Source organism: Streptomyces sp. NPDC111507 (assembly GCF_055638955.1).
In genome coordinates this window covers 224,723-282,393 of record NZ_JBVKBU010000006.1, presented here as the reverse complement: position 1 = coordinate 282,393, position 57,671 = coordinate 224,723, and the positions used below count along the sequence as shown (strand labels likewise).

Genomic DNA, 57,671 nt, shown 5'->3' with positions numbered 1-57,671 from the left:
AATGAAGGAACGTGACGACGGTCCGGCGGCGCCGAGCGACGGCACCTTCGAGCGGATCCTGGACCGGGCCCTCCACTCCCCCGAGATCATGGCAGCCGTGGAACGCGTCGGCGCGCGGGACACGCGCGAGCGTCTGCGCGCCGAAGCCCTTCAGGCGCGCCCCTCGCTCTCCCGGACCGCCGCGGTCGAGTACGACCGGTACCTCCGGGTGCGGGCGTCCGGACGACATGAGGGCCCCTCAAAGGCCACCGTGCGTGTGGGAGATGGCTCCGTGTCCGTGTCGGCGCTGCTCGTGCCGAGCCTCGGTGTCGTCGCCGCGGGTGTGTACGTCCTGAGCGGGTTCGACCTGCACGCCCTCGACGTACGCCCGCATCTGAACGACGGGCTGATCATGGTGGTGGTGATCCTGGCCGCGGTGACGGCGGGCGCGGCGCTGGGCGACCTTCTCTGGTCACTGGCGACGCGCGACCGCCCCACCTCGGAGGACCGCGATCCCGAGGTGAGGCGGGCCCATGAGGAGTGGCAACTGGCCCTGCTGGAGCGGGGAGTGATGCCGTTTCTGCTCGGCACGCTGGACGGGACGGCCTCGTGCCTGCCCCCGCTGCCGGCCCCGGCCCAACCCCCTCTTCCCCCTTCGCCTCAGCCCTCCACGAGGGAGCGGCCCAGCCAGTCGGACTTGTCCTTCACCCCGGGCAGCGCGAAGAAGTAGCCGCCTCCGGTGGGGCTGATGTAGTCGACGAGCGGCTCGTCGATCAGACGCGTCTGGGTCGCCTCGAACTGACGGACCACGTCCTGCTGGTAGGAGCAGAAGGCCAGGCCCATGTCGAGGTTGCCCGCCTTGTCGACGCCCCGGTCGTAGTTGTAGCCGCGGCGCAGGATCCGGGCGGTGTCGGTCTTGGCCGTACGGGGGTTGGCGAGCCGGATGTGGGCGTCCAGCGGGATCGCCTCGCCCTTGGGGTCCTTGGTGTAGCGCGGGAGGTCGGTCTCCTGGGCGCCATCCAGCGGTGCGCCGGTGTCACGGCGGCGGCCTATCATCTTCTCCTGCTCGGTGAGCGAGACCCGGTCCCAGAACTCGACCAGCATCCGGATGATCCGGATGACCTGGTAGCTGCCGCCGACCGCCCAGGCCGGCTCGCCGTCGGCCGCGGTGACCCAGACCAGCTTGTCCATCTCGCGGGACGAGGTCGTGTCGGGGTTGGCGATGCCGTCCTTGAACCCGAGGAAGTTGCGCTGCGCGCCGGTCGGACGGGACGGGTTCTGGAAGCCGTCGATGCGCCACTTGATCTGCATCGCGCCGCGGGTGTGCCGGGTGATGTCGCGCAGGGCGTGCAGCACCGTGTCTGAGCCGGCGGCGCACAGCTGCAACGACAGGTCGCCGTGGCACTCGGCGGCGTCGAGGTTGTCGTTGGGGAAGGTGCGCATCGGCTTGAGGTGGCGCGGTATGCGGTCGGCGAGGCCGTAGCGGTCGTCGAAGAGCGAGGCCCCGACGCCCACGGTGACGGTGAGGTCGTCGGCGGGCAGGTCCGGTCCCAGCAGACCGCTGTCGGAGGGCGGTGCGCCCACGCCGAGGTCGACCGGGGTGCCACCGGTGGTCAGGAAGCGGGCCCGTTCGGTGATCGTGCGCAGCAGGGTGACCAGTTGGGTGCGGTCCTCGGCGATGACGTCGAAGGAGACGAAGACGGCGGCCGTGGGCGCGGGGGTGGTGATGCCGGCCTGGTGGGCGCCGTGGAAGGGCACCCTGCCGTTGCCCGAGTCGGCCGCCGCGGCGGGAGTGCTGCCCGCGGCCACCTGGGCCCCGACGAGCCCGGCGCCCGCCAGGGCGGCTCCGGCCGCGCCGACGCCGAGGGCTGTCTTGGTGAACGTACGGCGGCCGAAGGGGCAGCCGCCCGGCGCGGCCTGGTCGTCCTGGCTCGGGGTCGTCATCGGGGGAGGTCCTCTCCTGTGGGCGCATGGTCCCGGTACTGCGGGGGCGGTGGTTCGGTGCGGGTGGGCCGACGGTCTCGGGGCGGCGCCGCCGCGCCGGGCTGCTGACGCGGCCTTGGGGTCGCTCGAGCAGGCGTCGGGCCGCTCACGCGGCCTTGCGGATCTCCAGGAGGTCCGGGATCGGGGCGAGCTCTTCCAGCAACTGGCCGACCGCGCCGTCGAGGCGCTGCCGGTCGCTGTCGGACAGCTTGTCCAGCGGCGTCCAGGTGCCGTCCTCGGCCCGCTGGCCGAGCACGAGTTGCTCGGTGCGCCGCATCCACGTGTCGACGGCCGGGATCACCTTGGCGTTGCGCTGGTCGATCAGCGGGCGGAGCAGGGTGAGCAGTTCGCGGGTGCCGTCGAGGTTGGCCTCGGTGGTGGCCAGCTCGGTGCCGCTGCCGTAGTCGGCGTTGCCGCTCAGTTCGCGGTGCAGGGTGTTCTCGAGGATCTCGTGGGTGCGCAGCGGAAGGTCGGCCGGGTCGAAGTCCTGCTTCGGGAAGTCCTTGCGCAGGGCGTCCACATCGGCGGCGAGTCGCTTGGCGTACGGCGCGAGGGTGGCGGCGGACTGGCCGTGCCACAGGCCGTACTCGATGCGGTGGAAGCCGGTGAAGGCCGGGTCGTCGACCCCGCCCGCGAGTCCGGCCGTACGGCCGTTGATCTTCGCGTCGAAGTCGGCGAACGTCCCGTAGGCGGCGCCGAGCGAGGCGTACCGCGTGTGCGCGGGCAGCCAGTCCTTGCGGGCCTGGTCGAGCTTGTCGGCGTCGAGATCGCTCTGGAGGGTGCGCGTCCTGGACTGCAGGTCGGCCAGACCCTGGCCGACGTACGTCCGGTAGGCGGCCAGCGGTGCGGCGAGGTCCTTCTCGGAGACCGGCAGCACGGCCTGGACGGAGCCGCCGCCCGCGCTGACGCGGACAGCCGCCGAGGTGACGGCCTTCCCGCCGTTGGGCACACAGCGCCAGGCGTACGAGCCCGTCCCGACGGTGGCGATCAGCGCGCGGGTGGTGCCGGGGGCGATGCCCTCGACCTCGCCGTAGACGGCGTTGCTGACCGGGTCGATCAGATAGATCTCGGAAGTACGGGAGCCGGTGTTGCGCACCTGGAAGGTCTGCCGGCCCGGCTTGGGCGCGGTGAAGCCCTTGCCGCAGGCGGCCGCGGACACCTCGACGACGGGCGTCCCGGACGCGGGCTTTCCGCTGCTGGCGGCGATGGTGATCCCCGCGATGAGCGCGGGCGCGGCCACGAGAGCGGCGGGGACCGTCCAGCGGGGGAAGCGGCGGGGGGTGGACGGCGTGGCCGCGGCGCCCTCGGCGGGAGCGGACGGCTTCTCGGGGCCGGAGGAGACAGGCCCGGCGGACTTCTCGCCTTCGGCGGCGGGCTCACCTTCGGAGGCGCGCTCGCCGTCGGCGGCGGACACAGCAGACCGGCCGGCCTCGGCCTCGATCGCGGCCGACGTGGCGGCCTTGTCGGCGTCGGCGGAAACAGCTCCGGCCTCGCCCTCGGCCGGAGCGGGCGCGGCGGACCGCTCGGCCTCGACGGCGGTCGACGCAACGACACTCCCGGCGCCGGGGGCGGAATCGGCGGCACTCCCGGCCCGCGTCGCGGCGAGCGTCGCGGGCTTCGTGCCCTCGGCGGGTGCGGACGCCCCGGCCGTCGGCTCGGCGGCCACCGCGGCGGCGGACGCCACAGGTACCGGCTTCGCCGGGGACGCCCCGCGGACGCCGCGCACGAACAGCGTCATCACGATCGCCAGGTACGCGCCGTAGACACCGACCTGAAGCCAGGTCATCTGCGGGGTGAGGTTGAGCGTCCCCTGGACGACGGTGACGTACCAGGAGGCCGGGTCGAGATGCGCCGACAGATCGAAGGCGTACGAGGTGCCGCCCGGGATCACCGTGGCTTCCTGGAGGTCGCGCATGCCGTAGCCGAGGACGCCCGCGGCGATGACGATGAGCACGGCACCGGTGATGCTGAAGAACCGCGTGAGGTTGATGTGCAGGACGCGCCGGTACAGGCCCCAGCACAGCGCCGCGGCGATCAGCAGTCCGACCGCCGCTCCGGCCAGCGGACCCGAGGAACTCCCCGCGGCCTGCGCGGTGGTCCACAGGAACAGCGCGGTCTCCAGGCCCTCGCGGCCGACAGCGAGGAACGACGTGGCGATCAGTACGCCCGCGCCCATGCCCAGCGCGGCGGTGACCTTCTGCTTGATCTCGCCGGAGAACGTACGGGCCGAGCGCCGCATCCAGAACACCATGGCGGTGACGAACACGACCGCGACCAGACTCAGCGTGCCCCCGAACGCCTCCTGCGACTTCCCCGGCAGGTTCGCCGCCGTGAACGTGAGGACCGCACCGAAGCTCATCGACAACCCGATGGCGGCGGCAACTCCCGTCCATACATGGGGCAGCCGGGCGCGCTGGTCGGACCGTACGAGCGTGGCTACCAGAACCGAGACGATCAGTCCCGCTTCCAGCCCCTCACGCAGACCGATCAGAAAGCTGGGAAACGCGTCGTCCCACACCTCGGGCCTCTCTCCGATGCAGCAAGTACCAGGCCGGACGGCCAAGGGCGGGGCTTAGTGTAGGCATGCCTAACTAACGGTCAAGAGAGCGTGCAAATCGCGACACAGTGGACGCGGATCACCCGCCGGGTCCGGGTCGGCCGCGTCGAGGGCGGATCGGCCGATCAGTCGTCGCGAGGGCCGCGCAAGGCGAGAATCACGCCTCTGAGCTGCGGGAACACGAGAGCGACGGACAAGAGGCCCCGTGTCCGCGTCCCTGCGCGGGGCGCACGGCGACAGCGTGGCGGCGCGGTCGCACCCAGGCCACGAAGAGTCCGTCCGCGCTTCGATTCTTACCAGCTGCTTACCCCTCGGCACCGCCGGGACCAGGCAGTCTTTCCCCGCAACACCGCTGAGCGCCACTCGTTAAGACCCTCGGCGGCAATCCTCACCGCGACCACAACTCACCTTTTCCTTACAGCGTGTAGGGTTTCCCCGCTCTGCCGCTCTCAGGGAACACACAGGGTTACGCGCCCCGCTCCCGCAGCTCTCCCCCACCGCCCTCTCCCCAAGGTGATGCTCCACGGTGTCTGCACAACAGCCAGTACTCGTCCCGGAACAGAGGAACTCGAAGTCGCGCCGGACGGACCCGACCGGACGGCCGGCCATCGGCGACCGGCTGCGACCACGGGCGGCCGCGGCCACGGTCTGGTACCTGCGACTGCTCGCGCTGCTCAACCTGGTGGCGGTCACGTCGCTGCCGTTCCGGGAAGAGGTGCACGAGCACAACGGAGGCGAGTTCTTCACGCCGTACCTGGCCACCGCCGGGCTGGTCTCGGCCGCGCTCGCGCTGTTCCTGGCCCTGGTGATGCGGCGCCGCAAACGGGCCGCATGGATCTTCAACATGCTGCTGGCGGGACCGCTCTTCGGTCTGTACGTCCTGGCCCTCACGCAGGACCAGTACCGCCGGCACGGCTTCAACTGGTTCTCGACCGTGTTCACCGGGCTCTTCGTCGTCGCGCTGCTGGTGGGGCGAAGGGAGTTCCAGGCCGTCGGGGACCGCTCCAACCCCCGGCTGGCGCTGGCCGTCGGCGCCGGTGGCTTCCTGGTCAGCGGCACCCTCGGAACGCTGCTGGTGAGCGCCACCAACAAGGTGTCCGGGGCACCACTGAGCGACCGGATCGCGTACACGCTGCTGCGTGGGGTCAGCGTCGGCCCGCTCGCCGACCGCCTCGACACGGTGGTCGCGCCCCGCTGGGTGGACGTGATCGTCAACATCCTGATCGCGGCCTCCTTCCTGCTCGTGCTCTACGCCTGCTTCCGCGCCCCGCGCGGGCGGGAACTCCTCGGCGAGGACGACGAGCGACGTCTGCGCGGCCTTCTCGCCAAGCACGGTGAGCGGGACTCGCTGGGCTACTTCGCGCTGCGGCGCGACAAGGCCGTCATGTGGTCCCCGAGCGGCAAGGCGGCGATCGCCTACCGGGTGGTCGGCGGAGTGACCCTGGCTTCCGGCGACCCGATCGGCGACCCCGAGGCCTGGCCCGGTGCGATCGAGGCATGGCTGCACGAGGCGCGGCGGCACGCCTGGACGCCGGCCGTGATGGGCGCCGGCGAGGAGGCCGGCACCATCTACGCCCGGCACGGCCTCGACGCCCTCGAACTCGGCGACGAAGCCATCGTGGACCGCGCGGACTTCACCCTCGAAGGGCGCGCGATGCGGGGAGTGCGCCAGGCGCACAACCGCATCCGCCGCGCCGGGTACACCGTCGGCATCCGCCGCCACGAGGACATCCCCGAGGCCGACATGGCCACCCTCATCGACAGGGCGGACCACTGGCGGGACGGCGAGACCGAGCGCGGGTTCTCCATGGCGCTCGGCCGGCTCGGCGACCCGGGCGACGGCCGGTGCGTGATGCTGGAGTGCCGCGACAGCCAGGACGCACCGCGGGCCGTGCTGAGTTTCGTACCGTGGGGAGACAAGGGACTGTCGCTCGACCTGATGCGCCGGGACCGTGACTCCGAGAACGGCCTCATGGAGTTCATGGTCATCGAACTCCTGCTGCGCGCCGAGGAGATCGGGGTGCAGCGGGTCTCACTGAACTTCGCCATGTTCCGTTCCGTCTTCGAGCGCGGCTCCCGGCTGGGCGCCGGACCGGTGCTGCGTCTGTGGTGCGCGGTGCTGACGTTCCTCTCCCGCTGGTGGCAACTCGAGTCTCTCTACCGGGCCAACGCCAAGTACCGGCCCGTCTGGGAGCCCCGTTACCTCCTGTTCGAGAAGAGCAGCGACCTGCCCCGCATCGGGATCGCCGCCGCCCGCGCGGAGGGCTTCCTCACCCCGCCCGCGCTGCCCGCGCTCCGCCGCCGCCCGCTCCTGCGGAGGCCGGGAGGTCGGTCACGACCCCCGCACGGGAGCGGGCAGATCCCCGGACAGCAGAGCGGTTCCGCGGCCAACACCTCGTCAACCAGGTAGCTTCTCGGGCCTGTTCGAGGTAGGGGCGCCGGGGCACACGCACCCGGCGCCCGCCATGTCACAGTCATCCGACGTTCACGTCGTCCGGAAACGATGCGGCCGATCACCGAGCCCGCCCCCGGACGAATCGACGCCCTTATGAAACGCATCGCGGCCGCCCCCTCCCTGGCCCTCACCCTCTCCGCGCTCTCCGTCCTCCTCATGTCCCCGCTCCCGGCGCAGGCGGCGGGCGGGGCTGCGGGCAGTTACGGGACGAAGACGCCGTACGCGCCGCAGCAGAACGCCCGTACGTACCAGCGGGCACCGAAGGGGTTCGTCCCGGTGTTCACCGAGAACGTGTCCCGGCACGGTTCGCGCGCGGCGACGAGCGGCGAGGACGGAGAGTTGATCCTCCAGCTGTGGGACAAGGCCGAGAGTGAGGGCGAACTCGCCCGTGCCGGTGCGGAGTTCGGCCCGCAGGTCCGCTCGCTGCAAGCGGCGATGGAGAACGTCGGATACGGCAACCTCAGCGGCCGGGGCAAGCGGGAGATCCAGGGCATGGCGGCCCGCATGGCGCAGCGGCTGCCCGGACTGTTCGCGCGGATCGCCAAGGACTCCGAACCGATCGACGTGGTCAGCTCGGGCCAGGGCCGCGCCGTCGACAGCGGCGCCCTCTTCGCCTCGGCCCTCGCCGACGCCGACCCGGCTCTCGCTCCCCTCATCGGCCCGGCGCGCACCGACCCCGACCTGCTCTACTTCCACAAGTCCGCGGGCGGTGCCGCCTACCGCGACTACATCGCCCACGACCAGCGGCTGGCCACCACTCTCAAGAGCGTCTCCGAGCAGCCGGCCACCCACCGCGCGGCCCGCGGCATCCTGAAGAGGATCTTCACCCCGGCCTTCGTGCGGCGGATCTCGGCCGGGGAGTTCGCCTCCATCGGCAGCGACGTGGACGCGGCCCAGGCGGTCTACAACCTCTACAGCATCGCCCCGGCCATGAGCGACGAGGGCAGCTGGCACCTGGAGCGCTACCTCGCCCCGCGCGACGCCGCCTGGTTCGGCTACCTCAGCGACGCCGAGGACTTCTACGAGAAGGGACCCGGCTTCGCGGACAGCGACATCACGTACAAGATGGCGGACGTCCTGCTCGACGACTTCTTCAAGAAGGCCGAGGCCAAGCGTGACGGAACCGGCGGCCTCGGGGCGGAGCTGCGTTTCACCCACGCCGAGGAGATCATCCCGCTCGCCGCTCTCATGCGGCTGCCGGGCAGCACGAAGCCGGTGACGACGACTCAGCCGTACACCTATACGGACAACCCCTGGCGGGGCGGCTCGGTGGCCCCGATGGCCGCGAACATCCAGTGGGACGTGTTCCGCAAGGGCGACACCTATCTGGTGCGGATGCTCTACAACGAGAAGGAGACCGCGTTCAAGGCGGGCTGCGCTCCCGTGGCGAAGGGCAGCGCGTTCTACGACCTGGCCGAGCTGGAGCGCTGCTTCGGGCGCACGAAGTCGTGAAAGATACCTCCGTCCAGGTGACTTGGGAACTTCTTTGCCGATGCCGTCAGTTCTGATCACACCGGATCGGGGCTCGCCCCGAGCCGGTTCGGAACGATGAGTGCGATCAGTGAAGGAGCCACACCGACATGGTGTTCAAACGGCTGCTCGGCGCGATGGGCGCAGGCGGCCCCTCGGTGGACACGGTTCTCGACGGCGGCGCGGTGGCGCCCGGCGGGATCCTGTCCGGGCAGGTCCATCTCCAGGGTGGCAGCGCGGACGTGGAGATCGAGCACATCGGGCTCGAACTGATCGCCCGGGTGGAGGCCGAGCACGAGGACGGTGAGAGCGAGGGCGCCGTCGTCTTCGAGCGGTTCACGGTCGGCGGCGGTTTCCGCCTCGCCGAGCAGGAGCGGCACAGCGTTCCGTTCAGCGTGTCCCTGCCGTGGGAGACACCGGTCAGCGAGCTGTACGGGCAGCCGCTGGGCATCGTCCTCGGTGTGCGCACCGAGCTCGCGGTGGCCGGTGCGCGGGACAAGGGCGACCTGGATCCGCTCGCGGTGCGTCCGCTGCCGGTCCAGGAAGCGGTCCTGGAGGCGCTGGGGCAGCTGGGCTTCGGCTTCAAGTCCGCCGACCTCGAACACGGCCACATCGGGGGTACGGGGCAGCAGTTGCCTTTCTACCAGGAGATCGAGCTGACGCCCGCGCCGCAGTACACGCACGTGGTGAACGAGATCGAGCTGACCTTCCTCGCCACCCCGGCCGGCATGGAGATCGTCCTGGAGGCCGACAAGCGCGGCGGGCTCTTCGAGTCCGGGCAGGACACCCTCACCCGCTTCTCGGTGAGCCATCACGATGTCGGGGCCCGCGACTGGAACAGCGAAGTCGACGGCTGGATCAGGCAGTTGGTCGAGCACCGGGCGTCGTACGGCTCCCACGCCACGTACGGCCACGCCGATCCGTATGCCGCCGGAAGCGGGTACGGGCATCACTCGGCCCATGGGTCCGGCCATGAGTCGGGCTATGGGTCCGGGCATGAATCCGGCCATGAGGGCCACCGCTCCGGGCCCGGCCTCGGTACCGCGGTCGCGGCAGGCGCGGCGGGACTCGCGGTGGGCGTGGTGGGCGGGCTGGTCGCGGCCGAAGTCATCGACGAGGTGGGCGACTTCTTCGAGGGCGACGACGACGAAGGCGGCGAAGAGGACTGAGTCCTCAGACGTGTCCGTGTCCGGGGGCGGTGTGCGCCGTCCCCGGACACGGACCACATGGCCTCAGTGCGCGGCGCTCGGAGCCTCGGCCGTCGCTCGCGGGGCGGCCTGCTCGGCGGAGTTCTTGATGACCGCCGTGGAAGTCACCGGAGCCGTGCGCTGTTCGGCGGTGGCGGCGGACGCGGGGTCCTCGTCCTTCATCGCCTTGGTCTCGCTCTTGAGGATGCGCATCGACTTGCCCAGTGCCCGGGCGGTGTCCGGCAGCTTCTTCGAACCGAACAGCACAATGAGCACGATCGCCACGATCAGCAGGTGCCAGGGTTCCAGTCCGTTGCGGAGCATCGCGCGCCCGCCTTTCTTCGCCTCGGTCGAGGGCACGCCCCACTGGCCGCCACCCACTTGAAGATTGCCGCTTTGCGCAACAGTACAACCATGGGTGCGGATCGGACGGCTCCCGCCACCACCTTCCATCCCTCTTCCGTTCCCGTTCCGCTCCTGTTCCGCCGCCATTCCGTGCACAGGACGACGGCGGTGCGGGTCCGGGCGGCGCCAGCCCACGGGCAGCAGCGCGCCCAGGACCGCGATCAGCAGTCCACCGAGGGCGAGCAGGATCAGTTCGGCGCTGCGCCCCATGGCAGGCGTGATGTGATGACGTCACCGCTGCGCGTGGTGGTCGCCGACGACCAGACCCTCGCCCGTACAGGCTTCCGGATGATCCTCATGGCCGACGGCTCGACGTGGTCGCGGAAGCGGCCGACGGCGCCGAAGCCGTGCAGGCGGTCCGCCGCATCCTGGCCGGCGCGTCCGACCCACCCCGTGTGATCATCCTGACGACGTTCGATCTCGACGACCTCGTGTACGCGGCGCAGGCCGCCGGGGCCAACGGGTTCCTCCTCAAGGACGTCACCCCCGAACACCTGGTCTCCGCAGTCCGCCTGGTCCGCTCCGGCGACGCGCTCCTGGCACCGACGATCACCCGCCCCATGTCGCCCGCATCCTCGCCGAACTAAGCGGGTCGGGCGAAGTCCGCTGCGGTTCGGCAGCGCCCTGAAGGGGCGCGGGGAACTGCGCGACCGGCCACGATGGAGCCGCAGACGATCGACGGCACCTCCCCGCACTTCCAGCGGAGCGCTTAGGCCTCCGTGACCGCGTCCAGGCGGTCGTCACGGCGTACGAAACGGGCCTGGTCACGCCCGGCACCGTGGCGAGGAGCACGTGGGACCAATGCGTTTCGGCCGGCACCTCCCGCTTTATTTCTACAGTGATGTAGTTTTTTTGGTGTCGATCCATCCAGCGCCGGGCATCCACTCGCCCGGCCCACGGCAGCACGGAGGAGAGCAGCGTGGGAGTTTCCCTGTCCAAAGGCGGCAATGTCTCGCTCAGCAAGGAGGCGCCGGGCCTGACCGCGGTGCTGGTCGGTCTGGGCTGGGACGTGCGGACCACGACGGGCACCGACTACGACCTCGACGCGTCCGCGCTGCTGGTCGACGAGTCGGGCAAGGTCCTCTCGGACCAGCACTTCGTCTTCTACAACAACCTGAAGAGCCCGGACGGTTCGGTCGAGCACACCGGCGACAACCTGACCGGTGAGGGCGAGGGCGACGACGAGTCGATCAAGGTGAACCTGGCCGGCGTACCGGCCGAGGTCGCCAAGATCGTGTTCCCGGTCTCGATCCACGACGCCGACGCGCGCGGACAGAGCTTCGGCCAGGTCCGCAACGCGTTCATCCGTGTCGTCAACCAGGCCGGCGGCACCGAACTCGCGCGCTACGACCTGTCGGAGGACGCCGCGTCCGAAACCGCGATGATCTTCGGTGAGTTGTACCGCAACGGCACGGAATGGAAGTTCCGTGCGGTGGGCCAGGGGTACGCCTCGGGTCTGTCCGGGATCGCCTCCGACTTCGGCGTCGGAGTCTGACGCGTCCCGCCGGCTCCCCGCCGCCCCCGCCCCGATGCGAATCCCCTGGGCGAGGGCGGCGGGCCGTTGCCGGCCCCGTCGCCGGAACACGCCCCAAAAGGCACACGTGACTGTCAGTGCCTTGGTGCACACTCACGATGAGTTGTCGTACGCCTGGGGAGGATGCCGTGTTCACCGGGATGGACGAGGTCGGCTGGGCCTCGATGAAACATGCCTACGGAAGCGCCGAGGACGTCCCGGAGTTGCTCCGGGGACTGGCCTCCGCGTGCCCTCAGGAGCGTGAGAGAGCGCTCGACGGGATGTACGGAGCCGTGCACCACCAGGGCGATGTCTACGACTCGACGCTCGCGTGCATCCCGTTCCTGTTCGAACTCGTCGGGCACGAAGAACTCTGCGACCGGGGCGGCGTCGTGGAGTTGCTCGTCAGCATCGGCGGCGGGGACGCCTTCGACGACGGCCCGCTCGAGGACGGGGACGGCGCCGAGGGCAACTACGCCATGGCCCGCACGGCGGTACGGTCGGGCGCCGCGGCCTTCATCAGCCTGCTCGCCGACCGGGACCCGGAGGTCCGCCGGGCGGCACCGACGGCGCTCGTGCGGTTCCTCGGCCAACCGGAGCACGTGCTCGGGCTGTTGGCGGGACGACTGGAGGAGGAAGAGGAGGAACAGGTCCGGCCGGCCCTGGCCGAGGGCCTGGGGCTGTTCGCACGTCTGCACCCCGCGTCCGCCGCTCCCGCGGTGGAGTACCTGGTCGAACTCGGTGCCGCTCCGCACGACGCCGGGCTGCGGCTCGCCGCCCTCGGCCAACTCGCCGGCTGCGCACCCGATCGCCTTCCAGCCGACCTCGTTCCCACCGTCATCGCGCTGCTCCGGGCCAGATCACCACGCCCCCGGGTGCCGGACCAGCCCGAGCGACCCGACACCGACACCCTCATCGGCCACCTGCGACGCCTGCGCCCCGCCGACGAGGAGGGGGGCCATCTCCTGCGGACCCTGCACACCGCGCTCGGCGGCCGCACCGCCGACCGGATCGCCCTGCTCAAGGGGCAGTCGAGCAGCGACGAGACGGCCGACCGGTGCAACGGCGTGTGGATGGCGGCGGGTCTGTTCCGCGAATGGCGGGGCTCGTACGAAGAGCTGGTCGCGTTGATCGGCGAACAGGTCGTCACCGAGGAGCAGCGGCTACGCGATGCCGCGGCCTCCGTCCTGGAGACACTCTTCGATCTGGCCGCCCCGGCCGCCGACCACCTGGCCGCCCTGGTGGCGGTCGGCCCCGAGCACCGAATACGCCAGCGGGAGCACGGGGCACCGGCCCTCGCCGCCCCGCTCAAGGCGCTGGCCAGAGCCGGCGATCCGCGCGCGGTGGCGGCGCTCGCCGAGGTGCTGGACGGGCCGGTCGTGCCCCCCGAAGCCGGGTACGAGGTCCAGCACTTGGGCCCGGCGGCGGCCACACTCGCTCCGCTGCTGCGCGAGCGGCTCCGCGAGGTCCCCCTCGACGCACTCGACACCTACGACCGTGCGGTGCCGCTGCTGTTCGCGCTCGGCAGGCTGGGACACGCGCCGGCAGTACCGGAGATGCTGCGGCTGCTGCACGGGGCGCCGGAGGGGCTGCGGAGCCGGGAGTGGCTCGTGCGGGCGATCGCCGACGCGCTCGGCAGATGCGGCCCGGACGCTCGAGAGGCGATCCCGGCCCTGCGTGAACTGCTGGACGGGTCGTGCGCGGTGGCGGCGGCCGGTGCGCTCTGGTCGCTGGAGGGTGACGCGGAGGCCGTACTGCCCACGCTGCGACGGGAATTGGTGGCGGGACAGTTCCACGCACGCAACGCGGCCGAGGCCCTGGGCCGACTGGGGCCCGCGGCCCGGTCCGCCCTGCCGGCACTGCGCGGCATGGCCGACTCCGGGAAGGTGTGGCCGCGTGCGAGCGCCGCGTGCGCCCTGTGGGACATCGCCGGGGATCCAGGACCGGTCCTCCCCGCGCTCCGCTCCGCCTGGGAGCAGAACGCGCACACCCGCATCCTCATCACCGGCTGTCTGACCCGGATGGGACCGGCGGGCACGCCCGCCCACGATCTGCTCCGTACGGAACTCGCCACACCACGGCGGCACCAGGCGCGGGCCGGCACCTACGGGAGCGACAACATCGGCGAGGACGAACAGCTCTTGCGTGCCTGCCGCGCTGCCCTGGACACCGCGTAGAAACAGCAGCTCAAAGCCGCTTGAACACAGCTCGTCGCGGCATTGTCAGACCCCTCCCCTACTGTGATCACCATCGCCGACAGGTGGGTTCGGGAGGGGTCCTGTCATGGGTTGGATCGAGACATCCAGTGGGTACGCCGTCACGTTGGACGGCGCACAGGTGCGGTGCCGCAACGCGGCGGGACGCATGCTGAAGCAGGTGCCCGCGAAGCTGCGGGACGACGTGGAGGTCGTCCGGCTGCGGCAGTTGGCCGAGTGGCTGGAGCGGCATGAGCGGGAGTGCCGCTCCCAGGTGGACACCTGGATCGTCCGCTCCCTGCCCGTGCCGACGGACCTGCTGGCCCGGGTGTGGCCCGACGCCGCCTGGCAGGCGGCGCTGCGCGACCTGGTGGTGGCGCCGGTGGACACGGACGGCACGGTCGCGCTGGAGCGCGCCGGGTTCCTGCGGGACGCGGATCCGGAGCAGGGCCTCGGCGTGGTCGACCTGGACGGCGACTCGGTCCGGCTCGCCGCGCGGACGGTGGTGATACCGCATCCGGTGCTCCTCGAAGACCTGGAGGAGCTGCGGGAGTTCGCGGCGGAGCTCGATGTCGAGCAGGGCGCCGGCCAGTTGTTCCGGGAGGTCTGGCCGCGGCCGGACGAGAGGGACGGCGCCGCCTTCGAGTGGAGTGCCTACGCGGGCGGGAAGTTCGAGGAACTGCGGCACGCGACCGCGCGGGCGGGCTCGTACGGCTATCGGGTGCGCGGCGGGTACGCGGTGTGCCCGCTGATCGAGAACAGGGTCGCGGTGGAGGCGGCCTACTGGATCGGCGCCGACTACCCGGAGTCCGAGACCCGCACCGGCGGCCTGGAATGGCGGGCCGCGGGCGGGCGCCGGCTGCCGTTGCGGGAGGTGGGGCCGGTCGCCTGGTCGGAGGGGGTTCGGATGGCGGCTTTGGTGTACGCGGGGCGTGTGGTGAACGGCGAGGACGAGGAGGGGGAGCTGTGAGCGGGGATCAGCTGCTGGAGTCGGGAGCGGTACTGCCGCTGGGCGAGGGTACCGGCGATGTGCTGACGGCGCGGACGTACGGGCATCCCGTGCTGGAGGGGCGCACGGTGGTGCGGCTGGTGCCCGAGGCGATCGGGCCCGCCGAGGACCTCGCCCTGGAGTACCTGGGCTTCGGCACCGCCGACTCGGCGCCGGTGGGCCGGGTGAGGCGCCAGTCGCTGGGCTTCCCCGCCTGGGCGCTGGTCAACGACCCGGTGAACGGGCACCATGCGCTCGCCGTGGTCAAGGAGATGGAGCGGCTCACCCGGATGGTGTCGAGCAAGCCGGGCCACGCCAAGGACGGCTTCGACGAGATCGGCGCCCGGCTGGACCGCTCGGTGCCGCACTTCCTGCGGACGTACTACGAGCAGGTGGCCCGGTTGTTCCTGGCGGCGGAGTCGCGCCAGCACGCCGCGTCGTTCTTCGGCAAGGCCCGGGCGGCCGAGCAGCGGCACGCCCTCGCCGTGGACGAGGACCGGGTGCGGGAGGTGTTCCTGGAGTTCGCCGGGGCGGGCGCGCTGAGCGGGAAGGCGCTGCGCGACCACGCCAAGGGGCTGGCGGCACGACTGTCCGGGGCAGCCGCGTACGAGCAGTTCAGGACGCTGTCGTCGCAGCGCTGTGCGGCCGGGATCGCTCCCTACGCGGGCATGCTGGAGGATCAGCGGCGACTGGCGAAGGGTGCGGGGCTCGATCCGCGCGCCGAGGAGCGTGCCCTGCTCGCCGAGATCCTCCCCTCGGGCGCCATGAACCGCGCGGCCGGAAGCTTCTGGAAGTCCGCGCTGCCCGCTCTGGCGGAGCTGGCGCACGAGGATCCGGCGGTACGGGAGCGGTTGTTGACGCTGATGCCGTCCACGGGCGGTGATCAGCGCGAGGAGTTCGACGCGGCGTGGCTCGCGCTGCTCGACGCCTGCGGGGCGATCGGTCTGCTGCTCGACGGCACGGTCGACGCCGCCGACTGGCTGAGCTCCTGGGACCGGCACCGTCAGCGTGGCTGGCGGCAGCGCAAGCGGCTCGTCGAGGAACTCGCCCTCGTGGAGCGGCTGGCTCCCCGGCTGATCGCCGACGGCAAGCCGGTGCGGCTGCTGAGGGAGCAGGGCTGGAACTCCTACGTGGATCTCGACCTCCTGGACACCGCCCTGGCGGCGGGTGCGCCGGTCGCCGACCCCTCGCCGGGGACCGAAGGCCTGGAGCTGCGCTACTGGACGGACGACGAGCGCCCGGGCCGCCGGGACCTGCTCGCGGTCACCACCGACCCGCGCTTCGCTCCTCTGTTGCGCAGGGCGGTGGAGAGCCTGTCGATCGTGGACGGGTCCGGGCCTTCGGCCCGCGTGCGGCGGCTCGCGGACCATCCGGCGCTGCGCACGGCCGTGGCGGGCTGGCTTCGGGACCGTGCCGCCGAACTGGCCGAGCCGGTCGGCCTGCCGGGGCTCGACGAGCTGCTGAGCAAGGTCTCCCGCTTCTCGGCACCCGCCGTACTGGCGACGGCACCGGAGGCCGTTCGGCGGATCGTCGGCTTCGATCCGGCGCCGGTCCTGGGCCGCACCCTGCGTACGGGCATCCTCGACGAACTGGGCTGGCCCGCCCTCGAAGAGGCCCTGGACACCCTCGGCAAGGTCGCCCCGCCGACGAGCGGGCAACACCCGTGGCCGCACCAGCACGGCCGTTCGTACCAGTACGCGGACGCCTGGCCCGCGCTGATCGTCCGTGTCGAGACCCAGGTCGCGCTGGCCGGCCCCGACGCGCTGCTCGACGCGCGCACGCTCACCCTGCCGTCCCAGGGACGCCAGTACGGCGAGCCGACGGTGCGTCACGTGGACGGCCAGTGGCTCGTCGCGTCGGGGTACGGGAACGAGCAGCGGGCCGTCTGGTCCGGGCGCCCCGCCGACGTGTTCAGGCCGACCGGCCTGCCGGGCGGCTGGTACGGCGGCCACCCGGTGTCGCTCGCGCTGCCCGACGGCGGCCGCTGTTTCGGCGGCCGGCCCGTGCACGCCGGGGACACCACGTTCGCCGAGCAGCACCGCGAGATCGCCTCGGACGGCATCTCGTACTGGGTGCTGCACGAGAACCGCTGGCACGAGTACGACCCCGCCTCCGCCAAGCGCGGCCGGATGTCGGTGCCCGCGTTCTTCGACTCGGCGCTCGCCGACGCCCGCCCTGGCATCGTCCTCACACAGACGGACTGCCGGCTGCTGCCGGTCCAGCCGGGTCTGGAGGGCTCGCCGTTCGGCAGCAAGGACGGGCTGCTCGGCTGGTGGGTGACGCACGACCAGAACTCCGGTGCCTGGACGGCCTGTTCGGTCGACGGGAACCGCAGTCCTGCGACCACCAAGGGTGTTCCGGCCCCGCCCCTGCGGCTGCCGGGCGGCGCCGCCCTGCACCCCGTGCAGACGGGCTGGAACCGCACGATCGTCGAGCTGTGCGACAGGGACGGCGTGTCGCTGGCCCGCGTCCAGCTGGGCGACCGCGGCAGCGCACATGCGGCGGGCACCCGCTTCCTGCCGCCGCTGTGGTACTGGCACGCGCTGCGCCCGCGCGACGAGCACGGCTCGGCCGCGCTGCGGGCCGTGACCGACGCGGACGCCACCGCGCTGCTGGCCGCTGTCCGGGACGGCGAGAGCCCCCGGGAGGCCGTGTCCCGGCTGTTGCCCGCCGTCACCGACGAGCGGCTCGCCCTCGGGGTGGCCGGGTTGGTCGAGGAGACGGCCCGCTGCGCCCGGCGAATCGCCACGCTCGGCGAGCGGGCCGAACGGCCGGTCGCCGCGCCGCAGGACGAGGAGGACGAAGTCCGGCACGCGTACGACCACGTCCTGCGCGAGGCGCTGCGGGAGCTCACCGCTCCCGGACACTTCTACGGCTACTACGGCAACGAGCAGCACGCCACCACCGCGGTCGACCAGCTCAAGGCGCTGCGCTCACTGTTGGTCCCGGGCACACCGCCCGCGAAGTTCCCCTTCGTCGGCACTGGCGTCGCCTGGCTCTCGCTGTCCGGTCCCGGCACGGCGGCTGCCGCCCTGCGCGCCGCCGCGCCCACCACGCCGGAGGGCCACCGCGCCGGGCTGCTGGAATTCCTCGACGTCGTCCTGTCGGTCGGCGACGGCGTACTCGTCGATCCCCGCGGACGACTGCGGGTCGTGCAGCTCAAGGCCTCCCGGTCGGAGCGTCCGGAGCGCGTCGGGGAGGTGCTGGCCTCGGGCGACCGACGGCTGCTGATCCTGTCCTGCCAGAAGGTCGACGCGGGCGACGCGTACTGGAACGCCGTCGAGTACGACCCGGCCGGCGAGTTCGGCCCCTGGGAGGGCTTCGCGATCGTCGAGTCCGAGATCCGGGGCACGTCCGGGGACGAGGCCCTGGCGCCCGCCGTACGGCGGTTGGTGGCGCTCGTGAGGGAGCGGGGACCGCTGCCCTACCGGCCGGAGCAGGCGCGGGAGTTCTCCGAGCGGGTGGGGGTGAGCGCGGTGGCCGGAGCGCTGCTGCTCCTCGGGCTGCCCGGGCTCAACTCCTACGGCAAGGACGGACTCCTGCCCGCGGAGCACCTCCAGCCGCTGAGCGCGAAGAGCGCGGAGGCGCAGGCCGCCCGGAGCGCCCTCGGCGAACTCTCCATCACGGAACGACAGTTGTTCACCGCGGCGCTGGTCACCACGGATCCCGGACACATGGAGCGGCTGTGGACCGACGGTTTCGACCTGGAGCCCGTCGTACGGATCTGGATCGAGCGGCGCGGGCAGCGGCGGGCGGCGCCGCCCGAGCTGATCGCGCGGATGGTGAGCGAGATCGGGCCGGGCCGGATGCTGGACGCCGTCCTCAACCCCCAGGCGCGCCCTGAACTGACCGGTCGCACAGAGCAGCGGATGCGGGACAACGGACTCGAACCGCTGGACGCCCAGGCCCTGTTCACCGGTTCCACCCTGGCCGCGTACGTCAGCATGTTGCGCTGGCTCGCCTATCGACTGCCGTACGGCGATCCGCTGCGCGCGACGCTGCCCGAGACCCTGCGCATGCTCCGCGAGCGCCTCACCGACCCCGGGCTGTTGCTCGACCTCGGGGTGACCTGGGGGCATGACGGCAACACGGTGTCGACCCGGGTACGGGAGACGTTCGGGCTGCCCGCCCAGGGAGGCGGGGACGCGGAGGGCTTGCTGCGGGCGGGCCCGGCGATCGTGCTGGCGCCGATGCGGCACCGCTCGGAGTGGGACACCGTATGGCTGCGGCCGTCGGCCGTACTGCCGCAGGCGGGCGAGGAGGACGGACCCGATCACCCGGCGCTGAAGCTGCTCGCGGCACTGAGCCGGGACAGCGGGCAACTGCAGTCGCTGCGCACTCTGTTGAGCGAGGAGTTCACCGCCCTGATCACGGCGGACGGCCCTCCCGGAGCCGCACAGCACCCGGCCCACAGCGTGCCGGAGCTGGTGGCCGAGGCGGCACAGCGGTGCGGGCTCTCCGAGGACGCGGCCGGGCTCTATCTGATGCTGCTCGCACTCCCGGACCCCACGGACCGCAACCAGGCGGCCTGGACCGGCTGGAAGCCCGCGCGGCTGAAGCGGGCCCGGGCCGAACTGGCCGCCGCCGGGCTGGTGGTGGAGGCGAAGCGGTCCCGGGCCGGGCGAGCGCAGTTCCTGCCCGGCGGCTGGCTGGAGCACAAGGCACCGCGGCGGCCCGTCGAGAGCTGGAAGACCCCGCTGCTGCCGGAGACGGCCCACGGTTTCGTGGTGCCGGACCGCCCCGTGCCGGAGTTGTTCGCGCGGGCCTGGCGGCGGGTCGTCGAGGGTGACGCGCCCGGGTTCGAGGAGTTCGCCGGGCGCGGTGGCCGGGGCGGCAGAGGTGGCCGGGGCGGCCGGAGCGGAGGCAGGGCATGAGCGGCGGACCGAGCACGGCGAGCGGGATGACGGCAGAGGGTGCGACGGCGAGGACGGATGCGACGGAGACGATGGGCGTAACGGACGTGTCAGGCGTGTCGAACGTGACCGGCGCGCGGCAGATCGACCTGCCCGAGGACCGTCACGCCGAGGAGCTGACGTTTCTCGCGGCGTACGACGAGGGGCCGCGACCGCCGGGCTGGCACCTGACCCCGCGCGCCGTGGTGACGTTCGTGTGCGGTTCGGACGGCGAGACGCTGAGCGGCGCGGACGGGCGACGGCTCGTCGTGTCACGGAAGTTCGTGGGCGACCGGGGACTCGTCGAGCGGTGCGTGGTGACGCTCGCGGGCGAGCGGGGACTCCTGCTGGTCGGCGAGCCCGGCACCGCCAAGTCGATGCTCTCCGAGCTGCTGGCCGCCGCCGTGTGCGGCACCAGCGCGCTCACCGTGCAAGGCACCGCGGGCACCACGGAGGACCAGCTCAGATACGGCTGGAACTACGCGATGCTGCTCGCCACGGGGCCGAGCCGAGCGGCCATGGTCCCCTCACCCGTGCTCACGGCGATGACCCGGGGAGCCGTCGCCCGGATCGAGGAGGTCACACGCTGTCTGCCCGAGGTGCAGGACGCCCTGGTGTCCCTGCTGTCCGAACGGCGCATCGCCGTACCGGAGTTGGCCGGTGGCCCGGGCGGGGACGGCACGGTGCACGCCGTGCCGGGGTTCACTCTGATCGCGACGGCCAACCTCCGTGACCGCGGTGTCTCCGAGATGTCCGCAGCCCTCAAGCGCCGCTTCAACTTCGAGACCGTCGGACCGATCGACGACCTCGACGCGGAGACGGAGCTGGTCCGAGGCCAGGCCACGGCGGCGCTCGCCCGCTCGGGTGCCCGTTTCTCCGTCGACGACGCGGTGCTGGAGGCCCTGGTCACGGCCTTCCGGGATCTGCGCTCGGGCCGCAGCGCGGAGGGCTGGGAGGTCGAGCGGCCCACCACGGTGATGTCGACGGCGGAGGCGGTGCAGGTCGCCACGTCCATGGGCCTGGGCGCCGCGTATCTCGGGGACGGCAGGGATGTCGTGCGCACCCTGCCCGGCCATCTGCTCGGCACGGTGCGCAAGGACGACCCGGCCGATCACGCACGACTGCTGGGCTACTGGGACGGTCCGGTGCGGCGGCGCGCGGAGCAGGGCGCCGCGCTGTGGCGGACGCTGTGGGAGCTGCGCGATGACCTCGTGTGAGGCAGCGCCCGGCTCGGCGGCGTCGCCCGAGGTGGCTCTGGAGGCGCTGGCCGGGTGTCGGGAACCGTTCCTGATCGGCGTGCGACACCATTCACCGGCGCTCGCGGCGGCCATGCCGGGGATGCTGTCGGCGGCGGCGCCGGAGGTGCTCCTCATCGAGCTTCCGGAGGAGTTCGCGCCGTGGCTGGAATACCTGGGGGATCCGGCGACGGTGCCACCGGTGGCGCTGGCGGGGAGCCGGGAGCACGGCGGGGTGGTCTTTCTGCCCTTCGCCGAGTTCTCCCCGGAGCTCGCGGCGATTCGCTGGGCGAGGGAGGCAGGGGTGCCGGTCGTGCCGTTCGACCTGCCCCTGGCCGCGCGGGACGCGGAGGAGCCAGGTGCGGGCCGAGCGGGTGGCGGGCGTGGGCGGTTGGCGGCCGCCCTGCGAGCGCGCGCCGGGGGCCGGACGGAGGACGACCTGTGGACGCGACTGGTGGAGTCGGGCGCACCGGGCGCCGGGGCGGAGGAGTTGCGGCGCGCCGCGCTGCTCGTCGGCTGGGCGCTGCGGGCGGACACAGGAGAGGACGCCGTGGACCCGTACGACCTGCGGCGCGAGGCCAATATGCGGGGACGACTGGCCGAGTACGCGGGGCGGCGTACGGCAGCGGTGATCGGGGCGTTTCACGCGCCCGCCCTGCTGCGGGCTGGTTCCGGCCCGGTGGGTTCGGACGTCAGGCCGGTGGGTTCGGGTGCCCGGCCGGTGGGTTCGGGTGCCGGATCCGCGGAGGCTGTCCCCTCGGTCATCACCTCCCTCGTGCCCTACTCGTACCCGCTGCTCGACGAGCGGTCCGGGTATCCGGCCGGCATCCGTGATCCGGAGTGGCAGCGGGGGGTGTTCCGGGCGGCCGGGGAGCCGGGGCTGCTGGATGAGTTGCTGACGGCGACGGCCGTGCGGATCTGCGCCGCCGTCCGCGAGGCGGGACATCCCAGCGGCCCCGCCGACGCCCGGGAGGTGGTGCGGGTGGCGCGGGATGTGGCCACGCTGCGCGGGTTGCCCGCCGCGGGCCGCGGCGAGCTGGTCGAGGCGGTGCAGACGGTACTCACGCAGGGACAGTTGCTGGGTCGGGGACGGGTGGTGGCCGCGGCCATGGAGCGGGTGCTCGTCGGTGACCGGCAGGGGCGACTCGCTCCCGGCACGCCACGCTCCGGCCTCGGCCCGGCGGTCGAGGGCCTCCTCGAGGAACTCTCCCTGCCCTCCCCCACCACTCCCGCCCGCCGTGAGCTGCGGCTCGACGCGCTGCGCTCCGAACTCGACCGCCGGCGCGAGATCTGTCTGCGCAGGATGGCGGTCTGCCGTGTTCCCTACGGCGAGGAGACCGGCGTCGCGCGGGTCGGCGACGGCGCCGCGCTCACCACACGGTGGACGGTGACCTGGACGCCCTCGACCGCGGCGATGCTGGATGTGACCGGCGTTCACGGAGTGACGTTGGAACAGGCGGCCGACGGCGTACTGGCGCGGCGACGGGCGGCGGAGCGGCGCGACGGCGGTCCGACCGCGGCCCAGGTGCTCGCCGGGCTCAAGGACGCGGCCCACTGCGCCCTCCCGGGGCTCGCCTCGGAGCGCCTCACGGAAGTCGCCGAACTGCTGCCCGCGTCCGGCACCCTGCCCGAACTCCTGGGCGGGCTCGACCTGTTGAGCCGGATCGGCGCCGGGCATGTGCCGGGGCTGCCCGCCCCTTGGGAGAAGGAGCGGATCGAGGCCGCGTACGAGGAGCTGGGCGCCGCCGGTGTCCGCGCCCTCGACGGGCTGACCGGCTCCACCGATACCGCCGACGCCCGCGCTCTGGTGGACCTCGCCACCCGGGTCGACGGCGCGGGCGGCGGACTCCGGCTCGCGGACGCCCTCGGCCGCCTGGAGGAGGACGGTACGCCGCTGATCCGCGGCGCCGCGGGAGCCGCCCGGGTCCTGCTGGGGCTGCGGGAGGCGACGGCGTTCGGCACCCGGCTGGCCTCCCGTGTCGACGGTGCCGTGACTCCCGAACTCCGTTCCGGCCTCGCCGCGTTCCTGCGCGGCACACTGCTCGCCGCCGGTCCGCTGCTCGAGACGGGCGAGGCCGTGGACCCGCTCCTGGAGCGCGTCGAGTCCCTCACCGACCGGGCCTTCCTCGACCGCCTGCCGGCCCTGCGCGCCGGCTTCGACGTCCTGGCGCCGGCGGCCCGGTCCCGGATGCTCGCCGCGGTGGAGGACCGCACCGGCCACGCGGTGGGCGAGTTGCCGGACACGGTGGCGGAGCCGGGGTTCCTGGCCCGGATGGCGGCGGCGGACCTGGCGGGGCGGACGGCGTTGGCGACGGCGGGCCTGGACCCCCTGGGCACGGACCCGACACCGACCTCGCATCAGCCCCCGCATGACCGCCCCGGCATGCCCAACAGTCCTGCCGTACCCGGCAGTCGCGCCGTACCCAACAGTCCCGCCGTGCCCAACAGTCTCGGCCCCGGAGATCGCTGGCGGCTCCTGCTGGGCAGGGCGCGGCAGTTGACGGGGCGGGCCGGCCGGATCGCGCGCGCACTCGACGAGTTGTACGGGAGCGGGCGCGGCGAGGGGGTCGGAGAGCCCGGCGATGAGGGTGCCGGCGGCGGGAGCGAGGTGTCGTTCCCGGATGTGCGGAGCTGGTCCGAGGAGCTCGCGGCGCTCTTCGGACCCGGGGTACGGGAAGAGGTGCTGGCAGCGGCGGCCGACGCCGGACGCGTCGACGCCCTGCAGGAACTCGACCCCGCCTCGGCCCGCCCCTCGGTCGAGCTCCTGCGGACGGTCCTCTCGTACGCGGGAGGCATGCCCGAGCAGCAACTGGCGCGGCTTCGGCCCCTGGTGGCCCGGCTGGTCAAGGAGCTCACGGACGCCCTCGCCCACAGAGTGCGGCCCGCCCTCGCCGGTCTCGCGCATCCGCGGCCCACCCGCAGACCGGGCGGCCCGCTGGATCTCGCCCGCACCGTGCGCGCGAACCTCGCGACGGCGCGCCGCGATCCGGCGACGGGAGCGGTGACGGTACTGCCCGAACGGCCGGTCTTCCGTACCCGGGCCCGCAAGGCGGCGGACTGGCGGCTCGTGCTGGTCGTCGATGTGTCCGGGTCCATGGAGGCGTCGACGATCTGGGCGGCGCTCACCGCGTCCGTGGTCGCCGGCGTCCCAGCACTGAGCACGCACTTCGTGGCGTTCTCGACGGAGGTCGTGGATCTCACCGACCAGGTGGACGATCCCCTCGGGCTGCTCCTCGAGGTGCGGGTCGGCGGCGGGACGAGCATCGCCCGGGGCCTGCGGCACGCGCGCTCACTGATGACGGTTCCCTCCCGCACGCTGGTCGTCCTGATCAGCGACTTCGAGGAGGGGGGTCCGGTGGGCCCACTGCTGTCCGAGGTGCGGGCGCTCGTCGACTCGGGCTGCCATGTCCTCGGCTGCGCCTCACTGGACGACGCGGGCCGACCGCGCTACTCGGCCGGAGTGGCGGGACAGTTGGTGGCCGCGGGCATGCCGGTGGCGGCCCTCAGCCCGCTGGAACTGGCCCGCTGGGTGGGCGAACGCATGGGAGGTACACACCGATGACCACGCTTCCCCCGGTGACGGCCGAAGTGGCTGCCGCCGCGCTGGAGTCGCTCCCGACGCGTCTGCGCAAACGTGCCGACTCGGCCGCGGCCAAGGCGGCCGACTGGCCCGTCGCCGTGACGGACGCGACGGTCGTGGTGCGGGTCGACGACGCGACGACGGTCACGCTCACCACCACGGCCGGGGTGGTGACGTCCGCCGGGGATGCCGTGTGCAACTGTCTGCTCGCGCCGGCGTGTCTGCATCGCGCGGCGGTCCTGACGCTGGCACCGCTGGCGGAGGAGACGGACGGACCGGCAGCCACGGCTGTCGTGCCGTCGGACTCCGGCGACTCCACCCCCGTCCCTCCGGAGGCCGGAACCCTCGACCTCACTCCCCCACAGTCCGCGGCGGTGCACGCCCTCCGGGAGGCCGCGACCGCCGTACTGGCAGCCGGAGTGACGGGCTCCGGTGCCGTGCACCGCGCCACGCTCCTCCATGCCGCCCACTCGGCGCGCGTCGCCGGACTCCACCGCGCCGCGGCCGCGGCGCTCCGGGTGGCGCGGCGGCTCTCCGAGGCGGGCACCGGGGACCCCGCGTTCCGGCTGCCCGAACTGGCCTCGGAGCTGGCGGAGTTGCTGACGGTCGCCGTCGGGCTGCACCGCGCGCCGGACCCGGATCTGATCGGCACCGCACGTCGCGCCTATACGGCGAACGGTTCGCTGCGGCTGCACGGTCTGTTCACCGAGCCGGTGGTGACCGCTTCGGGGTACGCCGGGGCGGTCACGTACGCCCTCGCGCAGGACGGCCGGCTCCGCTCGCTGTCCGACGTGGCGCCGGGCGACGCCGACCGTGCCCGGCAGGCCGCGGGCTCCGCGGTCCCCGGCGGCAGCGCCCTCACCCTGCGGGAACTGGGCGATCACGGCGGGGCGATCCTCACCGACCCGACCGTCTCGCCGGACGGGCGGATCGGTGGTGGCGGTGCGGTCCGTTCCGTACGGGCGTCGGGGGCCCGTTGGCACGAGGAGCCGCTCGACACGCTCTGGCGGCGTTCCCCGGCCGACCAGGTGGCCGCCGCGCTGCGGTGGTCGGCCGAGCCCGCTGACGAACGGGACGCGGGTGGTGACCTGCTCTTTCTCACCGGGACGATCACCGGCGGGGGGTTCGCCGTGGACCGTGGTCCCACGGTGCGCCTCCTGGCGCCGGACGAGCGTCCCGAACTCCCCTACGTCGAGAACCTCCGGCTTCTGGCGGGGGCCCACGGTCTGTCCCTGCGCCTCGTCGCGCGGCTCGCGGCGGACCGGCCGAGCGGTGTACGCGCGCTCGCCGCGGCCTGGCAGGACACGGACGGCGACCCGATCCGCGCGGACCTCGGCCTGCGCCGCCTCCACCGCGCCCACCTCCCCGGGACCGGAAAGGCCGTCGTCCCTTCCGCCCCGGCGCCCGCGCTTCCCACGGAACTCGACCTGCTGCGGCGGGCCGTGGACCGCGCAGTCGCGGGCGGCCGCGCCGTCACCGCCACCGTGGCCGACGGCGAACTCCCCCGTCGGCTCGCCGCGGTGGGTCTGACCACGGGGGCCACGTGCGCGCGGGCGCTGGTGGACACCGCTTCGGACCGGCGCCATGACGCGCTGGGCCGACTGCGGCCGGCCGACCCGGAGGCGTACGCCCGCGCCTGGCTCGCGTCGTCCACATACGCCTCGGCCGCCACGGCATCCCTCCTCACGGCCGCGTGGGCACCGGAGGAGGACCACCTTCCGGGCTGACCGCGGGGGTCCTGCGGGGCGGGGTGGGGTGGGGGCGGCGAAGGGCAAGCGTCCGGCGCCCCGGCCCCGTAACCCTCCCCCTCCCCCCCACCCTCGCTCCACACCCAAGCCCCGCTCCCCTCAGCCCGTCTTCCGCCCCCACAGGGGGCCGACCCGTTGCCAGTCCTCGTCCCACTGCGCCATGCGCCGCCGTTCCATTCGTCCGCGTACCAGTCGTCCGCCGATGAACGGCACACCCGCGACACTCACCCCCACCAGAACGCCCACCAGCGCGGCACGCAGTTGGGCCTGGGAGGGTGTGGGGGGCTTGGTGACGAGGCGGCCGTGGGCGTCCGTCCATACCGCCACCGGGGTGCCCGCGGGGCTGCCGACGGACACCCGGGCCTGGCCTGCGTGCGGCGAGCCGTCCGCCGCGGTCCAGTGGACCTTCGCCCAGACCATGTCGGCGTCGTTCGCCGACGCGGTCGACTTCGGCACGTCGGCGTTGAGCAACGCCAGAACGGAGTGCCACTCGGCCCGCTGCCTGGCAAGGCCGCTCTCCACGGACTGCGTCGCCAGCAGACCGGTGAGCACCCCGCCGAGCGCGGTGAGCGCCCAGGCGACGAGCACGATCCAGGCCTCCAGCGCGTCACTGCGACGCCGCAGCGGATTGCGCCGCCATCGCCACAGCCACACCTTCGGAGCCTTCGGACCACGGAATGCCGCCATCGATGGCATCCTCCTCACGACCGCACGGACATGCCACATCGCCCTCCCATACGGGATCGGTCCCTCTGATGCTCACAACGAGTCCCACGACCCGTGCGTTCCAGAATTCCGGCCATCCCCCACCGGTGGGCGCGTCGGCCGGGACGAGACGTCGCCGATGACCGACGCCACTCGGCTGACCTGCGCATATTCGGCGCACAGGGGAGACTGTCAGCGCCGGGGTGCAGACTGGCCGATGTCTGAGACGACGTCGTCGCGGAGGTGATCGACATGGCCGAAGTACTGCTCACCGTCGGTACACGCAAAGGGCTGTTCATCGGACGGCGGCGCGGCGCCGCCTGGGAGTTCGATGACAGTCCGTACTTCAACGCGCAGGCCGTGTACTCGGTCGCGATCGACACCCGCGGCGAGACACCACGGCTGCTGGCCGGAGGGGACAGCGCGCACTGGGGTCCGTCCGTCTTCCACTCCGACGACCTGGGGCGGACTTGGACCGAACCGGCGCAGCCGGCCGTCAAGTTCCCCAAGGACACCGGGGCTTCGCTGGAGCGGGTGTGGCAGTTGCACCCGGCGGCGGCCGAGCCGGACGTGGTGTACGCGGGCACGGAGCCGGCCGCGCTGTACCGCTCCGAGGACAGAGGCGAGTCCTTCGATCTGGTCCGGGCCCTGTGGGAGCACCCCACCCGGTCGCAGTGGGTGCCGGGCGGCGGTGGCGAGGGGCTGCACACCGTCCTCACCGACCAGCGCGACCCAGAGGCCGTCACGGTCGCCGTCTCCACGGCGGGGGTGTTCCGTACGCACGACGGCGGGGCGAGCTGGGAGCCGTCCAACTCCGGTGTCTCCGCGGTGTTCCTGCCGGATCCGAACCCGGAGTTCGGTCAGTGCGTACACAAGATCGCACAGGACGCGTCGACCCCGGACCGGCTCTACCTCCAGAACCACTGGGGTGTGTACCGCAGCGACGACGCGGGCGGCGAGTGGACCGACATCGGCGCGGACCTGCCGTCCACCTTCGGGTTCGCGGTGGCCGCGCATCCGCACCGTGGCGACACGGCGTACGTCTTCCCGATCAACGCGGACGCGGACCGCGTCCCGGCCGACCGGCGCTGTCGTGTCTTCCGCACGCAGGACGCCGGCAGGACCTGGGATCCGCTGACCGCGGGGCTGCCCACGGAGGACCACTACGGCACGGTGCTGCGCGACGCGCTCTGCACGGACGGCGCGGATCCGGCGGGTGTGTACTTCGGCAATCGCAACGGCGAGGTGTACGCGTCGGCGGACGACGGGGACAGCTGGCGGCAACTGGCCTCGCATCTGCCGGACGTGCTGTGCGTACGCGCCGCGGTCGTCGGCTGAGGCCCGGGAGCCGCCCCTGGGACGACATCCGGCGTCGGTCACCCGCCGTGGTGGTGCCGACCCGACCGGTAGCGAATTCACCGCGTGGAGCGGTCCCTTGCGCCGCTGGCGCGCCGATGCGGGAGGCGCGAGCATGGAAGCATGGGGATGGCGGTGAAGACGTGACGCCTGCGACTCCGGAACCAGGCAAAGGTCCCGGCACAGAGCCCTCTATCGGTACGGAAGAAACAGCCTCGGACGCGGCGGCGATCGTCACCCTGGCCGGCGCGGTGATCGGCTGGACCAGAAGCGCGGAAGAACTCCTCGGCCGCTCGGCCCACGAGATCGTCGGAGGCTCTGTCGGCCGTCTGCTCGCCGTGCCCGAAGACCCCGGCCGCGTAGCGGCGATCATGGAACGCTGCCGTGGGGGCCAGCCCTGGAGCGGAGTGGCCACGCTGTCGCATCGCGACGGCCGTCGTGTCGAAGTGAATCTGCGCGTCTCCGCGTCGTTCCAGGTCGGCGACGACGAGTGTTTTCTCGTCTCGGCACGGGAGCGCATCAGGCGCTGGGCCGTGGGGCAGTCGGTGCTGGACGGGTTCCTGACCCGTTCGCCCGTGGGAATGGCCATCGTGGACATGGACCTGCACTGCATCTGGCTCAACAACACCCTGGAGAGCATCGGCGGCATACCCCGTGAGCAGCGTCTGGGCCGACGCCTGAGCGACGTGCTCCCGGGCCTGGAGGGGGAGACCATCGAGGGCGTGATGCGCAAGGTACTGCGGACCGGCGAGCCGGTCAGCGACTTCGAGTACCTGGGCTGGAGCTGGGCCGACCCGCATCGGCAGCACGCCTACTCCACGTCGTTCTTCCCCCTGGTCGACGTCGAGGGCGCCGTCACGGGCATCTGCTACATGGTTCTCGACGTCACCGACCGGTGGAACGCCCGCCAACTGATCTCCATGGTCAATGAAGCCGGCGCCTGTGTGGGCAGCACCCTGGACGTCATGGCGACGGCCCAGGAGCTGGCCGATTTCGCCGTGGGCCGGTTCGCCGACTTCGCCATCGTGGATCTGCTGGAGCCGGTCTTCAGCACCGAGGGCACCGAGGGGCGCGGAAGCTGGCTGTCCGACGCGGGTCCGGCGGTGACGGGGCCGGTGATGCGTCGGGCGGGCATGAGTTCCGTCCGGGAGGGTTGTCCGGAAGCGGTCGCCCAGGTCGGCGATCCAGTGGACTTCATCCCTCCCCCGCACCATCTCGACCTCCTCGTGAACGGCGAGCCCGTCCTCATACCGGTGCTGAACCCCGACAACCCTGAATGGGTCGTCGAACAGCCGTCCAGGACCTCGAGCATGCGCGAGTTCGGACTCCACTCACTCATCTCCGTGCCGATGCGGGCCCGGGACACCATCCTCGGCCTCACCACCTTCGTCCGCTCGCAGAACCCGGCTCCCTTCACCTCGGACGACGTACTGCTCGCTCGGGAACTGGTCGCACGAGCGGCCGTCTGCGTCGACAACGCCCGCCGCTACACACGGGAGCACCACGCCACGCTGACGCTCCAGCGCAGCCTGCTGCCCCATACGCTGGAGGGCGGCATGGCCGTGGACGCGGCCTCCATGTATCTGCCCGCGGACGCCAAGGACGGTGTGGGCGGGGACTGGTTCGATGTCATCCCGTTGTCCGGAGCCCGGGTCGGCCTCGTCGTGGGCGATGTGGTCGGCCACGGTCTGAGTGCGGCCGCCACCATGGGCCGGCTGCGTACCGCGGTGCAGACGCTCGCCGACATGGATCTGCCGCCCGACGAGCTCCTGGCCCACCTCGACGACCTGGTGCTCCGCCTCAGCGAGGAGGAGTCCCATGACGCGTCGGCCGACCTGATCCGGACCACGGTGATGGGTGCCACCTGCCTGTACGCCATCTACGACCCGGTCACACGGAACTGCACGCTCGCCCGGGCCGGCCATCCGCCGCCCATCCTCGTGACTCCGGAGGGCCGGGTCAGCTTCCCGGAACTGCCGGCCGGTCCGCCGCTGGGGCTGGGTGGACTCCCGTTCGAGGCGGTCGACATCGAACTCGCCGAGAACAGCCTGATCGGCCTCTACACCGACGGCCTCATCGAAGGCGGCGAGCAGGACGTCGACGTCGGAATGGCCCACCTCGGGGACGCCCTGTGTCCTTGCGATCTCCCGCTCGAGTCGCTCTGCGCCAACGTGCGGGCCCTGACCTCCACGCCGCAGTCCGACGATGTCGCGTTCCTCGTGGCGCGCACGCACGCGTTCAGCGCCGACCACGTCGCCTCGTGGGACGTGGCCTCTGATCCCGCCGCCGTGGCCGGGGCTCGCGCCCTCGCCACCCGCCAACTCCGTGCATGGGGACTGGATGAGCTGGCCATGGAGACCGAACTCGTCGTCAGCGAGCTGGTCACCAACGCGGTGCGCTACGCTCCGGGCCCCGTGCGACTGCGGTTGCTGCGCGCATCCCGTCTGATCTGCGAGGTCACCGACACCAGCAACAGCTCCCCGCGGCTGCGGCACGCCCGGACCACCGACGAGGGGGGACGCGGCCTCTTCCTCGTCGCCCAGCTCGCGCACCGCTGGGGCACCCGGTACACACACGAGGGAAAGATCATCTGGGCGGAACTGGACTCGTCGGTGTCCGCAGCGCGGTGATGATGTCGGCGAGGTGGTCCTCGACGGGGCCGAGGGTGATCAGGCCGCTGCCCGCGCCGGCGAGTTCCCCGGCGGCCGGCAGCAGGCGGGTGCGGGCCCGCTCCAGGACGTCCCGGTCACCGACCTCCCGTGCGACCACGGCCTCCAGGCAGCAGCACGCCTCGTACATCAGGTCGCGTGGCGGCTCCGGGAGCGCGCGCAGTGCCGCCCGTGCCTCGGCCCGGCGTCCGGTTGCCAGCAAGGCGAAGGGCGCGGCCCAAGGGCGGTACGGGCCCCAGTCCTCCCCCAGGTCGATCTCGACCGGCCCTGGACCGCTACCCCCCGAATCGGTACCCCCTGGACCGGTGTCGGACCACGTCCTCCTGTGTCGCACCCGCAGGCACAGCAGGGCGAACGGGAGAAGCCCACGTTCCAGGCCCGGCATCCCGGCGCCGTCCAGCCGTGCGGCGGCATCCCGGTAGGCGGTCTCGGCCTCCGCCGGTTGCCCGGACGCGGCCAGCCGCAACGCCCGGTACCACTGGGTGAAGACGCCCGCGAGCGGCAGCTCGTGGCGCTCGGCCAGCCGGTCCACGGCGGCGGCATGGCGGTCGGCCGCGGCGAAGTCGGCCAGCGCGCCGCGTGCCTGGAGCCGGATGAGGTGACCGAGTACCTCATAGGTCACCAGGTCGTGCCGGGCGGCCAGTTCGACCAGCTCCGCGCCGATCTCGTCACGCCGTGGGGCCAGGCCCGCGCGGGTGAAGGACTGCATGAACGCGCCGTTCAGCGCGAACGCCAGCAGCGCGGGATCGTCGAGACGACGGGCGATCTCCTCCGCCTCGCGGGCGGCCTGGGGGCCGCGTGGTGCTCGGCTGCCGCGCGTCTCCAGGGCGATCGTGGCCAGCAGGCGGCACCGCGCGGCCTCGTGCGCGTCGCCCGGCGAAGCGGTGAGGGCGCGCTCGGCGGCCTCGACGATCCGTCGGGCCAGTTCCGGATCGTCGCTGCGGGTCCAGATCGCGGGGACGTCGTAGGCGCCGATCACCCGGGCGGTCAGGTCCGGGTCGCCGAACTCCTCCGCCGCCGCGACGGCCTCCATACGGTGCTGCCTGGCAGCCGCGAGCCCACCGCCCCCGGTGACCGCGAGGTTGCGGATCAGGCTCACCGTCGTCTCCAGCCGGGCCCGGGCACCGGCGGCGACCGTACGGTCGTAGGCTGCCGCCGTCCGTGTCCACAGGCGGGCCGCGGTCGCCGTCGGCCCGGCCGGAGGGTCCAACCCCGGATCCTGGGCGAGGATGTCCGCCTCCAGGTGGCGCAGCCGGGGCCCGGGGTCCACCCCCAGCTGGTCGGCCAGGACCGCCCGGGCTCTGCGCAGCACGCCCAGCGCATCGCCTTGACGGTCCTGCCGGTACAGCGCCAGCGCGAGCAGCCGCCATGCGTCCTCGCGCCAGGGGTGAGCGGCGAGGTGTGCGTCCAGGTCGGGCACCGCCTCGGCGGCCAGGCCGAGGTCCAGCTGTGTCCGGGCCCGCTGCTCCACCGCCTGGAGCCGCAGCTCGGCGAGGCGGGAGCGCTCGCCCCGGGCCCAGTCCTCCCCCTCGAACTCGGCGTAGGCGGGCCCGCGCCACAGTGCCAGCGCCTCTTCCAGCCGCGGCAGCGCCTGCGTGGCCGGCAGTCGCGCGGCGGCGCCGACGGCCGTCTCGAAGCACCAGGCGTCCACGGCGTCCGGCTCCGGGCGCAGCGCGTACCCGGGGCCGTCCGTGACCAGCAGCCGGGCGGGGGCCCGGGACGGACGGTCCGGCTCCAGGACGCGTCGCAGCGCGGCGACGAAGGTCTGTACGGCGCCCACGGCGCCGGGCGGGGGATCCGTCCACAGGTCGCCGACCAGGTGGGTGACAGGGACGACCCTGCGGCGGGCCACCACCAGCCGCGCCAGCACGGCCCGGTGCCTCGGTCCCTTCAGCGCGAGCGCGCGGCCGTCGCTCTCGGCCACGGTCGGTCCGAGCACGCCGAACGCGACCCGCACCCTTCTCGCCTCTCCCGACACCCTCGCCACGGTACTGCGCCGACGACGTGCTGGTCCCGTACTGATCACGTGCCGATCACCTGACCGGTCACGTGCTGATCACCTGCTGATTCGCGCCCGGCAGGCTCGTCGTGTCCGTCACCTTCCGCTTCCGCCTTCCAGAAAGGGCGAGCCATGGCACCGACCATCCCCGGCTTCGACTACCGGCGCGTCCCCGTCGCCGACCAGGTCGCGCTCCACGTCGCCGTCGCCGGATCGGGCAGTCCGATCGTGCTGCTGCACGGTTTCCCGCAGACCCACCTGATGTGGCGGCACGTGGCCGCCGACCTCGCGGCCGACCACACCGTCATCTGTCCCGACCTGCGGGGCTACGGTGCCAGCGACAAGCCCGTCGACACCGGCGCCGACGGGAACGCGTACGCCAAGCGCACCATGGCCGCCGACGTCGTCTCGCTCGCCCGCGCCCTGGGCCACGAGCGTTTCGCCCTGGCGGGACACGACCGGGGCGCGCTGGTCGCCATCCGCGCAGGCCTGGACCACCCCGAGGCGATCACCCATCTCGTCTCGCTCGACGTGCTGCCCACGCTGGACATGTGGGACGTGATGCACGGCACCGGCGCGGCCGTCGGCTTCCACCTCTATCTGATGGCCCAGCCGCCGGGTCTGCCCGAGCGGATGATCCACGCCGCCGCGGACGTCTTCTTCGGTCATTTCCTCGACATCTGGACGCGGGACCCGAGCGCGATCCCGGACGAGATCCGCGCCGCCTACCTGGCGGCTTCCCGCGCGGCCGTCCCCTCCATCGTCGCCGACTACCGCGCCTCGGCCGGCATCGACGTCGAGCACGACCGGGCCGACCGTGCTGCCGGGAACCGGCTGCGGATGCCCGTGGCCGTTCTCCAGCAGGACTGGGGCGCGGCCCTCGGCTTCGACGCCGCCGCGCGGTGGCGCGCCTGGGCACCCGACCTGCGGCACACGACCGTCTCCTGCGGTCACTTCATGGCCGAGGAGGCCCCCGCCGACGTCGTCAAGGCCATCAGGGACCTCGTCGCCGACCACTGAGCGGATCTCCTCCCCGACACCGTTTCGTCGCGTGCCGGACCACGCGCGGGGCGAGAATCAGGGGGTGACTGTGCCAGCTGAGACCTCGCCCATGTCGGGGCAGACCGTGTGCGGCAAAGGCGGGCGCGGTCCGCTGCGCTCCTTCCTGCAGACAGAGACCGGCAGTGCCGCGGTTCTGCTGGCCGCCACGCTCGCGGCCCTCGCCTGGGCCAACCTGGGGCCGGGCACGTACGAGGCCGTCTGGAGCACCGAGCTGTCGGTCCGCCTCGGGGCGGGCGGAGTCTCCCTGGACCTGCGGGAGTGGGTGAACAGCGGGCTGATGACGCTGTTCTTCTTCGTCGTGGGACTCGAGGCGCGCCGGGAGTTCGACCTGGGCGAGTTGCGGGAGCGCAGAAGGGTCACGCTGCCGCTGCTCGCCGGGCTCAGCGGCATGGTCGTGCCGATCGCGATCTACCTCGCTCTCAACGCCGGCCACGACTCCCTGCACGGCTGGGGCGCCGCCATGTCGACGGACACGGCCTTCGCCCTGGGCATGCTCGCCCTCTTCGGGGCACGGCTGCCCAACAGTCTCCGCGTCTTCATCCTCACCGTCTCCGTCGTGGACGACTTCCTGGCGCTGGCCGTGATCGCCGTCGCCTACAGCGGCGCCCTGGCCCTGCCCGCGCTGCTGACGGCGCTCGGCCTCTTCGCTGCCGTCGTGCTGGTGCGGCGCACCCTCGGCATGCGGATTCCCGCCCTGTACACGGTGCTGGGCGCGGCAGTATGGGTCGCGCTGCTCAAGTCGGGGGTGGACCCGGTCGTGACCGGGCTCGCGATGGGCCTGCTCACCTACGCCTACCCCGCCGAGCGCGTCGACCTGGAACGAGCCAGCCGTCTCTTCCGGCGCTTCCGCGAGCAGCCGACGCCGGAACTGGAGCGCTCCGTACGGCGCGGGATCGCCTCGACGCTCTCGCCCAACGACCGGCTCACACGGATGTTCCACCCCTGGACGAGCTATGTGATCGTGCCGCTGTTCGCCCTCGCCAACGCCGGCATCACCATCAGCGCCGACCAGTTGGCCCATGCCTTCACGTCACCGATCGCCCTCGGCATCCTCCTCGGCTACGTGCTCGGCAAGCCGCTCGGCATCATCGGCGCCACCTGGCTCACGACACGCGCCAGCCGCGGGCGGCTGCACCCGTCGGTCGGCTGGGGCGCCGTCACCGCGGGCGGCACCCTGGCGGGAGTGGGGTTCACCGTGTCCCTGCTCATCGCGACGCTCGCCTTCGACGGGGCCCGGCTGGCGGAGGCGAAGGTCGGCATCCTCGCCGCCGTGGTGGGCGCGTTCCTCCTCACCTGGCTGGTCACCTCGGTGATCGGCGCCCTTCCCAAGCGTTCCCGTATCCGGGCCCTCCTCGGTACGGGCACCACCATCGTCGACCTCAGCGACCCCGTGGACGTGGACCGCGACCACGTACGCGGCCCCCTGGAGGCGCCCGTGACGCTCGTCGAGTACGGGGACTTCGAGTGCTCGTACTGCGGCCTGGCCGAGCCCGTGGTCCGCGAGCTGCTCGCCGACTTCGGCGACGTGCGCTACGTGTGGCGGCATCTGCCGCTGACCGACGTCCATCCGAACGCCCAGTTCGCCGCGGAGGCCGCCGAGGCCGCGGCCCACCAGGACGGGTACTGGGAGATGCACGATCTGCTGATGCAGCACCAGGGTGACCTGCGGCCGAAGGACCTGCTCCGCTACGCCGAGGAGATCGGCCTCGACACCGAACGCTTCCACAAGGATCTCCGCGAAGGCACGGGGACGGCCCGGGTCGCGGCGGACGTGGAGTCCGCCGACCTCAGCGGTGTCTCGGGCACCCCGACGTTCTTCGTCAACGGCCGCCGCCACCACGGCGCCTACGACATCGCCTCGCTGTCGGCGGCGGTGCGCGCCGCGCGGCAACGGGCGGCGCTTCAAGGGGTCGGCCGGCAGGACTGAGCCCCGGTCAGGGCGAGGCCGTACGCCTCAGGGCGTCTCGCGGACGCCCTCGAACAGGTCGCTCTCGCAGTACGGCTTCGGCAGGCTCCGCGGGTGCCGACCGCCCTCCTCACCGGGAAATCCGCCGGACGACCGGTTCGCCCTCCGTCCTGCTGAACGCGCGCGGATCGATGTCGTCCCCCGAGTCGGGTCGCGGTGCCCGGGCTTGCCGCTGCCCGCTCCGTCGCCCTGCGCACCGTCGGTGCAGGTGACGAAAACCGTACGAACCCCGGGGCCGCCTCCGCCGGGCCGGCCGCTGTGCCGCTCATGACGCGTTCCTCGGCCCGCTCTTCAGGGCCCCGTCGAGGGGTCAGCGGGGTCCTGGGAGCTTCGCGCGCCCGCTTCGATACTTCCTTTGATGCCGAGTTTTCTGCGTGCTCGCTGGTAGAACGTCGTGCCGCCCAGGCGTACGACCTGAGCAGCCGCGGGGCATGCTGACACGGTGACCCGGTCGCCCGCGTCGAGGTAGCCGAGCACCTCGCCGTCGACCTCGACCGCCAGTCGCCCGGTCGTGGGGAGCAGTTCCAGGGTGACGTCCTCGTCCGCGGGCAGGGCGAGCGCCCGGTCGAACGACGAGTGCGCACTGGCGGGAACGACCAGGATGGCTTCCACCCGGGGCGAGAGGATCGGGCCGCCCGCGGCGAAGCTGTACGCCGTGGATCCGGTCGAGGTGGAGACCACCACGGCGTCGGCGGCGTAGCGGATGAACTCCTCGCCCTGGAGCCGGATCGCGATGGCGGCCATGCCGCTGCCGGGTACCCGTACGAGGGCGATGTCGTTGAACGCACGGACCTCGCGCCCGTCCGGGAGGCGCGTTCGTACGGCCATCCGGGCCTCGGTGGTGAACTGGCCGCTGTCGATCCGGTCCAGCGCCGACTGGAGCTCGTCGACATCGATCTCCGCGAGGAAGCCCAGCCGGCCCAGGTTGACACCGAGCACCGGAGTGGCGCTTCCGGACAGCAGCCTCATGGAACGGAGCATGGTCCCGTCCCCGCCGAGACTGACGACCAGGTCGGCCCGGGCGACGAGGTCCTCACCCGGTACGGCCACGGCGCTGCAGTCGATACGGCCCACCTCGTCCGGCAGCCCCAACACCTCGGCATCGTTCTTGCGGGCCCACTGCACGACCGACTCGATGACCGGTCCCGGATTGCGCCGGGGATGCAGGATCAGGCCGATCGATCCGATCAGACCCATGAGAGGGTTCCCTTCCGTCGAGAAGCCATGTCTAAGTAGTCCATCATTGCCCGACAAGGGACATTTCCGACCGATGTGGCACGGAATGAGGCCTGGACGACTCGCACGGAAGGGGGCGGCGGCGGACCGGCGCCGTCCACGGGGAGCGCGGCGCCGTCGACGAACCACCGCGCCGGCCCCCGCCCCCGGCTCAGGCCTGGTACGGCTGCTGGGGCTGCTGCGGCTGGCCGTACTGCTGGGCGGCGTGCGCGCTCGCGGCCTGCGCCTGCAGCTGCTCCGCCTGCTCCTTGGTCGCCTTCTGCTCCACGCCGCAGAAGGTGCACTGCGTCGCGTACTTCGACGAGATCGGGAACAGCGGCACGAAGAACAGCGTGAACTTCGTGACACGCTTGCGGAGCGTGTGCGCCGAGGGATTGCCGCAACTGCCACACACCAGCGTCAGTATCGCGAGCTGGTACAGGTATCCCCTGGTGCCAAAAATGATCATACTGTTGGTCCCTCCCGGGTCGGTGCGGACGAGCTGCGGAACGCAGTCGCGGAGCACAGTCTCGTGCACGTCGACGCGTTCGGCGATGGCGGGGTTGCACGATGCCGCCCGAAAACGTGGACCGCCTCGGCCGCCGGCCCGGCCAGGCCGTCGGGGAGCTCCGTGGCGATCGCGCCCCCAACCGGCGCCATCCCGCGACCAGTTCCTCGAGGCACCCGGTCATCGGCCAGGGGCTCCGAGTACACGGTGGCCAGCGCGCCCCACGCGAAGTCGTCGGCCGGGCACGCCAGTTGGCCCAGCGCCTGCCCCGACGGCGAGGCGCTCACCCGCCCCGCGGACGGTGTTCGTGACCGCGGGGCGGATCGTCGCCGTGAGCCCCGGAACCCGCGCGGGTGGCACGAGATCCGGTGACCGCTCTACGGCAGGCGCCAGTCCACCGGCTGGACGCCCTGCCTCTCCAACAGCTCGTTGGCCCGGCTGAACGGACGCGAGCCGAAGAAGCCGCGATCGGCCGACATCGGTGAGGGGTGCGCGGACTCGATCGCCGGGAGATCCCCGAGCAGCGGCCGCAGATTGCGGGCGTCCCGCCCCCACAGGATCGACACCAGCGGCTTCTCCCGCGCGACGAGCGCCCGGATCGCCTGCTCCGTGACCTCTTCCCAGCCCTTGCCCCGGTGCGCCGCGGGCTTGCGGGGCGCCGTCGTCAGCGCCCTGTTGAGCAGCAGCACCCCCTGCTCGGTCCAGGGCGTCAGATCGCCGTTGGAGGGCCTCGGCAGCCCCAGGTCCGTGTGTAGTTCCCGGAAGATGTTCTCCAGGCTGCCCGGCAGTGAACGCACCTCGGGCGACACGGCGAAACTCAGCCCGATGGCCATCCCCGGCGTGGGGTAGGGATCCTGGCCGACGATCAACACGCGGACGTCGTCGAAAGGCTGCTGGAAGGCCCGTAGGACATTCGCCCCGGCCGGGAGATAGGTCCGGCCCGCCGCGATCTCGGCCCGGAGGAAGTCCCCCATGGCGGCGATGCGTTCGGCCGCAGGTTCCAGAGCCTTCGCCCAGCCTGCTTCGATGAGTTCATGCAAGGGTCGTGGTGCCACGACGTGCCACTCTACTGGCACACGCCGTGACACATTCCTACGGATTCACCTGACGCATTCCTACGGATTCATCCGGACGAGCCCCGCGCGCGGACCCGCCTCTCGGCGCTAGTCTTCCTCCGCGCCGAGATCATCGAGCCGGTCCAGCCGATCACCCAACCGATCGACCGGCGGCCGGTCAACAGAGAGGAGGGGAGCCTGTTGCGTCCCTCCTACGCGTCGGCCGGTGTGCTGGCGGTGGACTCGGGTGGCTCGGGGCTGCGGGCGGCGCTGGCCGTGCGCGGGCATGTCGTGGGCGTTCCGCTGACCTCCAAGGAGCCGGTCCGCACCGGCTCGCGCGGCATCGACGCCGCACATCTGCTGGAGCAACTGCTTCCGATGGCACGGGAGTTGATGGCGGCCAACGGGACGGAGGAACTCGGGGCCGTCGCCGTCGGAGCGGCGGGTCTCGCCACCCTCGGCGACGCGCTGCGCGCCGAGCTGCCCTCCGCGCTGGAGCGCGAACTCGGCGTGCGGCGGCTCGCGTTGGCCGCTGACGCGGTGACCGCGTACGTGGGCGCGCTCGGCTCCCGGCCGGGCGCGGTGATCGCCGCGGGCACCGGCATGATCGCGGTCGGCACCGATCTGGGCAGCTGGCGCAGGGCGGACGGCTGGGGCCATCTGCTCGGCGACTGCGGCGGCGGGGCGTGGATCGGCCGCGCCGGGCTCGAGGCGGCCTTGCGGGCCTTCGACGGGCGCCCAGGCGGGTCGACGCGGTTACTGGCGCGGGCCGAGGAGATGTTCGGGCCGGTGGCCGGGTTGCCGGGCAAGCTGTATCCACGCACCGACCGGCCCGCCGTACTCGCCTCCTTCGCGCCCGAGGTGGCCGCGTGCGCCGCGTCCGCCGTCGGCGACCCCGTCGCGCGCGACGTGCTGCGCGCCGCCGCCCGGCACCTGGCCGACTCCGCGGCCGCCGTCTGCCCGGACACCGGGGAGGACCGGGTCGCTCTCACCGGGGGGCTGTTCAAGATGGGCGACCCCCTCCTCGTACCGCTGCGCGCGGAGTTGACGGAGCGGTTGCCGCACGCCCGGCAGGTACCTGCCGCGGGCACCCCGCTGGACGGCGCCGTACGTATCGCCGTCGACCTGGCGGGCGACCGGCTTACGCTCCCCCGCGACGTACACATGCTCTACGTGATGACCGAAAAGGGCACGAACTTGCCATCCGTCCCCCGAAAGGGGGGTTCATCCACCCTGTCGGACAAGTGAAGTCGGCTCCCGCGTCGGTCGTCACAGGAGCACCACCGCACCGGAGAGTCCAGCCACACTGATCATTTCTGATCCTCGCGTAACTCATCAGACAAAAGGGGACGGATACCGCTCACCTGCACCCTCCCCGAACAGGGGAGCCCAAGAAACCAGTAACATGCGTCGCCATGAGCTCCCCCACTGGGCCCGCGTCCGGCCTGCCAGTACGAATGCCGCGGCCTCGCCAGCCCGGGCGGCACCGCCGACCCGAGCCGCTGGCGGCTCCCGAGGGCGCGCCCGCGCTCGTCCTCGCGGTGCCGGGCACCTCCAGCGCGGCCACGCGCAGCCTCGCCGAGGAGGTCGTGAGCATCGCGCGCTCCGAGCTGCCCGGCCTCGACGCCCGGATCGGGTACCTCGACGGGGACGACGCCGAGTTCCCCACGCTGCAGTCCGTGCTCACGCGTGCCGCCGAGGAGCGCACCGCCCGCTATGAGCAGGCGCGTGCCGCCGGTGCGGACGTGACCGAGCCCGACGGCCCCGTCGCCGTCGTGGTGCCGCTGCTCGCCGGCCCGGACAACGCGTTGCTGCGCCGGGTCCGCCAGGCCGTCATGGAGAGCCGGATCGCGGCCGACCTGACCGACGTTCTCGGCCCCCACCCGCTGCTCGCCGAGGCGCTGCACGTACGTCTGTCCGAGGCGGGTCTGGCGCGCGCCGACCGTGCCCGGCTGTTCACCGTGGCCACGGCCGCCGACGGCATCATCCTCGCCTCCGTGGGCGGCGAAGAGGCCGTACAGGCGGCCGGGATCACCGGCATGCTGCTCGCCGCGCGGCTCGCCGTGCCGGTCATGGCGGCGGCGCTGGACGAGGAGGGCGCGATCGCGGCCACCGCCGAGCAGCTGCGCGGCTCGGGCTCTCAGCAGCTCGCCCTGGCTCCGTACCTGATCGGACCGGAGATCGACGCCGGTCTGCTGGACGCGGCCGCCAAGGAGGCGGGCTGCTCCGCCGCCGAGGCGCTCGGCCCGTACCCGGCGATCGGCAAGCTCGCGCTGGCCAAGTACACGACGGCGCTGGGCATCGCCCCCCAGCAGCCGCAGGGCGCGCCGGTCCGCTGACCGCCCAGGCACCACCCCTCGCACGTCGAAGGGCCCGCTCCTCTCACCGGAGCGGGCCCTTCTCTCGTCGGCTCTCTCGTACGTCGGCGGCTCATACGTCGGCAACTCGCGCCTCGGCAGCGGGCCACCGCCGGGCGGGTCAGCCGAAGACCACGCAGGACGCCGCCGCAACCTCCACCGAGCCGCCCCGTCGCGGCACCCCCGTGTCCGGGTCGACCGCGAACCAGGTCACGTCCCCCGAGCGCTCGTTGGCGGCGTACAGGAAACGCCCCGAGGGGTCGAGGGCCAGCGCGCGCGGCCAGGTGCCGCCGCAGGGCACCGTGGCGACCAGCCGCAGCCCTTCGCCCACCGCGTCGGGCGTGAGCACGGAGACGACGTCCTGGCCGCGGGTGGCGGTCCACACGAAGCGCCCGTCGGGTGACACCACGATGCCCGAGGGGTACGCGTCACCGTCCGGAACCCCTGAGAGCACCGGCGTCTCTCCGACGGGACGCAGAGAGCCTTCCTGGGCACTCCAGCGGCAGACGGTGACCGTGGGGGCGAGTTCGTTGAGCACGTACGCGTGTTCGCCGCGCGGGTGGAAGGCCAGGTGGCGGGGCCCGGAACCGGGGCGCAGCGCGATCTCGCGGTGCAGTGTGAGCCGGCCGCCGTCCAGCGCGCACACCCGCACGGAGTCCGTGCCGAGGTCGACGCTGACGGCCCAGCGCCCGCTCGGGTCGGGCTGCACCTGGTGGGCGTGCGGGCTCTGCTGGCGCCGGGTGTGCGGGCCGCGGCCCTTGTGCTGGAGCACGCCGGAGGCGGCGCCGACGAGCGTGCCGTCGTCGCGCACGGGCAGGGCCGTGACGCTGCCGGAGCCGTAGTTGGCGGTCAGGACGTGTCCGGCGAACACGCTGAGGTGTGTGGGGCCGCTGCCTCCGACGGAGACCAACGGCCCGGCGGGCTTCGGCTCGTCGCCGTCCACCCGGTACGCGGCCACCGCGCCGTCGGCCGTCTCGCTGACCGCGTAGAGCATGTCGTGGGCCGGCGAGAGGGCGAGGTACGAGGGATCGGGTACGCCGTCCACCGCGCTCAGGAGGGTCAGTGCGCCGCTGCCGCGGTCCACGGCCGCGGTGAGGACGCCGGGGCCTCCCGCCGCCGTGAACGAGCCGATGAACGCCCGCTGTTCCCGCGTGCCGCCGTCTGCCACTGCCGTTCCCCTCTCGGTCCCGCGCTGTCCGGGGCCGACGGTAGCAGTCGGCGGCCAACGGTCTAGACCAAGGGCCCGCCCGCCTCCCCGTGCGCCCGTGCGCGCGCCTCCGGGTGGTGGACGTACGCGGGATGCCGTTCCACGGTCTCGTAGGTGCGGTGGAAGACGGGGGTGGCGCTGCCGGAGATGGGCGGCACGATCCACGACCAGTCCGCGCCGACCCGGCGGCCCTTGCTCTCCTCGCGGCCCAGGTGGGTGAGGAAGCGCCGGGACTCGGTGTGGTGGTCGGTGACGGTGACGCCCGCGCGGTCGAAGGAGTGCAGGACGGAGCGGTTGAGTTCGACGAGCGCGCGGTCCTTCCACAGCGAGCGGTCGGTGCGGGTGTCGAGGCCGAGGCGGTCGGCGAGGTACGGCAGGAGGTCGTAGCGGTCGGTGTCGGCGAGGTTGCGGGCGCCTATCTCGGTGCCCATGTACCAGCCGTTGAACGGAGCCGCCGGGTAGCAGATGCCGCCGATCTCCAGGCACATGTTGGCGAGCGCCGGCACGGCGTGCCAGCGCAGTCCGAGCGAGCGCCACCAGGTGTACTCGGGGTGGGCGAGCTCCACTTCGAGCACCGCGTCCTGCGGCAGCGTGAACCAGCGGGGTTGGTCGTCGGGCCTGCCGTCGGCGCCCTGGATCACCAGCGGCAGGACGTCGAACGGGGTGCCGGGGCCGCCGGGCCAGCCGAGCCGCCGGGCCAGCGCGGTGAGGCCCGCGTTGCGCGGATCGCCGGTCACACCACCGTCCGGGCGGGCGTAGCCGGCGTACCGGATGAGCTGTTCGTTCCAGATCCGTGGCCCTGGGCGGCCCGGCCGGTCGGGCGCGAAGACGGTGATGAGCGCCCTGATCCTGCCCTCGCCGCCTGCCTCCCGCAGATGGTCCGCCGATGCCTCGGCGACGTCCTCGGCCGTCCGCACGTCCCTGCGGTCACGGACGCACAGGGAGCGCCAGTACAGGCGCCCGATGCAGCGGTTGGCGTTGCGCCAGGCGACGCGGGCGCCGAAGGCGAGCTCCTCGGTGGTGTGGCGGTAGGTGCCGGTCTCCGCGATCTCGGCCCACGTGGCGGCGATGCGCCGGGCCGGGTCGCCGAGGCGCTCCTCGGTGTGGCGGAGGGTGAGGAACTCGGCGGCGGCGCGCAGGAGTGCGTACGGCGGGGAGTCGTCGTGCGACGTCGGGGCGTCGAAACGGCCCGGCACGGGTATCAGGCTCCCGCCGAGGCCCGGGACGGACGGCTGCGTCCGCCGGGCACCGCTGGCGTAAGGCAGTGCGGTCGGGGTCGCTGCGCGGGCGCTGCGACCTGCCGGAACACGGTCCAGCCAGCCGCCCGGCCCGTCGGCCCACGGCATCGGGTGCCGCGCGCTCCCGTCGTCGCCGAAGCGCTCTCCCTGTCCGGTTCCTCGCGGGAAGTCCCGCATGGTGCCACCCCCAAGCGGCTTGGCCCGCGGGCCGCTCCCGCACGGTCCGCGGGTTCCGTGCGTCCGATAGCCGCGGGGTTACCCCGCCCGGGCGGTGATCCACCCTCTACGTGGTCCGTGCACGTGCCTCGCGCGTGTCAGACGCGAACGGGGGTCGAAGCGCGGGGGTGCAGAAGGGGCGCGGCGAGTTCGGCGAGTGCCCGCTCGAGTCCGTGCAGGTGTGCGAGTACCGGCTCTTCCAGGGGAGGTGTCCCGGCCTGGACCGTGATCCGCCGCGGTGCGGATGAGGTGAGTGCCTCGACGGCCCTCTCGACGCGCTCGCACGCGACGGTGAGGCGGTCGTCGCAGGAGGCCACGGGGTCCGACGCGATGGCGGCGAGGCCCCGTACCTCCCGGGCGCAGGTGTTCAGCGCCGCGAGTACCTGGCGCGCCCTGCGGCCACGGGCGCGCAGGGGGTTGAGGGGATGCAGAAGGGGCGTGAGCGAGAGCCGCACCTTGTTCAGCACGGTCTCCAGCTCCGCGACGCGTGCCGCGGGGTCGGCGGTGGAGGAGCCGTTCAGTCGGGCCGCGGCCTCGGTCGTGCAGGCGTGGACGCACTGGATCGCCCGTACGATCCAGGCGTCCGTCGTGGCGTGCGTGGTGATCGGCAGCACGAGCAGGACCGCCAGCGCGGCGCCGATCGCCCCGATGCCGGTCTCCGCCAGCCGCAGCACGACCAGGTGCTGGTCCAGCACGCCGAACGTCCCGTACAGCAGCTCGGCCATCACCGTCACCGCGAGCATCATCCAGGTGTACGAGACCGCGGCACTGTAGAAGATGACGAACACGCATACGGCGAGCAGGGCCACGGTCGGTACGGGCGCACCGTGCAGGGGGACGACGACCGAGGCCCCGAGGGCGATGCCGATCACCGTTCCGAGGACCCGGCGGTAGCCGCGGATCAGGGTCTCGCCACGTGAGGTGGTGTTGACGAAGATCCACCAGGCGGCGCCGACGGCCCAGTACCAGCGCTCCTGGGACAGCAGGCTTCCGACGCCCAGGGCGAAGGCGGCGGCCACGACGGCCTGGACCGCCTGGCGTGTGGTGGGACGGGTGAGGCCCCGGCCGGCCGAGGGGACGGGCGCGGCGGCGGGCGGCATCCGGCGCTCGTAGCACCACAGTCCGAATCGGACCGCCGAGGACGCGAGGAGGGCGAGCAGTACGGCGCCGTACAGCTCGGGCAGTCGCGCGGGCACAGTGTGCAGGAACTGCGCCATGAAGAAGGCCATGAACCCGAAGACGCCGAGGGCATGGCCGCGCGCGCCCCAGCGCCGGGCGTACACACCGGCACCGACGACGGCGAGGAAGGCCGCGCCGCGCACCGTCGGGTGGTCGTGCAGGGTGGCCGCGAGAGCCAGGACGGGAAGGCCCACCACGGGCAGCAGCGCCGTCGTCGCCAGCTGTCCGCGCACCGTGGCGTCGGTGACCGTGAAGAGGGCGAGCAGCGCCGCGAGTCCTCCCGCGACCGCACCCGCGAGGGAGGAACCGGTGACGCCGCACAGGGCCACCGCCAGGCCGATGCCGAGGACGGCCCGGATGGCGCCGCGCAGCCGCAGCCGGCCCGGGTCCGGTGCCACGAACACCCTCTTCAGCACTGTTTCCCCGCCCCTTGAGCTCAGCCTGTACTTCAGGCATGCAAAAGGCGCCGCGGGGGTCCCGCAGCGCCATCGACCTGCCCATCACAGCATCATCGGGGCTGTTGGCTCAAGTGGACTCCGAATGACTGGACCATTGGCACAGTCATCGAGCGGAGCGGGGTGCCATGTGGATGCCATTGGCATCACTCCGTGTCGAGCGGGTGCGCGGGGAGCTCGAAGCGCAGCAGGGCCCCGGTCAGGTGCGTGTGCAGGTCCGTCTCCATCTCGATGTGGCGGACCTCGCCGCCGTCCTCGATGACGCTCTTCACCAGTTCCTCGATGACGTCGGGGACCTCGCGCAGGGCGTCTGCGCACAGCGGGCACCGCTCCCCCGTGCGGGCCAGCAGCCCGTCGCGGTCGCAGACGACTCCCGGGGCGACGGCCTCCGCGTCCACGGCGAGCGTCCGGATCGCGGCCAGCGAGCCCGCCCACAGGGTGTCGTCGAGCCCGACGGTCGCGTGGTGCTTGGTCGCGACGGACTCGAGGATCTCCCCTACCAGCCGCTCCTGCTCCTGGTACGCGCGGTCGGTGACGAGGACACGAACCTTGTCCCGGATGTCGGCGGCGGTCGCGGTGTCGCGGTCGACGGTGAAGCGGCCGACGAGCCGGTCGTGCAGGTCACGGGGGAGGAACTCGATGAAGGCCGGTATCTGGTAGGGGTGCCCGCCGATGGCCAGCAGATCGAAGCCTCCCTCCTTGAACAGGCGCTTGAGCTCGCCGATGAGCCGCCGGTAGTGCCTTTTGCTCAGCTCGTCGGCCCTGTCGCGGACCCGGACCTCGTCGAGCCCCTCGGCGTGCTCGGGCTTCCGCAGCATCCGGTCGCGGATCGCCTCCAGCTCCCCGACCTCGTCCAGGTGGTACTCCCAGACGTGTGCGGTGACCTCGTCCACGACGACCGCGCAGGTGCGGTCGTACTCGTCGAGCACCGCCAGCATCGGACGGACATAGGGGTCCGCGTCCACCACGACGCGTTCGTGGGTGGTGCGCGGCAGCCACACCTCCTCGTAGACGCCGTGGCCACTGCAGGAGAAGACGACGATGGTGCCGGGCCGCTGGGGTCCCTCGCCGAGCCTCTGCTCGATCTTCGCGATGTCGTCGTGCAGCGAGAGCCGTACGGCGTGCTCCAGCGAGCGGTCGTCCGCGAGCGGCCTGATGCCCTCCAGCAGGCCGGCCAGCCGGGCCCGGTATGTACGACGGCCGGGCTGGTCCGGTTCCACCGGAAGGTAGAGGGAGACGAACGGGAGCCCGTTCCCGCCGAGCCGGAGAATTCGGTCGACCTGCTCCTGCGTGATCATCGTCGCTCCTCGCCGCTCCTCGAGCCCTGCGCCACCTCTCCAGGTAACGCGGTGGGCGGCGCACCGGCAAACGCGGCGCGGCGGACAAAGTGAGCGGGAGGGGTGAACCGGCCCACCGGGCTCACGGCGGACTGAGCCATTGGTACGGTCGAAGAAGATCAGCCCAGGCGGCAGGGAGGCCGGTGGATCATGGCCGTGGACGAACTCGACACCCGCATCCTGCGGCTCCTGCTGGAGCAGCCACGCACCAGCGTGCGCGAGTACGCCCGCATGCTCGGCGTCGCCCGCGGCACGCTCCAGGCCCGCCTCGACCGGCTGGAACGGGACGGGGTGATCACCGGTACGGGCCCCTCGCTGTCCCCCGCGGCGCTCGGCCACCCCGTCCTCGCCTTCGTGCACATCGAGGTCACGCAGGGCCACCTCGACGAGGTCGGCGACGCGCTGTCCGCCGTACCGGAGATCATCGAGGCGTTCTCGATCACGGGCGGCGGCGATCTGCTCACCCGGGTCGTGGCGCGCGACAACGCCCACCTGGAGGACGTGATCCAGGCGCTCATCAGCATGCCCGGTGTCGTCCGCACCCGCACCGAGGTGGCACTGCGCGAGCGGGTTCCGCACCGGGTGCTGCCGCTGGTTGAGTCGATCGGGCGTGCGACCAGAAGCTGACGGGTGGCACAGGGGTGATCGGCCGCGTCCGGCCCTCGCTTGGCATCCTGGATCCCATGAGCACTCTCGGCCGTACTTCGGTCATCTTCGATCTCGACGGCACACTCGTGGACAGCGAGCCGAACTATTTCGAGGCCGGCCGCCAGACGCTCGCCGAGCAGGGCATCACCGGCTTCACCTGGACCGAGCACGAGCGCTACGTCGGCATCAGCACCCGGGAGACGGTGGCGCTCTGGAGAAAGCGCTACGGCCTGCGGCCCCCGCTGGACGCCCTGCTCACGGACTTGAACCGGCGCTATCTGGAGCTGGCCCGCGCCGCCACGCACGTGTACCCGGAGATGCGGAAGTTCGTGGAACTGCTGGCCGCCGAGGGCGTTCCGACGGCCGTGGCCTCGGGCTCCGCACCCGCCGCGATCGAGGCGATCCTGACGGGCACCGGCCTGGCCGCCCATCTGACGACCGTCGTCTCGGCCGACGAGGTCGCGCACGGCAAGCCCGCCCCGGACGTCTTCCTGGAAGCGGCGCGCCGTCTGGACGCCGACCCGGCGGACTGCGTGGTCCTGGAGGACGCCGCTCCGGGCGCCGCCGCCGCACACGCGGCCGGGATGCGCTGCATCGCCGTCCCGTACGTCGCCGCGCAGGCCGACGACCCGGAGTTCGCCACGGCGGGTCTGCTCCTGCGCGGCGGTCAGCGCGAGTTCACCGCGCAGACCGCGTACGACTGGCTCACTCGCCCGGCCTCGGCTTCCTGAGCCGCGGCCACGGCTCGACGACCTGCCGTGTCCGGTGTGGGCTCAGGAGACGTGCAGCACGATCTTGCCCCGGCGGTGACCCTGTTCCAGTGCCGCGTACGCCTGCGCGGTCTGGGCGAGGGGGAAGACGCGGTCGACGGGCGGGGCCAGTTCGCCGTCCGCGACCATGCGGGACAGCTCCTCCAGCCCGGAGCGGTCCGGTTCCACGATGAAGAACCTGCCGCCCTCCCTCGTGGCGTCGGGCGGGGCGACGATGCTCACCAGACGGCCGCCGGGACGCAATACCCTCCAGGAGCGCTCCTGGGTGTCGCCGCCGACGGTGTCGAAGACCAGGTCGACGTCCTTGACCTGCTCCTCGAAGCGTTCGCTCCGGTAGTCGATGACCTGTTCGGCGCCCAGCTCGCGTACGAAGTCGGCGGCTTCGGCGCCGGCCGTCGCGGTGACCGAGGCGCCGAGTGAGACCGCGACCTGCACCGCGAAGGAGCCCACCCCGCCCGCGCCGCCCTGCACCAGCACCCGGGCACCGGGGCGCAGGCCGCCGTGCTCGACCAGACCCTGCCAGGCCGTCAGCCCGGCCAGCGGCAGCGCCGCCGCGTGGTCGTGGTCGAGCCGGGCGGGCTTGGCGGCGAGGACGGCCGCGGGGACGGCGACGAACTCCGCCGCGGCCCCGTCCCGGGTGAACGGGATCAGCCCGTACACCTCGTCGCCGACGTTCCAGTCCGACACCTCGGGGCCGAGCTCGGCGACGACACCCGACACCTCCTTCGACGGCACGATGGGCACCCGCTCGCTGCCGCTGTCGTCGAGGCTGTCGGTCCAGGTCGCGTCCCAGGCCAGTTCGTCCGGTGTGATGGACGCGGACCGCACCTCGACCAGGACCTCTCCCCGGCCTGGCACCGGACGCGGGGCGACCTCGTACGTCAGCTGCTCGGGGCCGCCCCGCCGGTGGCCGCGCACCGCGTGCATGGTGTCCATTCCAACCTCCCAGGTCGTGCCGGCCGGGAACCGGCGGTACCTCCAGAGTGGTCGACCCGTGCACCTCCCGCTCGGGTCGTTCGACCACACGCGCCGTTCTCAGGCAGCCTCCCGCGCCCCCTGCGCACCGGTCCCCCGTCCGCCCCCGTCGCGGTGGATCGGTGTTCTGGAGCCGGTCAGTGGAGCGCCTGTCCCGCCCTCCCGGGCCGCGACGATCTCCGCCGCGATGGACAGCGCGGTCTCCTCGGGCGTACGGGCACCGAGGTCGAGCCCGATCGGGGATCTCAGGCGGGCCAGCTCCCGCTCGCCGAGGCCGACTTCACGCAGCCGGCGCTCACGGTCCTCGTGCGTGCGGCGTGACCCCATGGCGCCGACGAACGCCACCGGCATCCGCAGGGCCGACTCCAGCAGCGGTACGTCGAACTTGGCGTCGTGCGTGAGCACGCACAGGACCGTGCGGTCGTCGGTCGCGGTGCGCCGGAGGTAGCGGTGCGGCCAGTCGACCACGATCTCGTCGGCGTCGGGGAAGCGGACCCGGGTGGCGAAGACCGGGCGGGCGTCGCACACGGTCACGTGATAGCCGAGGAACCTGCCCACCCGTACCAGCGCCGTCGCGAAGTCCACGGCGCCGAAGACGATCATTCGGGGCGGTGGCACGCTCGACTCGACGAGCAGGGTCACGCCACCCGGGCAGCGCGCGCCGTCCTCCGACAGTTCGAGGGTGCCGGTGCGGCCCGCCGCCAGCAGGGCACGAGCCTCGGCCACCGCCGTGCGGTCCAGCTCCGGGCGACCGCCGAGGCTCCCCTCGTGCGAGACGTCCGGGCCTCCCGCGTACGACGTGGACGCCCCGGAGGAGTCGGACGAGCCGTCGGGGCGGACGAGCAGCACCCTCCCCAGCAGTTCCGCCGGTCCCCGGGCCACCCGGGCCATGGCCGCCGCCTCGCCCCGGGACGCGGCCGCAAGGGCCGCCGCGTACACCGGCCGCTCAGGCGCCTGCGCGCGCACCGGGGTGACCAGGACCTCGATGACCCCGCCGCAGGTCAGCCCCACCGCGAAGGCGTCCTCGTCGCTGTAGCCGAACCGTTCCAGCACCGTCCGGCCGTCCTGGAGCGCCTGGACGCACAGGTCGTACACCGCGCCCTCCACACAGCCGCCGGAGACCGAGCCGATGGCCGTGCCGCCGCTGTCGACCGCGAGGGCGGCGCCCGGGCCGCGCGGAGCGCTGCCGCCGACGCTCACGACGGTGGCGACGGCGAAGTCCCGGCCCTCCTCGGTCCACCGGTTCAGCTCGTCGGCGATGTCAAGCATCCCGATCCCCTCCCGTGCCCGCCAGGAGCACCCGGTCCGGGCGGATCGGCAGGTTCCGGTGGCGTACACCCGTCGCGTGCCAGACCGCGTTGGCGATCGCCGCCGCCGCTCCGACGACCCCGATCTCGCCGATGCCCTTGATGCCGACCGGGTCCCCGGGGTCGGGGTCGTCGACCCAGTCCGCCTCGATGTCGGGTACGTCGGCGTGTGCGGAGAAGTGGTAGCCGGCGAGGTCGGCGCCCGCATGGCCGCCGCTCGCCCGGTCCCGGTGAGCCTCCTCGTGCAGGGCCATGGACAGGCCCCAGATCATGCCTCCGACGAACTGCCCGCGCGCGGTCAGCGGGTTGACGATCCGGCCGGCCGCGAAGATGCCGAGCATCCGCCGCACCCGCACTTCCCCGCTGGTGACATCGACGGCGACCTCGGCGAACTGAGCCCCGAAGGAGTGCCGTTCCTTCTGCTCCAGCGCGCCGACCGCCTGGGAGGTGTCCGAGCGTGCCGTGATCCCCTCAGGCGGAATGCCGCCGCCCAGGGCCAGCCGCTCGCGCAGCTCGTCCGCCGCGACCCTGATCGCCCAGGCCCAGGAGCGGGTGCCCATCGAACCGCCGGCGATCATCGCGAAGCCGAAGTCGCTGTCCGCGATGCGCATCCGGATGCGCTGCGGCGCCACCTCCAGCGCGTCCGCGGCGATCAGGGTGAGCGCGGTCCGGGCCCCGGTTCCGATGTCGGACGCGGTGATCCGTACGGTGAAGCTGCCGTCCGGCTCGGCCGTCACGGCCGCCGTGGACGGGGCGGACAGCACGGGGAACGTGGAGGCGGCGGTGCCGGTCCCGAGCAGCCAGCGGCCCTCGCGGCGGATACCGGGACGCGGGTCACGGTCCGCCCAGCCGAACCGGCGGGCCCCCTCCTCGAAGCACGCGAGCAGGTTGCGGCCGCTGAACGGCAGCCCGGAGACGGGTCCGACGGCCGGTTCGTTGCGGGCGCGCAGCGCGATCGGGTCGAGTCCGCACTTCTCGGCGAGTTCGTCGAGTGCGGACTCCAGCGCGAACGAGCCCGGCGCCTCGCCCGGCGCCCGCATCCAGCTCGGGGTCGGCACGTCGAGCGGTACGACACGGGTCTGCGAGTAGTGCGCGTCGGAGGCGTACATCGCGCGCCCGAACTCGGAGCACCGCTCGACGAACTCGTACACGGTCGAGGTGAGGCTCTCGGCCCGGTGGTCGATCGCGCGCAGTCGGCCGTCCGTGTCGGCGCCGAGCCTGACCCGCTGGGCCGTGGGGCTGCGGTAGCCGACCAGCGAGAACATCTGACGGCGGGTCAGTACGACGCGGACGGGACGCTGCAGGACGGTCGCGGCCATCGCGGCGGCGACCGAGTGCGGGCGGGTGCTCTTGGAGCCGAAGCCGCCGCCGACGTGTTCCGAGCGCACCCGCACCGACTGGGGGTCGAGCGAGAACAGCTTCGCGAGCTCGTCCGCCACGAACCTGCTGCCCTGGTTGGAGTCGACGACCTCGAGCCGGCCGCCGTCCCAGCGTGCGATCGCCGCGTGCGGCTCCATGGGGCTGTGGTGCTCCTCCGGAGTGCTGTACTCGGCGTCCACGACGACGGCGGACGCGGCGAGTTCGGCCTCCAGATCGCCCTTTTGCGCGGCGGGTGCGCTCTCCGGCGCGTACACCCCGGGGAGCCCGGCGGCGAACACGACGTCGTGGGGCTCCTCGTCGTACACGACGACGAGGGCCTCGGCGGCCTCCCTGGCCTGCTCGGGCGTCTCGGCGACGACCAGCGCCACCGGCCAGCCGGCGAACGGAACCCGGTCGTGCTGGAAGATCTGGGCGATCGGGTCGGGCAGCCCGAAGGCGTTCGTGTAGTCGCCGTTGAGACGTGGGGCGTTCTCGTGGTGCAGGACGGCGACGACGCCCGGCATCGCGAGGACGGGCGCGGACTCCACCGCGCGGATCCGGCCGCGGGCCACTGTGGACAACACCAGCCAGCCGTGGGCGAGTTCGGGATACGGGACCTCGCCCGCGTAGCGCGCGGCCCCGGTGACCTTGGCCACGCCCTCGACGCGGGTGTGGGCGGCGCCGACGGCCCCGAACGTCGCGGTCGCCGCCGTCGTCGCGGTCGTGGTCGCGGTCGTGGTCGTGGTCGCGGTCGTACCGGTCATCAGGCCGCCTCCTCGGTGAGTTCGGTCAGCATCGCCACGACGAGATTGCGCATCAGGGGCACCTTGTATCCGTTGTGGGGCAGCGTCCGGGCGGCCGCGAGCTCGGCGTCCGCGGCGGCCGCGAAGGCCTCGGCGCTCGCCGGTCCCCCGGTCAGCGCCCGTTCGGCCGCACGGGCCCGCCACGGCCGGGAGGCCACGGCACCGAAGGCGAGGCGCACTTCGCGCACGACACCGTCGTGGACGTCGAGGGCGGCGGCGATCGAGCCGATCGCGAACGCGTACGAGGCGCGCTCGCGCACCTTGCGGTAGCGGGAGCGGGCGGCGACCGGGGCGGTCGGCAGGGTGACGCCGGTGATCAGCGCGCCGGGCGGCAGGGCGGTCTCCAGGTGTGGGGTGTCACCCACCGGCAGATAGAACTCCGCGAGCGGCAACTCCCCCGGCCCGTCCGCCGTTTCGTACGAGACGACGGCGTCGAAGGCGGTGAGGGCCACGGCCATGTCCGAGGGGTGCGTGGCCACGCAGTGCGCGGAGGCACCGAGGACGGCGTGGTTGTGGTGCTCGCCCTCGACGGCCGGGCAACCGCTGCCGGGGACCCGCTTGTTGCAGGGCTTCGCCAGATCGGCGAAGTAGCCGCAGCGGGTGCGCTGGAGCAGGTTTCCGCCGACCGTGGCCATGTTGCGCAGCTGACCGGAGGCTCCGGCCAGCACGGCCTGGGTCAATGCCGGGTAGTGGCGCCGCACGTCGGGATGGGCGGCGAGGTCGCTGTTGGTCACGGTCGCGCCGATCCGCAGCCCGCCGCTCCTTGTGGACTCGACGCGGTCGAGGGGGAGTTCACGCACGTCGACGAGCCGGGCGGGCCGCTCCACCCCGCTCTTCATCAGGTCGACGAGATTGGTGCCACCGCCGAGGTAGCGTGCGTCCGGGTCGGCGCCCAGCAGGGCGACCGCGCCGGTGACGTCGTAGGCGCGCTCGTAGTCGAACTCCCTCATGCCGCCGCCTCCTCGGTCTCGGACGACCGCGTATCGGACGACCGCGCCGCCCGCGCGACGGCCTGGACGATCGACACATACGCGCCGCACCGGCACAGGTTGCCGCTCATCCGCTCACGGATCTCCTCGGGCGTGAGCTGCGCAACCCCCGCTTCGGGCCGCACGTCCGCGGTCACGGCGCTCGGCCAGCCCGCCGCGTGCTCCTCGATCACCGCGAGGGCCGAACAGATCTGGCCGGGCGTGCAGTAGCCGCACTGGTAGCCGTCGAGGTCGAGGAAGGCCTGCTGCACGGGATGCAGCCGCTCACCGTCCGCCACCCCTTCGATGGTGGTGATCTCGCGTCCCTCGGCGGCGACGGCAAGTTGCAGACAGGAGACGGCCCGGCGTCCGTCGAGCAGCACCGTGCAGGCGCCGCACTGGCCCTGATCGCAGCCTTTCTTGGTACCGGTGAGATCGAGACGCTCACGCAGGGCGTCGAGCAGGGTGGTGCGATGGTCGACGGGCAGCGTGTACTTCTCGCCGTTGACGTGCAGGGTGATGGTGCTGGACGTCGAGGTCGTGGCGCTGGACGTCGTGGGGGCCATGATCAGCCTTCTTTCGCCTGTCTGAGGGGGAAAGGAAGTCGCGAGAGGGCCGGGAAAAGGGGGGCACGGATGGTCCACACTGGCCGGATCCGGCGGTATGGTGAACCCCTAACCGGACAGTTGTCCGTTCATCCCGAACCTATCGGACAGCTGTCCGCTTAGCAAGGTACTCGCCTGGGCGGGCGAAGGACGAAGGAGGCCCGAGTGCAGCAGAAGAAGGCCACCCCGCTGCGCTCGGACGCGCAACGCAATCGCGAGCGCATTCTCGAGGTGGCCCTGGCCGAGCTGACGAGGTCGGCCGACACCCCGCTCAGTGCGATCGCCAAGAAGGCGGGGGTCGGGCAAGGGACGTTCTACCGCAACTTCCCCCATCGCGAGGCACTCCTCCTGGAGATCTACCGCCACGAGGTGCAGCAGGTCGCCGACACCGCGGCGCAGCTGCTCGAGACGCGTGCGCCGGACCAGGCCCTGCGGGAGTGGATGGACCGCCTCGCCCAGTTCGCCATGACCAAGGTCGGCCTGGCCGAGGCCCTGCGCGCGACCACCCTCGCGCACGGCACCCTGACCCGGCTGGGGCACAGCGGGATGTCCTCAGCCATCGCGCTGCTCCTGGCGGCGAACGACAAGGCGGGCACCATCCGCCCCGGAGTGACCCCGGAGGACTTCTTCCTCTTCATCGCCGGTCTCTGGCAGATCGACGCGGACGGGGACTGGCAGCCGCGCGCCACCCGCCTTCTGGACCTCGTGATGGACGGTCTACGGGTGGGCGCGCCGGGCTCCGCGCCGCCCGAGTAGGCCGAGCCGCGGGCTGCGGGCGGGAGCGGGAGCGGCGGCCCGTCGTCACCGACAGCCGCTCCTACGCGCACGACGAAGCCGTCCGCCTGTACTCCCCCGTGGCGGACGGCTCGTGTCGCGGTGTTCAGAGATCGGGATCGGTGTCGGCGACGTAAGTGTCCTGGGCCGCTGGACGACACCCGCCGGGGCGGGCGACGGGATTCGAACCCGCGTCTCTCTCTTGACAGGAGAAGTAGCCGAAACCTTCGCACCTGAACGAGTTCACCGTAGTGGTCACCGCCCTCGCGGTCACCTGGTTTCCGGCGCGCGCCAGACGCGTACCGGGGCGTTGTCAGTGGTGGCGTGCAGGATGGCGGGTATGACAACACCAGCCGCAGTGATCGTGGATGCCGCCGCCTACGCGCAGGCGGTCGAGGACGCCGTGCAGGCTTCGGCCGCCTACTACGCGGGCGGCACGTCGGTACTGGACGACGACACCTACGACCGGCTCGTGCGGGGCATCGCGGTGTGGGAGTCCGCTCATCCCGACGAAGTGCTGCCCGATTCACCGACCGGGAAGGTCGCCGGTGGCGCCGCGGAGGGCGATGTCCCGCACACGGTGCCCATGTTGAGCCTGGACAACGTCTTCTCGCCGGAGGAGTTCACCGCCTGGACCGCGTCACTGGCCCGGCGGGTCGGCCATGACGTCACACGGTTCGGTGTCGAGCCGAAGCTCGACGGGCTCGCGATCGCCGCCCGATACACCCGTGGTCGCCTCACCCGGCTGATCACCCGTGGCGACGGGACGGCCGGGGAGGACGTCTCGCATGCCATCGCCACCGTCGAAGGCCTCCCGGCCGAACTGGCCGAGCCGGTCACGGTGGAGGTGCGTGGCGAAGTCCTGATGACCACCGCCCAGTTCGAGCACGCCAACGAGGTGCGCACCGCGCACGGCGGCCAGCCGTTCGCGAACCCGCGCAACGCCGCGGCGGGCACGCTGCGCGCCAAGGACCGCGCGTACACCGTGCCGATGACCTTCTTCGGCTATGCCCTGCTGCCACTGCCCGGCACCGAGGAGACCCTCGCGGCACGGCTGGGTGAGGCCGCGCACAGCGAGCTGATGGCCCGGTGCGGCGAACTCGGCGTGAACACGACCGCCGCCACCGCCGTGCCCGGGACCACGGCGGAGACCGCCGAGCAGGTCCTGGCCAGGGTCAAGGAGATCGCCGCGCTTCGGGCGGAGTTGCCGTTCGGGATCGACGGGATAGTCATCAAGGCCGACCTCGCCGCCGATCAGGAGGCCGCCGGATCCGGTTCGCGCGCACCGCGCTGGGCGATCGCCTACAAGCTGCCGGCCGTGGAGAAGATCACCCGGCTGCTGGAGGTGGAGTGGAACGTGGGCCGCACCGGCATCATCGCTCCGCGCGCGGTCCTCGAACCGGTCGAGATCGACGGCTCCACCATCACCTACGCCACCCTCCACAACCCTGCCGACATCACCCGCCGCGACCTGCGTCTGGGCGACCACGTGATGGTCCACCGCGCCGGGGACGTGATTCCCCGCGTCGAGGCCCCCGTCGCCCATCTGCGCACCGGAGAAGAGCGGCCGATCGTCTTCCCCGAGGTGTGCCCGCGGTGCGGCTCCGCCATCGATACCAGCGAGCAGCGCTGGCGCTGCGAGAACGGCCGCAACTGCCACCTGGTCGCCGCCCTCTCGTACGCCGCCGGCCGCGACCAGCTCGACATCGAGGGCCTGGGCCACACCCGTGTCGTCCAGCTCGTCGAGGCCGGCCTGGTCGCCGATCTGGCCGACGTGTTCGCCCTCACGCGCGACCAGCTCCTCGCCCTGGAACGGATGGGCGAGACCAGCACCGACAATCTCCTCGCGGCGATCGGCGCGGCCAAGGGGCAGCCGTTGTCGCGGGTGCTGTGCGCGCTCGGCGTCCGCGGCACGGGCCGCTCCATGTCGCGCCGTATCGCCCGGTACTTCGCGACCATGGACCACATCCGTGCCGCCGACGCCGAAGCGATGCAGCGGGTCGAGGGCATCGGCACGGAAAAGGCCCCGTCCATCGTGGCCGAACTCGCCGAACTCGCCCCGCTCATCGACAAGCTCGCCGCGGCCGGGGTCAACATGACCGAGCCCGGTGCCACTCCGCCCGTCACCGCCGACGACACCGACACCGATACCGGCGCCCAGGGCGCGGAGCCGGCGGGCGGGCCGCTGACCGGGATGGCGGTCGTCGTCACCGGAGCCATGACCGGCCCACTGGAGAAGCTCAGCCGTAACGAGATGAACGAACTCATCGAGCGCGCCGGTGGCCGCTCCTCCTCCAGCGTCTCCAAGAAGACCACGCTGGTCGTCGCCGGCGAAGGCGCCGGATCCAAGCGCGCCAAAGCCGAGGACCTCGGCATCCGGCTGGTCACCCCCGACGAGTTCGCGACCCTGGTCGCCGACTACGTCGGCTGAAGGGCGTCGCCCGAACCGATGGTGTAGCCCGCTACACCATCGGTTCGGGAGTGGGCTCTCTCGTGACGGTGAGCCCGCGCCGGGATCGTTGACACATGAAGACTTCCGCACGAGCCGGGCTCGCCGTCGTGGCCGCGGGCGGCATCTTTTTCGCCGCCACCAGCCTGGGAGACAACGACGACTCGGCCACCGCCGCCCCGAAGAGCGCGGCCGTCTCCGGAGAGCCGAGCCACTCGACGGTCTCCGGGGCGCCAGAGAGTGCGCACGCCTCCGGGTCATCGGCAGCTCCCGGTCCATATGTGGCGCTGGGTGACTCCTAC

At 72.6% G+C, this 57,671-nt stretch carries 39 protein-coding genes and 1 pseudogene (1 of these 40 cut by a window edge); 23 read left to right on the top strand and 17 right to left on the bottom strand.

The features are described 5' to 3' along the window. Position 1 precedes the first annotated feature (1 nt). Positions 2-709: a hypothetical protein gene (locus ACZ7M2_RS25470; protein ID WP_471597207.1), complete on the top strand. Its 708-nt coding sequence runs from the start codon at positions 2-4 to the stop codon at positions 707-709. Here ACZ7M2_RS25470 and efeB read toward each other — a convergent pair. Beyond that, positions 640-1,923 (bottom strand): iron uptake transporter deferrochelatase/peroxidase subunit, encoded by a 1,284-nt coding sequence (gene efeB, locus ACZ7M2_RS25465; protein ID WP_471597206.1) that lies wholly within the window; start codon positions 1,921-1,923, stop codon positions 640-642. The genes ACZ7M2_RS25470 and efeB overlap by 70 nt on opposite strands. Positions 1,924-2,068: 145 nt before the next feature. Beyond that, positions 2,069-4,480, bottom strand: a complete 2,412-nt coding sequence (gene efeU / locus ACZ7M2_RS25460) for an iron uptake transporter permease EfeU (RefSeq protein ID WP_471597205.1) — start codon at positions 4,478-4,480, stop codon at positions 2,069-2,071. Between the two features lie 565 nt (positions 4,481-5,045). Between efeU and ACZ7M2_RS25455 the strand changes: the two genes are divergently transcribed. The 3 genes from ACZ7M2_RS25455 (at position 5,046) to ACZ7M2_RS25445 (ending at position 9,613) form a co-directional block, all read left to right on the top strand. Next, entirely contained in the window at positions 5,046-6,929 is a 1,884-nt protein-coding gene (locus ACZ7M2_RS25455) for a phosphatidylglycerol lysyltransferase domain-containing protein (protein ID WP_471597204.1), read from the top strand. A gap of 138 nt (positions 6,930-7,067) precedes the next feature. After that, positions 7,068-8,426: a histidine-type phosphatase gene (locus ACZ7M2_RS25450; RefSeq protein ID WP_471597203.1), complete on the top strand. Its 1,359-nt coding sequence runs from the start codon at positions 7,068-7,070 to the stop codon at positions 8,424-8,426. 128 nt (positions 8,427-8,554) lie between these two features. Then, the gene (locus ACZ7M2_RS25445; RefSeq protein WP_471597202.1) at positions 8,555-9,613 is read left to right on the top strand and encodes a sporulation protein; all 1,059 of its coding nucleotides are present in this window, start codon (positions 8,555-8,557) and stop codon (positions 9,611-9,613) included. A 63-nt stretch (positions 9,614-9,676) separates the two neighbouring features. Here the strand turns inward: ACZ7M2_RS25445 and tatA are convergent, their stop codons facing one another. Then, positions 9,677-10,246, bottom strand: coding sequence for a Sec-independent protein translocase subunit TatA (gene tatA / locus ACZ7M2_RS25440; RefSeq protein ID WP_471597201.1), 570 nt, complete (start codon positions 10,244-10,246; stop codon positions 9,677-9,679). A gap of 15 nt (positions 10,247-10,261) precedes the next feature. Between tatA and ACZ7M2_RS25435 the strand changes: the two are divergent. The 8 genes and pseudogenes from ACZ7M2_RS25435 (at position 10,262) to ACZ7M2_RS25400 (ending at position 26,166) form a co-directional block, all read left to right on the top strand. Next, positions 10,262-10,883: pseudogene (locus ACZ7M2_RS25435) on the top strand (response regulator). A 72-nt stretch (positions 10,884-10,955) separates the two neighbouring features. Beyond that, the gene (locus ACZ7M2_RS25430; RefSeq protein WP_054228841.1) at positions 10,956-11,531 is read left to right on the top strand and encodes a TerD family protein; all 576 of its coding nucleotides are present in this window, start codon (positions 10,956-10,958) and stop codon (positions 11,529-11,531) included. A 167-nt stretch (positions 11,532-11,698) separates the two neighbouring features. Continuing rightward, on the top strand, positions 11,699-13,726 hold the full coding sequence (locus ACZ7M2_RS25425) for a HEAT repeat domain-containing protein (protein WP_471597200.1): 2,028 nt from the start codon (positions 11,699-11,701) through the stop codon (positions 13,724-13,726). Between the two features lie 106 nt (positions 13,727-13,832). Next, positions 13,833-14,714: a DUF4132 domain-containing protein gene (locus ACZ7M2_RS25420; protein ID WP_471597199.1), complete on the top strand. Its 882-nt coding sequence runs from the start codon at positions 13,833-13,835 to the stop codon at positions 14,712-14,714. Continuing rightward, positions 14,711-19,606 (top strand): hypothetical protein, encoded by a 4,896-nt coding sequence (locus ACZ7M2_RS25415; protein WP_471597198.1) that lies wholly within the window; start codon positions 14,711-14,713, stop codon positions 19,604-19,606. Before ACZ7M2_RS25420 ends, ACZ7M2_RS25415 begins: the two co-directional genes overlap by 4 nt. 71 nt (positions 19,607-19,677) lie before the next feature. Then, on the top strand, positions 19,678-20,841 hold the full coding sequence (locus ACZ7M2_RS25410; RefSeq protein ID WP_471597466.1) for an ATP-binding protein: 1,164 nt from the start codon (positions 19,678-19,680) through the stop codon (positions 20,839-20,841). Continuing rightward, on the top strand, positions 20,828-24,421 hold the full coding sequence (locus ACZ7M2_RS25405; protein WP_471597197.1) for a vWA domain-containing protein: 3,594 nt from the start codon (positions 20,828-20,830) through the stop codon (positions 24,419-24,421). Before ACZ7M2_RS25410 ends, ACZ7M2_RS25405 begins: the two co-directional genes overlap by 14 nt. After that, entirely contained in the window at positions 24,418-26,166 is a 1,749-nt protein-coding gene (locus ACZ7M2_RS25400) for a hypothetical protein (RefSeq protein WP_471597196.1), read from the top strand. Before ACZ7M2_RS25405 ends, ACZ7M2_RS25400 begins: the two co-directional genes overlap by 4 nt. Positions 26,167-26,286: 120 nt before the next feature. On the opposite strand, the gene ACZ7M2_RS25395 is transcribed toward ACZ7M2_RS25400, so the two are convergent. After that, positions 26,287-26,874: an Rv1733c family protein gene (locus tag ACZ7M2_RS25395; RefSeq protein WP_471597195.1), complete on the bottom strand. Its 588-nt coding sequence runs from the start codon at positions 26,872-26,874 to the stop codon at positions 26,287-26,289. Between the two features lie 270 nt (positions 26,875-27,144). On the opposite strand from ACZ7M2_RS25395, the gene ACZ7M2_RS25390 reads away from it, so the two are divergent. Next, the gene (locus tag ACZ7M2_RS25390) at positions 27,145-28,230 is read left to right on the top strand and encodes a WD40/YVTN/BNR-like repeat-containing protein (RefSeq protein ID WP_471597194.1); all 1,086 of its coding nucleotides are present in this window, start codon (positions 27,145-27,147) and stop codon (positions 28,228-28,230) included. Between the two features lie 161 nt (positions 28,231-28,391). Next, positions 28,392-30,878 (top strand): SpoIIE family protein phosphatase, encoded by a 2,487-nt coding sequence (locus tag ACZ7M2_RS25385; RefSeq protein ID WP_471597193.1) that lies wholly within the window; start codon positions 28,392-28,394, stop codon positions 30,876-30,878. Here the strand turns inward: ACZ7M2_RS25385 and ACZ7M2_RS25380 are convergent. Beyond that, positions 30,835-32,874, bottom strand: a complete 2,040-nt coding sequence (locus ACZ7M2_RS25380; protein ID WP_471597465.1) for an AfsR/SARP family transcriptional regulator — start codon at positions 32,872-32,874, stop codon at positions 30,835-30,837. The genes ACZ7M2_RS25385 and ACZ7M2_RS25380 overlap by 44 nt on opposite strands. A gap of 174 nt (positions 32,875-33,048) precedes the next feature. Here ACZ7M2_RS25380 and ACZ7M2_RS25375 point away from each other — a divergent pair, with 174 nt between their 5' ends. Further along, positions 33,049-33,936 carry an alpha/beta fold hydrolase gene (locus ACZ7M2_RS25375; protein WP_471597192.1) on the top strand — a complete coding sequence of 296 codons (888 nt, stop codon included), beginning with the start codon at positions 33,049-33,051 and terminating at the stop codon, positions 33,934-33,936. Positions 33,937-34,027: 91 nt separating this feature from the next. Next, a complete protein-coding gene (gene nhaA, locus ACZ7M2_RS25370; RefSeq protein WP_471597464.1) occupies positions 34,028-35,905 on the top strand; it encodes a Na+/H+ antiporter NhaA in 1,878 nt (625 codons plus the stop codon). 330 nt (positions 35,906-36,235) lie between these two features. Here nhaA and ACZ7M2_RS25365 read toward each other — a convergent pair whose 3' ends face one another. The 3 genes from ACZ7M2_RS25365 to ACZ7M2_RS25355 all read right to left on the bottom strand — a co-directional run bounded on the left by ACZ7M2_RS25365 (position 36,236) and on the right by ACZ7M2_RS25355 (position 38,722). Beyond that, positions 36,236-37,141 (bottom strand): NAD(+)/NADH kinase, encoded by a 906-nt coding sequence (locus tag ACZ7M2_RS25365; RefSeq protein WP_471597191.1) that lies wholly within the window; start codon positions 37,139-37,141, stop codon positions 36,236-36,238. A 190-nt stretch (positions 37,142-37,331) separates the two neighbouring features. Continuing rightward, positions 37,332-37,628, bottom strand: coding sequence for a zinc-ribbon domain-containing protein (locus tag ACZ7M2_RS25360; protein WP_352050851.1), 297 nt, complete (start codon positions 37,626-37,628; stop codon positions 37,332-37,334). A 416-nt stretch (positions 37,629-38,044) separates the two neighbouring features. Next, a complete protein-coding gene (locus tag ACZ7M2_RS25355) occupies positions 38,045-38,722 on the bottom strand; it encodes a uracil-DNA glycosylase (protein ID WP_054228853.1) in 678 nt (225 codons plus the stop codon). Between the two features lie 201 nt (positions 38,723-38,923). Here ACZ7M2_RS25355 and ACZ7M2_RS25350 point away from each other — a divergent pair, with 201 nt between their 5' ends. Both ACZ7M2_RS25350 and ACZ7M2_RS25345 read left to right on the top strand, forming a co-directional pair. Then, on the top strand, positions 38,924-39,970 hold the full coding sequence (locus ACZ7M2_RS25350; protein ID WP_471597190.1) for an N-acetylglucosamine kinase: 1,047 nt from the start codon (positions 38,924-38,926) through the stop codon (positions 39,968-39,970). A 167-nt stretch (positions 39,971-40,137) separates the two neighbouring features. After that, positions 40,138-41,061, top strand: a complete 924-nt coding sequence (locus ACZ7M2_RS25345) for a sirohydrochlorin chelatase (RefSeq protein ID WP_095856132.1) — start codon at positions 40,138-40,140, stop codon at positions 41,059-41,061. A 139-nt stretch (positions 41,062-41,200) separates the two neighbouring features. On the opposite strand, the gene ACZ7M2_RS25340 is transcribed toward ACZ7M2_RS25345, so the two are convergent. From ACZ7M2_RS25340 to ACZ7M2_RS25325, 4 genes are all read right to left on the bottom strand, one after another. After that, on the bottom strand, positions 41,201-42,247 hold the full coding sequence (locus ACZ7M2_RS25340) for a lactonase family protein (protein ID WP_471597189.1): 1,047 nt from the start codon (positions 42,245-42,247) through the stop codon (positions 41,201-41,203). Between the two features lie 62 nt (positions 42,248-42,309). After that, complete coding sequence (locus tag ACZ7M2_RS25335; RefSeq protein ID WP_471597188.1) at positions 42,310-43,701, bottom strand: nitric oxide synthase oxygenase; 1,392 nt, start codon at positions 43,699-43,701, stop codon at positions 42,310-42,312. A 137-nt stretch (positions 43,702-43,838) separates the two neighbouring features. Further along, positions 43,839-45,335, bottom strand: a complete 1,497-nt coding sequence (locus ACZ7M2_RS25330) for an FUSC family protein (protein ID WP_471597187.1) — start codon at positions 45,333-45,335, stop codon at positions 43,839-43,841. Positions 45,336-45,520: 185 nt separating this feature from the next. Continuing rightward, positions 45,521-46,672, bottom strand: coding sequence for a baeRF10 domain-containing protein (locus tag ACZ7M2_RS25325; protein ID WP_471597186.1), 1,152 nt, complete (start codon positions 46,670-46,672; stop codon positions 45,521-45,523). Positions 46,673-46,861: 189 nt separating this feature from the next. On the opposite strand from ACZ7M2_RS25325, the gene ACZ7M2_RS25320 reads away from it, so the two are divergent. Together ACZ7M2_RS25320 and ACZ7M2_RS25315 are read left to right on the top strand one after the other, a co-directional pair. Continuing rightward, complete coding sequence (locus ACZ7M2_RS25320; protein ID WP_352050844.1) at positions 46,862-47,338, top strand: Lrp/AsnC family transcriptional regulator; 477 nt, start codon at positions 46,862-46,864, stop codon at positions 47,336-47,338. A gap of 56 nt (positions 47,339-47,394) precedes the next feature. Further along, a complete protein-coding gene (locus tag ACZ7M2_RS25315) occupies positions 47,395-48,090 on the top strand; it encodes an HAD family hydrolase (protein WP_471597185.1) in 696 nt (231 codons plus the stop codon). Between the two features lie 42 nt (positions 48,091-48,132). Here the strand turns inward: ACZ7M2_RS25315 and ACZ7M2_RS25310 are convergent, their stop codons facing one another. From ACZ7M2_RS25310 to ACZ7M2_RS25290, 5 genes are all read right to left on the bottom strand, one after another. Continuing rightward, positions 48,133-49,065, bottom strand: a complete 933-nt coding sequence (locus ACZ7M2_RS25310) for an NADP-dependent oxidoreductase (protein WP_471597184.1) — start codon at positions 49,063-49,065, stop codon at positions 48,133-48,135. A gap of 99 nt (positions 49,066-49,164) precedes the next feature. Continuing rightward, positions 49,165-50,373 (bottom strand): XdhC family protein, encoded by a 1,209-nt coding sequence (locus tag ACZ7M2_RS25305; protein WP_471597183.1) that lies wholly within the window; start codon positions 50,371-50,373, stop codon positions 49,165-49,167. Continuing rightward, on the bottom strand, positions 50,366-52,534 hold the full coding sequence (locus ACZ7M2_RS25300; protein ID WP_471597182.1) for a xanthine dehydrogenase family protein molybdopterin-binding subunit: 2,169 nt from the start codon (positions 52,532-52,534) through the stop codon (positions 50,366-50,368). Before ACZ7M2_RS25300 ends, ACZ7M2_RS25305 begins: the two co-directional genes overlap by 8 nt. Then, positions 52,534-53,523 carry an FAD binding domain-containing protein gene (locus ACZ7M2_RS25295; RefSeq protein WP_471597181.1) on the bottom strand — a complete coding sequence of 330 codons (990 nt, stop codon included), beginning with the start codon at positions 53,521-53,523 and terminating at the stop codon, positions 52,534-52,536. The genes ACZ7M2_RS25300 and ACZ7M2_RS25295 overlap by 1 nt, the downstream gene beginning before the upstream one ends. Beyond that, entirely contained in the window at positions 53,520-54,107 is a 588-nt protein-coding gene (locus tag ACZ7M2_RS25290) for a (2Fe-2S)-binding protein (protein WP_471597180.1), read from the bottom strand. The genes ACZ7M2_RS25295 and ACZ7M2_RS25290 overlap by 4 nt, the downstream gene beginning before the upstream one ends. Before the next feature lie 204 nt (positions 54,108-54,311). Between ACZ7M2_RS25290 and ACZ7M2_RS25285 the strand changes: the two genes are divergently transcribed. The 3 genes from ACZ7M2_RS25285 to ACZ7M2_RS25275 form a co-directional block, all read left to right on the top strand. After that, a complete protein-coding gene (locus ACZ7M2_RS25285) occupies positions 54,312-54,902 on the top strand; it encodes a TetR/AcrR family transcriptional regulator (protein ID WP_471597179.1) in 591 nt (196 codons plus the stop codon). Between the two features lie 358 nt (positions 54,903-55,260). Further along, a complete protein-coding gene (gene ligA, locus ACZ7M2_RS25280; RefSeq protein WP_471597178.1) occupies positions 55,261-57,351 on the top strand; it encodes an NAD-dependent DNA ligase LigA in 2,091 nt (696 codons plus the stop codon). A gap of 95 nt (positions 57,352-57,446) precedes the next feature. Beyond that, positions 57,447-57,671, top strand: the start of a protein-coding gene (locus ACZ7M2_RS25275) for an SGNH/GDSL hydrolase family protein (RefSeq protein ID WP_471597177.1). It continues 795 nt past the right edge of the window; only the first 225 of its 1,020 coding nucleotides appear in the window; the start codon lies at positions 57,447-57,449; the stop codon falls past the right edge of the window.

What these genes read in the sequence shown, in the direction of transcription:
- ACZ7M2_RS25400 (WP_471597196.1), top strand. Translation starts at nt 24,418, where the DNA reads ATGACCACGCTTCCCCCGGTGACGGCCGAAGTGGCTGCCGCCGCGCTG.
- ligA (WP_471597178.1), top strand. Translation starts at nt 55,261, where the DNA reads ATGACAACACCAGCCGCAGTGATCGTGGATGCCGCCGCCTACGCGCAG.
- ACZ7M2_RS25325 (WP_471597186.1), bottom strand. Translation starts at nt 46,672, where the DNA reads ATGATCACGCAGGAGCAGGTCGACCGAATTCTCCGGCTCGGCGGGAAC.
- ACZ7M2_RS25410 (WP_471597466.1), top strand. Translation starts at nt 19,678, where the DNA reads ATGGGCGTAACGGACGTGTCAGGCGTGTCGAACGTGACCGGCGCGCGG.
- ACZ7M2_RS25320 (WP_352050844.1), top strand. Translation starts at nt 46,862, where the DNA reads ATGGCCGTGGACGAACTCGACACCCGCATCCTGCGGCTCCTGCTGGAG.
- ACZ7M2_RS25445 (WP_471597202.1), top strand. Translation starts at nt 8,555, where the DNA reads ATGGTGTTCAAACGGCTGCTCGGCGCGATGGGCGCAGGCGGCCCCTCG.
- ACZ7M2_RS25405 (WP_471597197.1), top strand. Translation starts at nt 20,828, where the DNA reads ATGACCTCGTGTGAGGCAGCGCCCGGCTCGGCGGCGTCGCCCGAGGTG.
- ACZ7M2_RS25310 (WP_471597184.1), bottom strand. Translation starts at nt 49,065, where the DNA reads ATGGACACCATGCACGCGGTGCGCGGCCACCGGCGGGGCGGCCCCGAG.
- ACZ7M2_RS25300 (WP_471597182.1), bottom strand. Translation starts at nt 52,534, where the DNA reads ATGACCGGTACGACCGCGACCACGACCACGACCGCGACCACGACCGCG.
- ACZ7M2_RS25470 (WP_471597207.1), top strand. Translation starts at nt 2, where the DNA reads ATGAAGGAACGTGACGACGGTCCGGCGGCGCCGAGCGACGGCACCTTC.
- ACZ7M2_RS25365 (WP_471597191.1), bottom strand. Translation starts at nt 37,141, where the DNA reads ATGGGTCTGATCGGATCGATCGGCCTGATCCTGCATCCCCGGCGCAAT.
- ACZ7M2_RS25375 (WP_471597192.1), top strand. Translation starts at nt 33,049, where the DNA reads ATGGCACCGACCATCCCCGGCTTCGACTACCGGCGCGTCCCCGTCGCC.
- ACZ7M2_RS25450 (WP_471597203.1), top strand. Translation starts at nt 7,068, where the DNA reads ATGAAACGCATCGCGGCCGCCCCCTCCCTGGCCCTCACCCTCTCCGCG.
- ACZ7M2_RS25315 (WP_471597185.1), top strand. Translation starts at nt 47,395, where the DNA reads ATGAGCACTCTCGGCCGTACTTCGGTCATCTTCGATCTCGACGGCACA.
- ACZ7M2_RS25295 (WP_471597181.1), bottom strand. Translation starts at nt 53,523, where the DNA reads ATGAGGGAGTTCGACTACGAGCGCGCCTACGACGTCACCGGCGCGGTC.
- ACZ7M2_RS25305 (WP_471597183.1), bottom strand. Translation starts at nt 50,373, where the DNA reads ATGCTTGACATCGCCGACGAGCTGAACCGGTGGACCGAGGAGGGCCGG.
- nhaA (WP_471597464.1), top strand. Translation starts at nt 34,028, where the DNA reads ATGTCGGGGCAGACCGTGTGCGGCAAAGGCGGGCGCGGTCCGCTGCGC.
- ACZ7M2_RS25290 (WP_471597180.1), bottom strand. Translation starts at nt 54,107, where the DNA reads ATGGCCCCCACGACGTCCAGCGCCACGACCTCGACGTCCAGCACCATC.
- efeB (WP_471597206.1), bottom strand. Translation starts at nt 1,923, where the DNA reads ATGACGACCCCGAGCCAGGACGACCAGGCCGCGCCGGGCGGCTGCCCC.
- ACZ7M2_RS25390 (WP_471597194.1), top strand. Translation starts at nt 27,145, where the DNA reads ATGGCCGAAGTACTGCTCACCGTCGGTACACGCAAAGGGCTGTTCATC.
- ACZ7M2_RS25335 (WP_471597188.1), bottom strand. Translation starts at nt 43,701, where the DNA reads ATGCGGGACTTCCCGCGAGGAACCGGACAGGGAGAGCGCTTCGGCGAC.
- ACZ7M2_RS25395 (WP_471597195.1), bottom strand. Translation starts at nt 26,874, where the DNA reads ATGGCGGCATTCCGTGGTCCGAAGGCTCCGAAGGTGTGGCTGTGGCGA.
- ACZ7M2_RS25360 (WP_352050851.1), bottom strand. Translation starts at nt 37,628, where the DNA reads ATGATCATTTTTGGCACCAGGGGATACCTGTACCAGCTCGCGATACTG.
- tatA (WP_471597201.1), bottom strand. Translation starts at nt 10,246, where the DNA reads ATGGGGCGCAGCGCCGAACTGATCCTGCTCGCCCTCGGTGGACTGCTG.
- ACZ7M2_RS25345 (WP_095856132.1), top strand. Translation starts at nt 40,138, where the DNA reads ATGAGCTCCCCCACTGGGCCCGCGTCCGGCCTGCCAGTACGAATGCCG.
- ACZ7M2_RS25420 (WP_471597199.1), top strand. Translation starts at nt 13,833, where the DNA reads ATGGGTTGGATCGAGACATCCAGTGGGTACGCCGTCACGTTGGACGGC.